A 56605-nucleotide genomic window follows, 5' to 3' on the forward strand; every position below is an offset into this window, starting at 1 on the left:
CCGTGACGGTCTGAGCGTGTGATCACCCCGAAGCGGGGAGCCGGACATCCGGCTCCCCGCTTCTGTTTTTCTCCCCGGTTTCCCCTCGTTTTGAGGGTTTTCGCTGAGCGGCCTGGGGATATCGCGAGGAAGTCTCCACAAAAGGGTTCAACGATACCGTTGAAGGTATGGCTACTGGTATCAAGGAAACCGCTCATGCCGTCGAGGCCGCCGCCGTCATGAGGCTGCTCCCGGGCCGGCCGCGGATGCTCGCCCTGGGCGAGCCCACCCACGGTGAGGACAGCCTGCTCGAGCTGCGCAACGAGCTCTTCCGGCAGCTCATCGAGCAGGAGGGCTACCGGACGATCACCATCGAGAGCGACTGCCTGATGGGCCTGGTCGTGGACGACTACATCACCTCGGGCGCGGGCACCCTCGACGAGGTCATGGAGCGCGGCTTCAGCCACGGGTGGGGCGTCTCGGCGGCCAACCGCGAGCTCGTGCGCTGGATGCGCGCCTACAACGACGGCCGTCCCGCGGCTGAACAGCTGCGCTTCGCCGGATTCGACGGCCCGCTGGAGTACTGGGCCGCGAGCCCGCGTCAGGCCCTCACCGCGCTGCACGGCTATCTCGCGGCCCGGGTGGACGCGGACCTGCTTCCCTGCACCGCGGAGGAGCTCGACCGTCTTCTCGGCGACGACGACCGCTGGTCCGAGCCCGCCGCGGTGATGGAACCGTCCCGGTCCGTGGGGCAGACGGCCGAGGCCCGGCGGCTGCGGCTGCTCGCCGACGATCTCGTGGCGCTGCTCGACGCGCAGACGCCGCACCTGATCGCGGCCACCTCGCGGGAGGAGTGGGACCGGGCGCGGCTGTACGGGCGCACCGCCACCGGCCTGCTGGGCTACCACCACTGGATGGCCGACGCCTCGCCGGGCCGCGTGACCCGGATGTGCGCCCAGCGGGACTCGATGATGGCCGCCAACCTCCTGGCCCTCGCCGAGCGGGGCCCGGTACTGGTCCACGCCCACAACAGCCACCTCCAGCGGGAGATGAGCACGATGCGGATGGGCGAGCTGCCGCTGGAGTGGTGGAGCGCCGGCGCGATCGTGAACGCCCACCTGGGCGAGGAGTACGCCTTCCTGGCCACGGCCCTCGGCACGATCCGGCACCGGGGAGTGGACGCCCCGCCTCCGGAGACCCTCGAAGGACTCCTTTACGCCCTCCCGGAGGACCGCTGTGTCGTCGACGCCCGCGGGCTGGCCGCGGCTCTCGGCGACGCGCCGCCCGCCCCCCGCGTCTCCCCGTGGTTCGGCTACGCCTCGCTGGACCCGGCCCATCTGGCGAGCATCGACGGGGTCGTGTTCATCAAGGACATCCCGCAGGGCGGGGCCTTCTTGTAGAACATTGTTCCGTATGATCTTCCCATGACCGTCTACGCAGTCGCCCAGATCTCGATCCACGACCGGCAGCGCTACGACAAGTACGTCGCGGGGTTCATGGACGTCCTCCTCAAGTACGGCGGGCGGCTGCTGGCCGCCCAGGAGAACCCCGAGGTGGTCGAGGGGCGGTGGCCGTACGAGAAGATCATTCTGCTGGCCTTCGAGGACCGGCGGGCCTTCGAGGTCTGGGCGGGTTCCCCGGAGTACCGGGAGATCTCCGAGGACCGGGTCGCATCCACGGACGGCGTCGTCCTCGCGGTGAACGGCCTCCCGTGATGATGATCGCGTGATTAGCGGTCCATCTCAGGGGAAGTCGGCTGGTCCGGGTACGGACCGGCGCGGATGCATCATCGCGGCGCGCCCGGCAGGTATCCGGATCGGCGCCGCCGGGGCCGGTCCGGGTACCTGCCTGGCGGTGTCGCCGCGGCGCGCGGGGACGGGCTCGTCAACCGCCGATGCGGTCCGCGCAGCGGCATTGACGCAGGAGGTGACTTCCCATGCTCGGGATCGTGGGCGTTCCGTTGCTGGCCCTGATCGGCCTGATGGTGATGCAGTGGCTGGAAAGCGCGGTCCTGTCGTCTCCGGCCGAGTCGCCGTCGAGGCCCGCCCCGCCGCCGCGGAGGCCCGAACCCCTTGAGTCCGAGTCCCTGGAGTCCGAGCCCCTGGAGCAGGCCGGTCAGGCCGTCCCCGCCCGTCCGGCCCGGCCGTCATCGCCGGCGCACGAGGTCGCACCGGGACGGCGGACCGCCACCGCCTGCCGGGTGCGGACCCGTCACGGCGCCGTCCTGCCGGCGCGGCCGCACCGGATCGGCGGCCGTGCCCGCTGAGCCGCCGGAGGCGGTTCTCCCCGAAGACGACCGTACTCGCCAGGAGGGCACACCATGACCCGGTCGTACCAATACCTGTCCGATGGGACGCGGCTGTCGCCGGCCGGAGGCGCCGACCAGATACTGGTCGGCTCGTACGACGACTACGCCGCCGCCGAGCGGGCGGTGGACTATCTGTCGGACAAGCGCTTCCCGGTCGAGCGTCTGGCCATCGTCGGCCGGGGGCTCAACGGCGTCGAGCAGGTGACCGGCCGGTTGACTCCGGGCCGGGCGGCCCTGCAGTCGGCGCTGCAGTCGGCCCTGTCGGGCGCGGTGGCCGGTGCGCTGTTCGGGTGGCTGTTCGGCGTGTTCGGCTGGATCGACCCGCTGGTCTCCGGGCTGCTGCTGGCCCTGTACGGGGCCGTCCTCGGCGCGCTCGTCGGCGGGCTGCTCGGCCTGGCCGGGCACGCGCTGACCGGTGGACGGCGTGACTTCAGCCCCGTCGCCGGGGTGCGGGCGGACAGCTACGACGTGCTGGCCGACGCCGGGGTCGCCGAGCAGGTCGCGCAGCTGCTGGAGGCGCCGAACGCGCCCGGCCGCGGCCGTACCGGCGGTCGCCCTCTGTAACGGCCGTCCGCTGTAACGGCCGTCCGCCGCAGGGCAGGGCAGGGCAGAGCCGGGCGGGCGCCGGCGCCTCCGGTCGCAGTCGCCGCTACAGCCAGTGGTTGTCGTGGCGCAGGTAGAACTCGGCCAGCTCCTCCTCACCGGGCCTGCCTGACACGGCGAACTCCGCGAGCCCCTCGAAGTAGCCCTCGCGGGGCGCGCCGGGGGAGAAGTGCAGGAGCATCGAGGCCGGCTCGCCCGACTCGTTGCGGAAGCCGTGGATCCCGCCCTTCGGGACGTGCACGAAGTCGCCCGGGACCGTGTCGATCCAGCGGTCGCCGTTGAAGATCCGGACGGTCCCGGTGAGGATGAAGAACGACTCGGAGATCGACCGGTGGAAGTGCGGGCCGGGCCCGGACGGCTCGGGGCCCATGTTCCACCGGTAGAGGCCGAACTTCCCGCCGGTGGAGGCGCCCGTCACCAGATAGTCCACCGTGTTGCCGTTCTGGTAGGTCAGGTCGGGCTCGTGGCCCGCGGGACGGAAGGTGGCGCTGATCTCGCCCTCGTCCCCGAGATAGCGCGGTTCGGGATACGTCATGATCTTCACTCTAGGTGATCGCCCCGAACCGGGACCGGGCGGTCACGGCGCGAGCCGCGCCAGGACCCCGGCGACGCGCTCGACGTCGGCCTCGGTGGTGCGCCAGTTGCTGAAGGCGGCCCGCAGCGCCGGCACCCCGTCGTAGACCGTCGGCGTCAGGAACGCCTCGCCCGACTCGATGATCGCGGTGACGAGCTCCCCGATCCGCTCGGGCTCCCGGGCGAGGGTGAAGCAGACGACGTTGAGCCGGACGGGGGCGAGCAGCCGGTAGCCGGGCATCGCGGCGACGCGCTCGCCCAGCAGCCCGGCCAGGGCGATGTCGCGCCGGACGATCTCGGCGTGCCCCTCGCGCCCGTAGGCCGCGAGCGTGAACCACGCCGGGATCGCGCGCAGGCGGCGGGAGTTCTCCGGGGTCAGGTGCACGAAGTCGGGGTCGTCGCTCAGCGGCCCGAGGTAGGCGGCGGAGTTGGCGAAGGTCGCGATCTGAAGGTCGCGGCGGCGGGTGAACTGGACCGCGCTGTCGTAGGGGACGTTCAGCCACTTGTGCAGGTCCACGCAGATCGAGTCGGCCTCGCCGAGCCCGTCGAGCAGGTGGGCGTGCTCGGGGGACAGGGCGGCGAAGGCCCCGAAGGCCGCGTCCACGTGCAGCCAGAAGGGGTACCGCTCGCGCAGCGCGACGATCGCCCGCAGGTCGTCGAAGTCGACGGTGTTCACGGTCCCGGCGTTGGCGACCACGATCGCGGGCCGCCCCTGGAGCTCCTCCAGCGCCTGCTCCAGCCGTGCCGTGTCCACGGCCTCGCGCCCGGGCAGCACCTCGACCCGGCGCAGCGCCGAGCGCCCCAGCCCGAGCATGGACACGGCCTTGCCGATGCTGGAGTGCGGGCTCCCGGACAGCACGGTGACCGGCCCCAGAGCGGCCAGCCCCTGATCGGCCACCGAGATCCCGGCCCGCTCGCCGAGCCACTGCCTGCCGACGGCCAGGCCGGTGAAGTTGGACATGGTCGCGCCGCTGACGAGGGTCCCCTCGTGCTCGCCGGGCAGGCCGAACAGCTCGCGCAGCCAGGCGACGGTCTCGCGTTCCAGGTCGGGACCGGTGGAGTCGATGCCGGAGGTGGGGTTCTGGTCCAGGGTGCCGGTCAGCCAGTCGCCGGCCAGCGAGGCCGGGGTGGCGCCGCCGGTGACGAAACCGAGATAGCGGGGTCCGGCGCTGGCGGCGAGACCGGCCTCCCACCGCTCGGCGAAGGCCTTCATCGCCTCCCGCAGCCCCGTCCCCTCCACCGGCAGCGGCTCGGGCCGGTGCCGTACCGGAACCTGGGCGACGGGCCGGTCGTCCAGCCCCTCCAGGAGCCGTACGGCGTAGGCCCGGGTCTCGTCGAGCAGTTCGGGCAGGCGTGCGAGATCGTCATCGAGAAGCGGATGCATGCCACCACCGTAGGATCCCGGCGCGCACTCGTCTCCGGCCAATCCGCCGAAATGGCCTTGACGACGCCCGCCGTCAGGTGACGATCCAGCGGCGGCCGATCTCCTCGGGGGTGGGCGGCGGGCCGGGCAGGGGCTCGGCCGAGGTCAGGTGGAGGCCGTCGAGGATCAGCTCCAGATAGCGGTGGCGCATCTCGACGGTGCGCTCCTCGTCGACGAGGTGGACGGCGGCGAGCTGCTCGAAGATCATCGACAGGTCGGAGACCTCCAGGCCGGGACGGAGGACGCCGGCGTCCCTGGCCCGCTCGAAGACCCGCACTGCCAGGCTCTCGGCGTACTCCGACTCGCGGAACAGGTCCTCGTCCGGGGCGAAGGTGCCCGCCAGGTTCAGTGTGAGGGAGTGGGTGTCGGCGTCCACGATGCGGCGCATGAAGTCGGCGAAGACGGTCCACGGGTCGCGCTCGTCGGCCAGGGCCGCCTCCGCCTCGGCGATGTAGATCTTCAGGCCGTCGGAGCAGAGCTTGCGCAGCAGGATCTCCTTGCTGGCGTAGCGGCGGTAGAGCGCGCTGATCCCCACTCCGGCACGCTCGGCCACGGCCGCGATGGGCGCGCCGGGGTCGGCGACGAAGACCGCGCGCGCGGCCTGGAGGATCGTCTGGTCGTTGCGGGCCGCCTGGGCCTTGCGGCCGCTCATCGGGGCCGGGGTCGTCGTCTCCATACCATCAATGTAACCTACGGAACAAACTATTCCGTTCTAGGATTGGGTGAATCTCGACATTCTCTGTCACTCTGGGCGGGTGATCGAGGAGTTCGAGGCCCACCGGCCGAGGATGTTCGGCCTGGCCTACCGGATGCTCGGCTCCGCGGTGGAGGCCGAGGACGTCGTCCAGGACGCCTACCTGCGCTGGAGCGGGACCGAGCCGGGCTCGGTCGCCTCTCCGGGCGCCTGGCTCGCCAAGGTCGTCACCAATCTCTGCCTCAACCGGCTGACCGCCGCCCGCGCCACCCGGGAGAGCTACGTCGGGCCCTGGCTCCCCGAACCGGTGCCGACCGACGCGCTCGGCCCGCTGGAGACCGCCGAGCAGCGCGACTCGGTGTCCATGGCGTTCCTGGTGCTGCTGGAGCGGCTCACCCCGGCGGAGCGGGCCGTCTTCGTGCTCAGGGAGGCCTTCTCCTACGGCTACCGCGAGATCGCCGAGGTGCTCGACCTGACGGAGGCCGGCTGCCGCCAACTCCACCGCCGGGCCCGGCAGCGGGTCGGCGAGCGCCGCAGGTTCGACGCCCCCGGCGAGCAGCGCCGCAGGATCGTGGAACGCTTCCTGAAGGCGGCCGAGAACGGCGACCTGGCGGGACTGGAGCGGGTGCTGGCCGCCGACGTGGTCTCCTGGTCGGACGGCGGCGGCAGGGTCAGCGCGGCGCTGCGGCCGGTCACCGGCCGGGACAGGGTCGTCCGCTACCTGGTGGGGCTCATAGTCAAGTACGGCGCCGGCACCGAGGCGCGCCACGCCGAGGTCAACGGCCAGGACGGGATCGTGCTGGCGAAGGACGGGCAGGTCGTCATGGTGTCCGTGGTGGAGATCGCGGACGGGGAGGTGGTCGGCCTGCGGGGCGTGCTCAACCCGGGCAAGCTGGGCCGGTTCCGGTGGCCGGCCGGGGAGGCGTGATCACGGGGTTCGCCGCCGCGGCGCCCGGTCCGGGGGCGCCCGCCGGAGGAATCCCGGAGAAATCATGGAGTTCCCCGCGGATCCTGTCACGTTCGCGGGGGCTCGCCGGTTCATAGCTGCATGACACACACCATCCTTGTCACCGGCGGCACGGGCACCCTCGGCCGCCACGTCGTCGACCGGCTCACCGCCGCCGGTCACTCCGTCCGCGTGCTGAGCCGCACGCGCCCGCCGTACATCGGCGATCTGACCACCGGGGCCGGCCTGGCCGAGGCCGTCGAGGGGGTGCGGACGATCGTCCACCTGGCCAGCGACCCCTTCAAGCGGGGGGCCGACGTCGAGGCCGCCCGGCGCCTGATCGCCGCGGCGCCCGGGGGGACGCACCTCGTCTACGTCTCCATCGTCGGCGTCGACCGGCACCCTTACTCCTACTACCGCACGAAGCACGAGGTCGAGGGCATGATCGAGCGTTCCGGCCTGCCGTACACCATCCTGCGGGCGACGCAGTTCCACGACCTGATCCGGTACGGCGCGCGCATGCTGGCCCGGCTGCCGGTCATGTTCGTCCCGGCCGGGACGAGTTTCCAGCCGATCGAGGCCGAGGACGTCGCCGAGCGGCTGGCCGAGCTGGCCGTGGGCGAGCCCGCCGGGCGCGTACCCGATCTGGGCGGGCCGGAGGTCCTCGGCGCGGCCGAGATCGCGCGGATCTATCTTCGGGCGACGGGCAGGCGGCGGCCCGTGCTGCCGGTCCCCATCCCCGGCAGGGTGTTCGCCGCCTTCCGCGGGGGCGTGCACATGGTGCCCGGACGCCGCGACGGCCGGGTCACCTTCGAGAAGTTCCTGGCCGCGGCCGGAGAGCGCCCCGGATACAGCGTGGTGGACCGATGAGCGCGGTGCCGGAGCCGGTCGTGGCGGCCGGGAGCGAAACGGAGCGGGACCGGATGAAGGGAGATCGGGCGAAGCGGGATCCGGTGGCCGGAGGTCCCGGGGGGCGGGACCGGGCGACGGGGTGGGGTCCGCCGCCCGGAGTCTCGCGGTGGTTCCGTGCGGGCCTGGTCTATCTGGCGCTGACGCAACTCGTGATCGGGGCGTGGGCGCTGGTCTCCCCGGCCGGGTTCTACGAGGGGTTCCCGCTGCCCGGCCGCCGGTGGGTGGACCCGCCGTACAACGAGCACCTGCTGCTCGACTTCGGCGGTCTCAACCTGGGGTTCGGGGTGATGCTGGCGGTGGCGGCCGTCACGCTGGACCGGCTGCTCGTCCGCACGCTCCTGGTGGGATATCTGGCCTTCGCGGTGCCGCACCTGGCCTTCCATCTGGGGCACCTCGGGCACTTCCCGCCGGTGGACGCGGTCGGTCAGGTGGTCACGCTGTCACTGGCCGTACTGATCCCCGTGGTGCTGCTGGGCCGGAGCCTGCGGGGGATCAGGCGGCCGGGGTCGGACCGTTCGCCCGGGGGAAACGGATGACGTTGCGGCCCGTGTAGGCACGCAGATCGACCACCTTGGGATCCCCCGGACTCCGGCGGCGTGTCGCGGATCGGATGTCCCTGATCTTGATCCGCGCCACATGCGGTGGAACGACCACAAGTCTCCTCATTGAGCCCCCCGGCGTGATGATTCCGTTATATGAAATATGCACATAACCGTATAAGACGGCCGTAAGGATCGCGTCAGTAGGGCAGCCTGCGGCCCGACGGCGACCGCAGGTCCAGATCGGACGTCCGAACGGGACGGCGCCGGGTCTGTGTCCGGGTGAGCTTGATGCGTCGCATGGTCTGCCCTCCTTTCCTCGCTGTCACTGTGCGCCGGGACGCTTGACATCCGGTTGGCGGCCGCTTGCAGGCCGCCTCCCGGGAGGTGCATGCGGGCAAACCTATAGGGGTGGCACGTCCGGTTCAATAGGTTCAGTGACTCTGGGAATCCGTATTTATACGTGTAGTGACGAGCCTTTGGCCGCCTGTTGGGCGTGGACCTGGGATGATGCCGCCCCGAAGGTCAACGTGCGGTGTAGGTGAGATCGATCTGGTCCATCGCGGTGGCGGGACCCTCGGCCAGGACGCGTACGGCACGGCCCTGGAGATCCAGCATGACCACCTCCTTGTCCTTCCCCCGTGACCTGACCCCCAGCAGGTTGCGTTCGCCCAGCCAACCGGCGAAGTCCGTCCCCTCGGGCATGGGCACGGTGGCCTTCTTCGCGCCGGTGGCGTAGTCCCATAGACAGATGTTTCCCGATTTATCGGGACAAACCGTAGTGATGACCGTGCCCAATGGGGTGACCGCGACGTCGTCCCACGTCGCCTGGCCGACCGCACGCAGGGTGCGCACGAGCGAGCCGTCGAGGTTCCTGACCCGGACCGCACCGCCGGGAGCCTGCTGGATCACGGTCGTCCCGTCGGGACCCCAGGCGTAGGAGGGAGGCGTCCCGTTGTCCCCGCCGTCGGCGCCGCCGCTCTCACCGCCACCGACGGCGCCGTCGTTGTCGTCGACCGGGACGAATCGCGCGATCCGCGCCGCCGCGTCCACGATCACGAAGCCCATGCTCCGTCCGAACAGGCGTGCCGTCCCGATCGACTCGAAGGCGGTCAGCAGCACCCGTGAGCCGTCCGGCGACCAGCGGGGAGACCAGGTCTGCAGGGGCGGCTCGGCGGTCCGCACCGTGAACTCCTGGCCGGTGGCCCGATCGACGATCAGAACGCGGTCGAAGTCGGTGAACTCGATCTTTCCGTACGGGCTGGCCGCGACGTACGCGCCGCCCGGGGACACGACGATCCGGTGCTCGCCGCCGAACCGCTCGAAGGCGTCGGTGTCGCGGCTCCTGACATACGGCAGGTCCCACGGCCTGCCCGCCCGGCTCTCCGGCCGGCCGTCCTGGTAGGAGGTGACCCGCCAGGTGTCGGCGGGGTTCTCCCGCAGTGTGATCCCGGTTCCGGGGATCCGCACCGAGGAGGCCGACTCCGCGGCCATGGTTCCGCCGGTCCTGCGCTGCGCGACGGGGTTCGCCGTACCGCCGTCCCGGCGCGTGTCCGCCGTACCGCCCGTCTGGTCGTCCGCCGTCCGCGCCAGATGGATCCCGGCCCCGGAGGCGAGTGCGACCACCACTGCGGCCAGCCCCGCGACGATCCCGCGGCGGCCGCGCATGACTCGGCCCATGCCGCGGGCGGGGGCGGGGATCGTGTCGCCCTCCCGTACGGACGGGTCCTCCTCCACGCCGGGATCGCGTCCCCCGGCACGGGCACGGCCCTCGGCCAGCAGGCGCGGCGGCGGGACGGCGTGGCCGAGCAGTCGCAGCAGCGCCGCCGTGGCGGTCGGCCGCACGGCCGGATCCTTGGCCAGGCACTGCAGGACCAGCTCCCGCAGTTCCCCCTCCAGCTCGCCCACCTTCGGCTCGCCGGACAGGATCCGGTGGATGGTCGCCGGCACCGGCCCCGTCCCGAACGGGGGCGAGCCGGTCGCCGCGCAGGTCACCGTGGCCGCCCAGGCGAACATGTCGGAGGCCTGCCCGGCCGGCGTCCCGCTGAACTGCTCGGGCGCCATGTAGGGCGGGGTGCCGACGATGTGCTCGGCGGTCGCCTCGGAGTCCGCCGCCCGGGCGATCCCGAAGTCGATGACGCGCGGTCCGTCTCTGGCCAGCAGCACGTTGGCGGGTTTGAGGTCCCGATGGACCACGCCCGCCTGGTGGATCGCCGACAGGGCGGTGAGCGTCCCGATCGCCAGCCTGCGCAGCTCCGTGCCGCGCAGGGCCCCGCGTCCGTCGATCACCTGCGCGAGGCTGGGGCCGTCGACGTACTCGCTGACGATGTACGGCGCGCCGTCGAACTCGCCGTGCTCCAGCACCTGCGCCGTGCAGAACGCCTTCACCCGCAGGGCGAGTTCGATCTCCCGGTGGAACTCGGCGAGGGCGGAGTCGTCACTCCCCACGCGCAGCAGCTTGACCGCGACCCGCTCACCCGAGGGCGACTCGGCCAGGTAGACCACGCCCTGCCCGCCCGCGCCCAGCCTGCCGGTGATCCGATGGCCGCCGATCCGCTCGGGATCGGCGGCGCGCAGGGGGTCGACCGGCATCAGGAATCCGACCTGCGGGTGAAGCGCAGGTACGCCGTCTCCTTGTGGCCCCTTCGATCAGCGAGCACCCGCTGCACCTTCCCGACGAAGTCGATCACCTGGATCTGGCGGTTCTTCCCGGTGATCCGCTCCACCATCAGGTGGTTCTCGTTGAACCAGCCGTGCAGGGTCAGCCCGTCGTTGAGGGGGACGGGGATGGTGTGGCGACGGTTGCCGGTCACCGTGTCCCACACGCACAGACCTTCCCGTTTAGGACAGATCGTGTAGAAGAGCTTCCCGGAGGGAGAGAACCAGTCCAGGCCCCGGGGTTCTCCCACCCAGCGCATGCTCCGGACGATCTGTCCCTGGAGGTTGTAGAAGTCGACGCCCGTCGTCTTGCCGTCGAAGAAGCGCCGGGCGATCGAGCCGTCGGGGGCGAAGACGAACAGGTTGTTCTCGTCTCCGATGGTCTCCGTCACCACGAAGGTGGCCTTGCGCGCCGCCACGTCCACGATCACGAACCCGGCCATCACCTTCTTGTCCGCCTCGCGGACCGAGAGCAGCACCTTCGAGCCGTCCGCCGACCACACGGGTTGCCGGACGGTCTCGAACGGTTTCTTCACGGTCGGCACCGTGAACGTCTCACCGGTCGCGACCTCGGTGACCTGGATGTGGTCGGTGTCCGACTGGGTGAACTTCACGACGGAGTTGAGCGCCGCCAGCTCCTCGTTCGGGGACAGCTCGGGATAGGTCCCCGGAGTCACCGTACGGAAGGTGTCCTTGCCCTTCTCCCTGACGTGGGTACTGGTGACCTCGCCCAGCGCGATGTAGGAGCTGATCCTGACCGGGTCCTTCGGATTCTCGTGCACGGTGATGCCGAAGCCCGGAATCGGGACGTCCTTGGTGGCCTTCTCGACTTCCTCCAGCGGATAGAGCACGGTGTCCGGCGGCGCGGCGGTAGGCGCGGTGGGCAGGAGGCTGCCGGCCGGGGACGGTTGCGCGCTCACCGGTACGGGTGCCGAGGCCGCCGACGGGGAGGTGAGCAGGTACACGGTGCCGCCGGACAGCAGGGCGATGGCCATGGCGCCGGCGCCCAGCAGCAGCGGCCGACGGCGCCGTACGGGACGGGTGGCTGCCGGGGCGGGGCCGAGGTCGGTGGTGAGCAGCTCGCCGACCAGCCTGAGCAGGACGTCGCTCGCCGCCGGGCGGCTGTCCGGATCCTTGGCCAGGCACATCGCGACGGTGCCGCGCAGGTCGTCCTCCACCGCCTCCAGGTCCGGCTCGTCGTTGAGGATGCGGTTGACGGTCCCGGCCATCGAGCCGCCGTCGAAGGGAGAGCGCCCCGTCGCGGCGAACGCCAGCGTCGCGGCCCAGCCGAACAGGTCGGCCGCGGGCGCGGGGTCCGCGCCGCGGAGCACTTCGGGGGCGGTGAAGGCCGGGACGCCGACCCTGCGGGTGTCGGCGGCCTCGGTCGCGGACAGGGCCCTGGCCACCCCGAAGTTGATCACTCGTGGCCCGTCGGGACCCAGCACCACGTTGTCGGGGCGGATGTCACCGTGGATCATCCCGGCCTGGTGGACGGCCACCAGCGCCGTCATCATGCCGACCGCGAGCCGGTGCAGCGCCGCACCCCGCAGGGTGCCCCCGGAGGCGACGGCCTCCTGGAGGTTGGGGCCGTCGATGTACTCGCTCACGATGTACGGCCGGCCGTCCGCCACCCCGGTGTCCAGGACCTCGGCCGTGCAGAACGCCGAGATCTCCCGCAGCGGCCCGGCCGCGGCGAGGAAGCGCTCCTGGTCGAGATCGGCCGGAAGCAGCCTGACGACGACCCGGCCCCCGGCGGGTGAACGTCCCAGGTAGACAGCTTCTCCGAGCCGGCCGACGATCTCGTACTCGGCCACGCGTCCGGGATCCCCCGGGCCGATCGGCCCGACATCCGGCATGATGACTCCCCCCTGAGACGGTCATTGCGGATCACCAATTATGGGGATCAAGGCCGACAAAGAGCAGTCCTTCGGCCAACATGCCTGAAACCGCCAGCTACCTAGTCATCTCCAGTCCACGCCCCGGGCAGGGGTGGGAGCGGTCCCATTCGGTGAACGCCCGGCGGTCTCCCATCCGCCCGTACGGATCCGGGCCGGACCCGTCGAATACATTCGTCCGGCTTTCGTGCCCGAGTTGATCCTGGAAGCGCGGTAATCTTCGCCTTCTCGCGCTGTCGCACTCGGAGTGAGCAATTAATCACTCGAATCGAAAGTGTGAAAGGACCCCCTTGAAAGGACCGGTTGATATCCGCCGTCCGGATCGGCTACGGTTGGCCGATAGCTTCTGAATCCGGGGATCGTCGTAGTCCGCCTTTCCGACGGTTGTTGAAATCGGCTCCCTGGCCGGGGTGAAGCGCACGGGGGTAAAAGGGGGTCGCCGTAAGCGGTTTGATGCCGTCCATGCATTAGAAGGTGGGTCCGGAAACCCGTTTCCGTGCTCGTGTGAGGACGTAGCCCGAGGTCGAGGGGCTTCCGGTGCGCGTGCGCAACGGTTCGACGTGTCCGGGAAGGGTTCCAGAGGCTGACCGGAGAGTCCAGAGGGAGGAAGAGAATGGGAACGTTCCGCAAGCTGTCTGTCATTTTCCTGACGTCGTCCGCCGTTTTCCTGGCGGCCTCGGCGGCCGGGGCGCACGCGGAAAGTTCAAAGCAGGCCTCCGTCGGCTCCGGAATTCTGGCCGCGTCACCCGACAAGGACAATGCCAGGTTGCGTGCCGCTGCGAAAGAGGCGGAACGCGCCATGCGGGAGGCGGCGAGGCAGTGGGCGCGCGTGAACGGGGCGAGTCAGTCGTCCGGAAAGGCCAAGAAGCGCCGTTGACAAGACGGGGATGACCTTTTGAGAAAGGCCGCGCTTCCGGAGCCGTGGAGCTCATCGCCTCCGGAAGCGCGATTCGCGTGATCTTTGTCACGCGGATCGCGGCACGGGGGCCGCGGCCTTTCGGCGGGGAGCTTTCGAGTGCGGACCGTCCGGCTCTCTACGGGGAGAGCGCTCAGGACGGTTCGACGCCTTCGACGATCTCGGCGAGCCGGGGGAGCAGGGGTTCGCTGGCCAGTACGGTCACGGCCACGCCGGGGCGTTCGATCCAGCCGACCAGGCGGCCGCGTCCCAGGGCTCCGTCGCCGTCCATGGCGAGGACCCGCCGTCCGGCGAGGGACTCGGTCGTGACGTCCCCGGAGAACCTGCCCAGGGGGACCGGGAGGCCCCTGAGCCGGTCCAGGTCCCGCAGGGCGTCCCAGCAGACCACCCGGATCCACAGGAACCGGTGCCGCTCGTCGGCGTCGTCCCTGTCGTCGGACCAGGAGCGGCCGTACTCCCACACCTCGCCGTACGACTGCGGGGCCGGGCTCTCGCTCCAGGAGAACCCTTCCGGAACGTACCCGACGTGCAGCCCGTCGATCACGTTCCCGCCCCGGGACGAGGGCTCCGGTCCGGGATCGTCGGACGGTACGGCCTGCCCGGCGGCGGGCCGGCGCCGGGGGTCGCAGAGTCCCGCCGGTTCGGAGGCGCGGGCCGTCACGGCGCCCGGTGTCCCGGAAGGCGCCGCGGCGGCGGGGGCCGGTGGGGTGGCGGACGGCGCCGCCGTGTCCCGGGACGGCGCAGTGGACGACGCCGCGGGGGAGCAGGCTGCCAGGAGCGAGGTCGCCACCAGCGTCAGTGCGATGCCGGCGCCCCTGCGGGGACCGGTGTGCGACGGCTTCATGTCTTGTTGGAGGGGCGTGGAGCTCCGGAGGTTCGCGGTTCTCCCGGCGGAAAGAAGATCGGGAAGCCCCGGGCCGCGGGACGGGGGCGCCGCGTAGGGTGAGGGTGCGGTGCCCGCCGCGGCCGCCGCACCGGCGCTGCGGGCGCGGCGCCGGCGATGTGACTACGGGGAGGTCCGCCATGCCGGTCGAGCTCAACCACACCATCGTCGCGGCCAGCGACAAGAAGGCGTCCGCCGACTTCCTGGCCTCCATCCTCGGCCTGACGGTCGGCGCGCCGTACGGGCCGTTCCTCCCGGTCGAGACGGGCAACGGCGTCACCCTGGACTTCATGGACCACGGCGGTCCGATCACCCCGCAGCACTACGCCTTCCTGATCTCCGAGGAGGAGTTCGACGCCATCTTCGAGCGGATCCGGCAGGCGGGGATCACCTACTACGCCGACCCCGGCCACCGGCAGCCCGGGCGGATCAACCGCAACGACGGCGGGCGGGGCCTGTACTTCGAGGATCCCGACCGGCACAACCTGGAGATCATCACCCGCCCGTACGGCAGCGGCGGCTGATCCGGGTCCCCTCGGCGGGGCCGGCGGTCAGGCGGCGACGGAGTGCCTGGCGGCCCGGCGCCGTTCGACGACGACCACCGCCGTCACCAGGGCCACCAGGGCGACCAGCTGCGCCAGGGCGGACCAGAACCCGAGCGCGACGGTCACCGGTGCGGCCAGCGCCCCCGCGATCCGCAGGCGGTTGCCCGGGATCCCGAGCACCCGGCGGAACCAGGCGTTGCCCGCCAGGAACAGGACGACGCCCGCGGCGAGCGTCACGGCGGCGCCGAGCTTCAACGGGTCGGTCGGGTGGCCGATCGCCTTCTTGACTCCGGCGGCGACCGCGACGACGCCGAGCAGCATCGGGATGTGGGCGTAGAAGTAGGCGCCGAGGATCAGCCGCGTGCGCCGTACCGGCTCGGTCCCGGCCAGGGCGTGCTCGGCGTGCACCTCGTCGTCGCCGCCGAAGTAGATCCACCACAGGCCCGCGGCCAGGGCCAGTCCTAGCACCGCCGTCAGGCCCAGGGCGAAGCCGACCGGCAGGCCCTGGGCGCCGATGCCGATCGCCACGATCGACTCGCCGAGCACCACGATCACCAGCAGCCCGTGCCGCTCGACGATGTGCCCGGCCTTGAGCGCGAAGCCCTTCTGCCCGATGAAGTACGGGCTGCCCCAGAGCAGCAGCACCGCCGCGCCCCAGAGCAGGTAGTCGTAGGGCCTGTCGAGCAGGCTCGCCACGGCGATCAGCGCGACCGCGCCGAGGTTGAACGGGATCACCCGGGACATGGCGGCGGTCGCCTGGAGGTACAGGCCCGCGTGGACCAGGATCAGCAGCAGGTAGCCGACGGCGAAGGCGACGCCTCCGCCGTCGAAGGCCGTGGGGATCGCCAGCGCCACGAGCAGGAACCCGGCCATGCCCAGCAGGATCAGCACCCGCCGGGCGGGCCGTACCGGGGGGATGGCGTTGGTCAGCCAGGCGTAGCCGGCGTACATCCACCAGATCACCCCGAACACCAGCACCACCTGGAGCGCCCCCTGCCAGGGGGTGCCGTTCTGGATGCCGTCGGCCACCAGTCCGGTGAGCTGGGTGACGGTGAAGACGAAGACGAGGTCGAAGAAGAGCTCGAGCGTGGAGACGCGCAGCTCGGTCTCGGGAGGAGCGGGCTCGGCCCGCTCGGCGAACCAGCTGGGGAGGCGCATGCCGGACATTGTTACGCCAGCGCGGGTGGCACCGCACCGAATAAAACGCGATTTATGCGGTTATGTCGCGTTACGCCGCTAGCGGAGTGATCACCCGCGGCGGTCCGGTGGTTCAGTCGTCCGCCGGGGGGTTCTTCTGACGGGCGACCAGCGTGTCACCCCGCTTGGGCGCAGGGGGCTGCTCGGTCGTGCCGCTCCGGCGACGGCTCCGCGGACGGACGGGGAACTCGGCGGTGTCCGTGGTGCTCTCCTCGCCCGCCGGAGGCGCGCCCGCGGCCGGGGGAGCCGGGGGAGGCGCCTGCTCCGGCGCCGGCGCCGGATCCTGCGGGGGAGGGGCCGGGGCGGCCGTCTCCGGCTCGCGCAGCGAGGCCAGGACGTCGTCGGCCTCGGAGTCGGCGGCGAAGTCCTCGGCGGCCTCGGCCTCCCTCCGCTTGATCACCACCATGTGGTCGACCGACAGGCGCCCGGCCCCGTTGACGGCCAGCATGATCGAGGCGGCGCCGAGCGCGACGATCAGGCTGACCGCGCCTCCGGTGAGCGGAAGCCCCTGGTCGCCGCTGGCGATCACGAACACCGCGAGCGCCTCGGCGAACAGCAGCAGGCCGCAGGCGGGTACGGCGAGCCCGGCGATGAGCAGGGTCCCGCCGATGAGCTCCATCAGCATCGTGGTGCCGGCCCACAGCTCGGGGAGGGGGGCGCCCAGCGCGGCGAACTGGTCGGCCGTCGCGTCCAGGCCGGCCCGCAGCTTCTGCCAGCCGTTGACGAAGAAGATCCCGCCGACTCCCAGCCTGGCGGCCAGCGCGGCGATGTCTCGGAGGGATTGTCGCACGGCTCCTCATTCTGGTCCGATTCACCGTCCTTGCCCATTAGATGACCGGACGGGAGCCGGGCAAACTCGTCAGTCGGGATCGTTGCGGTCGGCGGACCCGCGCGGCACGAGAAACGCCACGACGGCGGCGGTGGCGCCCAGCAGGAACACGCTCACCACGATCGTGGAGTGCAGCCCGGCGACGAACGCGACGCGGGCGCTCTCCAGCAGCGTGGCCCCGGGCGGGCCGCCGACCTCCCGCGCCACCGGGGCGGCGGCGGCGAGCGACTGGCGGGCCTGGGTCATCAGCTCCTCGGAGACGCCCGCCACCGGGGGCAGCGAGGGGGCGTAGACGGCGGTGGTGATCGTGCCGAGCACCGCGACGCCCAGTCCCGCGCCGAGCTCGTAGGCCGTCTCCTCGACCGCCGCGGCCCCGCCCGCCCGGGACTCGGGGACCGAGGACATGATCGTGTCCGAGGCGGCCAGCAGCGCGACCTGGATGCCGAAGCCGATGCCGACGAAGCAGAGGGTGAGCCCCAGCGGGTGCGACTCGGTGCCCCAGGACAGGGTGGGGGCCAGGGACACCGCGGTCAGCGCCAGGCCTCCGCCCATCGTGGCGCGCAGCCCGAACCGGCGCAGCAGGTGCGCCCCCGCCAGGCCGCCCGCCACCGAGGCGGCCATCAGCGGCAGCATGCGGACGGCGGCGCCGAGCGGGCCGTCGCCGAGCACGAGCTGGAGGTACTGGGCGAGCATGAGCTGGAGCCCCACCAGGGCGAAGACGGTCAGCAGCACCGCGGCGACCCCGGTGGAGAACGCCCGGCTGCGGAACAGGCCCAGGTCCAGCAGGGGGAAGGCCAGCCGCCGCTGCCTGCGTACGAACCAGGCCAGCAGCCCGGCGCCGCACGCGAACGCCGCCGGCCCCGCCGGGTGCCCCGACCCGATCTCCTTCAGGCCGAAGGCGAAGGCCAGGATGCCCAGCACCGACAGCAGGGCGCTGGGCGCGTCCCAGGGATGACCGGCGCGCTCGCGGGACTCGGGCAGGATCCGCGCCGCGGCCGGCAGCAGCACCAGCAGGATCGGCACGTTGATCAGGAAGACGACGCCCCACCAGAAATGCTCGACGAGCAGGCCGCCGAGCATCGGGCCGAGCGCGGCCCCGGCCGCCGCGACGGCGCTCCACACCCCCAGGGCGATCGCCCGCTCCCGCCGGTCGGTGAAGACCTGCCGGATGATGGAGAGCGTGGCCGGCATGATCATGGCGCCGCCGACGCCGAGGAAGGCGCGGGCGGCGATGAGGGCGGCGGGGGTCGGCGCCAGCGCCGCCGCGGCCGAGGCGGCGCCGAACACCAGATAGCCGAACAGCACCAGGCGCTTGCGCCCGTAGCGGTCGCCGAGCGTGCCGAACGTCAGCAGCAGCGGCGCGACCACCAGGGAGTAGACGTCGATGATCCACAACAGCTGGACCGAGCTGGGCTCGAGCGCCGCGGTCAGGGCGGGGACCGCGATGTGCAGCACGGTCGCGTCCACCGCGATCAGCAGCAGGCTGAGGCAGAGCAGGACGAGAACCGACCAGCGGCCGGTCCTGAGCGGGTGGGGGCCGGTCCCTGCGCGCTCGGCGCCGGCCACTGTCTCCACAAGGGTCATAGGCCGCAGGGGGAGCCGGCCTGGATGAACATGCGAGGCAGCTTAGGCCAACTCCGGCGGTCGCGCGTGGTCATTGGAGGATCGATTCAGGCGATATGCACCATCGCGCGGCTTCGACCTCTCTAGAGAGATAGACCCCTATAGCGTGGACCTAGGCAAACAGTGATCGTGCACCGACCATGGCGGTCGTGGGAGTCGGCGCGAGGGTGAGCCGTCGTGATCTATTCGTACGAGGTTCGTGGGTCCCATGATGAGTCAGGTGCGAGGTTCGTCAGCGACCATGGTGAGCAGGTGCGAGGTTCGTGAGTCACCGTGGTGAGCGATCCCGGCGAGGACGGTCGTGACGCGGCTCCGCTGGGTCCCGGCAGCGCGCGTGAGTGGTGTGCCGTGGCGGTGGCCCGGCTGGGCAGGGACCAGCCGGAGGCCGCCCTGGAGGCGGCCCGTCTGGCGGTCGAGAGCGATCCGCACGCCCAGGACGGGGCCGGCTGGGGCTACCGCCTGGCCAGCCTGGCCTTCGAACGGCTCGGCCGTGACGCGGAGGCCGTGGCCGCCGCGGAGGAGGCCGTACGGCTGACGCCGGGATCCTGGGCCGCGCGGCTGCGCCTGGGGGCGGCCCTGCGCCGCGTCCCCGGCCGCTGGAAGGAGGCGTGGTCCCAGGCGGGACGGGCGGCGCGCTACGCCCCGCAGGAGCCCGACCCGCACGTGCTCGTCGGCGACCTGCGCCTGCTGCGCGGGGAGCACCGCCACGCCCGCGCCGCCTACGACCGGGCGCTGCGCCGCGTGCAGGACCATCCCGGGGCGCGGGTCAACCTCGGCCTGACGTTCCTGCGCTGGGAGCGCTCGCGCGGGCACCACGATCCCGCCTGGCCGGTCGACCCCCGCGAGACCGGCCGCGCGCGGCGGGCCCTGGAGTCGTGGTCCCGGCAGGTCCGCGTCCTGCTCGCCGTGGCGCTCCTGGCGGTCGGGGTGGCCGCCTTCGGCTACGGGCTGACCACGGAGGCCGTGATCGGCGGGGCCGTGGCGCCGGCCGCCGCACTGGTGATCACGCTCAGGCAGGCCCACCGGGTCAGGCTCTGGCCCTACGTCCCGGGGATGCTCGCCCGCGACGCGTGGCTCAGCATGAGCGTCGCGATCACGTTGATGGCGGTCGCCGCCTACGTCGCGGCGGTCGCCACCCTGCCGCGCGCCGTACAGGACTTCCCCCTCACCGGGCTGCCCGATCCCGCCGCGCTGCCCGCCCTCGCCCGCAGCCCCTGGGCCGGGCTGGCCGGCCTGGTGCTGCTCAACGGGCTGGCCGTGCTGATCCTGCGCACGCTCGCCGAGGCGTGGCGGGGGCGGCCGGTCAGGGCGCTGACCGAGTTCGCCGCGGCCGGAGACGACCGCACGGCCGCCCACGACATCGACGTGACGCTCTGGCTCGTGGCGGTCCGGGCCTGGTCGGTGCTCGTCCTGGTCGTGACGGGCGCGCTGCTGCTGGACGACTCCCGCTGGGCGCTGACGGCCCTGGCCGTGCCGCCCGCGCTGGGCTGGGCGTACGGCAGGGTGCGCGGCCGGGCGCCCGCCGACCGCTGGCTCACCGCGGTGGTGTCCCTGATCGTCCTGGCGTCGGTGGCGCTCGTCGTGGCGGCGGCCGTACGCCCTCTCGGACTCCCCGATCGGTTCGGCCGCTGGTCGTGGCAGGCGGCGATCGGGGTCCTGGTGACGGTGGTGGCCGCCTACGTCATCAGGTCGGCCCGGGCGTGGTGGCGGGGCGCGCCCGGGCCCTGGCGGGGTTCGCTGGTCATGTACGAGGGCTCCGGACGCCGCCTGCCCGGCGACGCGCGGGCCCCGGTGGAGCTGAGCGGCGAGGTGCGCCGGGCCCTCGCCTACGGACGGGGGGTGGTGCTGGCCTACTCCGATCCCACGGGGCCGAGGGCGCTGGCCGTCGGCTCGGTCGGCCCGGTCGGCCCGGGAGGCGAACTCCGCCTGATCGCCGCCGAGGACGCGTGGGAGGCCACCGAGCGCGACCCGCGGGTGGCGGTGTTCGTCGCCGACCCGACGGACCGCCGCTTCTGGGCCGAGGTGCGCGGCATCGCCGTCGGCGACGCCGAGGCCGACGTGCTCAGGGTCACCCCCGAGCACGTCGTGGTCGGGGACTATCCCGGGCGTCACCAGGGCCGGGTACGCCCGGGGGACGGCCGTCCCGCGCGCTGACCCCCTCCGTCCGCACCGGGGCGTCCGCCGGATCCTGATTCGACCGGCCTGTCGCAGATGGGGGTGGCGGGCCGGTGACATTCCCATTCGGTACGTTCGTTGCGCTACGTCCCGGTGATCTGATTGTTCTGGTGCGGCGGCGTGGCGCGGTGCCCGGGCACGCCCAAACCTCTTCCCGGTGCGGTATAACCGGGGGCGGACCGGGGAGGCGTGATGCGGGACTCCGACAGGGCCAGGCCGGCCGGGCGGGCGGCGGCACGGGATCTGTTCGAACAGGTGCGGGCGCGTTACTTCCACCTTCCTCCCGCCGGACGACGGCTGCTCCACGTCGGCGTCTTCCTCGCCGTGATGACGCTGGCCGCGGTCCTGAGCTGGTCCCTGTTCACCACCGCACTCCTGACGATCGCGCTGCTCGGCTTCACGGCGCTGACCCTGCGCTTCCCCCGCGCCGGCGCCACCGTGCTGGTCCTGGCCGGGTGGATGCTCCTGCTCGGCTTCTTCATGGGCCTGTACGGCTCGCAGTCACCCGTCCCCGCGCTCCTGCTGGTCCTGGGCGTGGCCGTGGCCGGGGCCGCCCACCTCATCCGCTGGGTCCCGCCGTGGCTGACCACCCTGATGGCCCTGGTCCCCGCCGCCGTGGCCGCCTTCGCGCTGTACTTCATCGCGCCCGCCGCCGGCCCGTGGGCCGCCTACGGCGTGGCCGCCGCGGTCCTGCTCTACCGCCTCGTCGAGGCCCGCCGGGTCAGGGGGACGCTGTCCGAGCACGAGCAGCCGGTCAGGGTCCGCGTCCAGGAGGGCGCGCCGCAGGTCCACAGCCACGGCGGCAGGTCCGCGCCGCCGCCGATCTCGGTGGAGGAGGCGCTCGGCGAGCTGGACGCCATGATCGGCCTGGCCCCGGTGAAGGAGCAGGTCCGCTCCATCGCCGCCTCGATCGAGGCCTCCCGCCTGCGCAAGGAGGCCGGATACTCCACCGAGCCGCCGATGCGCCACTTCGTGTTCGTGGGCCCGCCCGGCACGGGCAAGACCAGCGTGGCCAGGACCGTCGCGAAGATCTTCTACGCCTTCGGCCTGCTGGAGACGCCGTACGTGGTGGAGGCCCAGCGCGCCGATCTCGTGGGGGAGTTCCTCGGGGCCACCGCGATCAAGACCAACGAGCTGATCGACCGGGCGCTGGGCGGGGTGCTGTTCATCGACGAGGCCTACAGCCTGATCAACTCTGGCGACGGCCAGCCCGACCGCTTCGGGGCCGAGGCCGTGCAGACGTTGCTCAAGCGGGCCGAGGACGACCGCGACCGGCTGATCGTCATCCTGGCCGGATACGAGAAGGAGATGACCTCCTTCCTGACCAGCAACCCCGGTCTGGCCAGCCGGTTCGCCACCCGCGTCCGCTTCCCCGGCTACGCGCCCGGCGAGCTGGTGCAGATCACCGACCTGCTGCAGCGGCGCCGCGGCGACCGGATGGCCGAGGAGGCCCGGCCCGCCCTCCTGGCGAGGTTCGAGGACGTCCACCGCCGCGGGATCGTCGACGAGCTGGGCAACGCCCGGTTCGTCCGCAGTCTGGTGGAGGCCGCCGCGCAGGCCCGCGACGTGCGGGTGGTCGGCGCGGGCGGCTCGCCCACCACCGAGGACCTGGTGACCACCACCGAGCCGGACGTGGCCAAGGCCTTCGACGAGCTCACCGCCCGCTACCGCGGTTACCAGGCCACGCCCACCCTGGAGGAGGCCCTGGCCGACCTGGACCGGATGGCCGGTCTGGAACCGGTCAAGCGGCAGGTCCACGCGATCACCGCCCAGCTCCGGGTGGCCAGGATGCGCCAGGAGCGCGGCCTGCCCACCCCGCCGCAGATGCGGCACTTCGTCTTCACCGGCCCGCCCGGCACCGGCAAGACCACCGTGGCCCGCATCCTCGGCCGCATCTTCGCCGCCCTGGGCCTGCTCGCCCGGCCGGACGTGGTGGAGGCCCAGCGCGCCGACCTGGTCGGCCAGCACCTGGGCTCCACCGCGATCAAGACCAACGAGCTGGTCGACCGGGCGCTGGGCGGGGTGCTGTTCATCGACGAGGCCTACAGCCTGGTCAACAGCGGCTACGCCGGGGGCGACGCGTTCGGGGCCGAGGCCGTGCAGACGCTGCTCAAGCGGGCCGAGGACGACCGCGACCGGCTGGTGATCATCCTGGCCGGATACGAGCGTGAGATGGACGTCTTCCTGGCCACCAACCCGGGCCTGGCCAGTCGGTTCAACCAGCGGGTGCGCTTCCCCTCCTACACGCCGGCCCAGCTCGCCGAGATCGCCGAGTTGCTCGCCGAGCGGTCGGGCGACAGGTTCGACGAGGCCGCCAGGGAGAACCTGGCCGCGGTCTTCACCTGGGTCTGCGAGGACGGGTCGATCGACGGCCTGGGCAACGGCCGCTTCGTCCGCTCGCTGTTCGAGCGCGCCGCGATGCTCCGCGACGTGCGCCTGGCCGCGCTCGGCGGCACCGCCAGCTCCGCGGAGCTGACCACCGTCACCGGCGCCGACGTGGCCGACGCGGTGGACGAGATCTCCGGCCGCTGACCCCTTCCGGCACGGCCGGTGGACTGTCGCCGCCGGGGTGTAGGAAGTGGGCATGACGATTTCGGTGACATGGCCGCAGGTGCTCGCCTGGCGGTTGAGGCGGCAGTTCGTCGATCCGGTGGCGGGCGGCGACGCGGTCTCGGTGGTCCGGCGGCTGGCCGGGGTGCAGGCCCAGGTCGCCTTGTCGGCCGAGCTGGCGGTCGCCGTACGGCAGGCGCGGCCCCGGCGCGGTGAGACCGGGCAGGCCCTGTGGCGCGACCGCACGCTGGTCAAGACCTGGACGGCGCGGGGCACGCTCCACCTGGTCCCGGCCGACGAGCTGGCCTCCTACGCCGCGGTCCTGGGCTCCTTCCGCCACTGGGACAAGGGGTCGTGGCAGCGGGGCCACGGGGTGACCGCCGCGGAGGTGGCGGCCATCATCGAGGCCGTCCCCCGGGCGCTGGAGGGACGCACGCTCACCCGCGAGGAGCTGGTCGAGGGCGTCATCGAGGTCACCGGCGACGCCCATCTGCGGGAGGCGCTCACCTCCGGCTGGGGCGCGCTGCTCAAGCCGCTCAGCTTCCTCGGCGAGCTGTGCTACGGCCCGCCGCGCGAGGGCAGGGTCACCTTCGTCAGCCCCCGCGACTGGGTTCCCGGCTGGCCGTCCGAGCTCCCCGCGGCCGCGCAGGGCGGCATGGCCCTGGTCCGCTCCTTCCTCGGCGCCCACGGCCCCGGCACCCCGGAGACGTTCGACACCTGGCTCTACCGGGGCGGCGCCAGGAAGGCCGACCTGCGCGGCTGGTTCCGCGACCTCGCGCCCGAGCTGGCCGAGATCGAGGTGGAGGGCCGCCCGATGGTCCTGCTCGCCGAGCACCTCGACGATCTGGCCGCGACCTCACCCGCCGCCGGCGTCCACCTGCTGCCCGGCTTCGACCAGTACATCCTGGGCGCCCCCCGCGACCTCGAACCGCTCCTGCCCAAGGAGGCCAGGCCGAAGGTGAGCAGGGCCGCCGGATGGATATCCCCGGTCGTGGTCCACCGGGGCCGGGTGGCGGGGGTGTGGGAGGCCAGGAACGGCGAGATCGCCTTCGACCTGTTCGAGGACGTGCCGCCTGCGGCCCTGAAGGCCGAGGCCGGGCGCGTCGCGGCGCTCATCGGATAGCGGCTCTCCCCGGCCGTCGCCGGAGGCACAACCGTCAGGGACGGAAACGTCAGGGCGGGACCTTCACAGGTGGAACCGTCGGGGCGGAACCGTCACCGGTGGAAGCGGACCGCGTCGCCGGGGCGGAGCTGGGCGATCCGGACGAGGTCGGCGGGGACGACGACGGCGATGACGGGATAGCCGCCGGTCGGCGGGTGGTCGGCGAGGAAGACGATCGGCTGCCCGTCGGGCGGCACCTGCAGGGCCCCGGCCACCATGCCCTCGCTGGGCAGCTCCCCGTCCCTGGCCCGCTTCAGCACCGCGCCCCGCAGCCGCACGCCGACCCGGTTGCTGTCCTGGCTGACCTCGTACGGCCGCGCGCACAGGGTCTCCAGCGCGTCGGAGACGAACCAGTCGTCCCGCGGACCGGCGAGCAGCCGGATGGGGGTCCGCGCCGCGGGACGGGGCGGCGCCGCGTCCACCGTGATCGGCGCGAGCCCCCGGGCCGGGCCCACGGGCAGGATCGCGCCGGGGGACAGCGGGGCTGGACCGAGGCCGGACAGCGAGTCCGTCGAGCGGCTGCCGAGCACCGGCGGCACGTCCACGCCGCCCCGGACCGCGAGATAGGTGCGCAGCCCGGTCGCGGGCGCGCCCACCCGCACCTGACCGCCCGCCGGAACCCAGAACGGCGCGTACATCCCGGCCCGCGGGTCCCGCCGCGGATCCCGCACGGCCGGGACCTCCGCCTCCCGGCCTCCGGCGCCACGCCTCTCGCGCCGGGCAGCCGTGTCCTGCTCTCCCGCCTCCCCGCCGCCCGTTCCGGGGACTCCGGGCTCCCCGGGGACTCCAGGGACTGAGGGCTCTTCTGGGACGAGGAGTTCGACCGGGCAGGGGGCGCCCGCGAGGGCGACCCACACTCCGGCGGACAGGCGCAGGCGGGCTCCGCCGAAGGTCAGCTCGATCCCCGCGGCGTCCTCCGGGTTGCCGACCAGGCGGTTGGCCAGCCGCAGGCCCGGCGCGTCGGCGGCGCCCGAGCGGGGCACCCCCAGGTGGCCGTATCCGGGGCGCCCGAGATCCTGCACGGTGGCGTACGGCCCCGGCGCGATCACCTCGATCATGCGCTCATCCGGTGACCGCCTCGAAGCGGACGCGGGTGCCGGGGGTCAGGACGGCGGGCGGGTCGGCCGCCACGTCCCACACCGGCATCGGCGAGCGGCCGAGCAGCCGCCAGCCGCCCGGCGAGGCCGCGGGATAGACCGCGGAGTATGGACCGGCGACCGCCACCGCCCCCGCGGGGACCGAGGTGCGCGGGGTGGCCAGGCGCGGCACGTGCAGGACCGGGTCCAGGCCGGTGAGGTAGGCGAACCCCGGGGCGAAGCCCAGCCAGCCCGCCACCAGTTCCCGTCCCGTGTGCCGCTCGACCACCTCCCGCGGGGACAGGCCGGTCAGCGCGGCCACCTCCTCGAGGTCGGCGCCGTCGTAGACCACCGGGACCGTCACGATTCTGTCCGCCGCGGCGGCGCCCGCGCCGGGGGCGGCCGCCGTACGGGCCAGGAGGGACAGCCGCGACCTGAGACGGGGCAGGTCGGCGCCGGGGGCGACGACCAGCACGGTGGCCGGGCCGGGAACGATCTCCACGACCCCGTCCGGCCGCTCGGCCCGCAGCAGCGCGTCCAGCCGGTGGGAGACCTCCAGCGCCCCGGTCTCCACCAGGAGCCCGTACTCCCCGGCCCGCCGGATCACCGCCTCCCCGCCGGAACCCGCGCCGCCCGGCGTGCCCGCGGTGTCCGGGCCGCTCACCGTCATCGCGTCCGCGTCGCCCGGCGTGCCCTGATCGCCCGCGGTGTCCGGGCCGCTCACCGGCGCCCTCCGGGACGGCGGAGCCGGGCCGTCTCGGCCGGTCTCACGTGAAGGCCTTCACGATCACTCCGGCGTCGGCCAGGCCGTCGCGGACGGCCCGCGCCAGCCGTACGGCGCCGGGGGTGTCGCCGTGCAGGCAGATGGACCGGGCCTGGACCGGGACCTGGGATCCGTCGGAGGCGGTCACGACCTGGTCGGTCGCCATGCGCACGGCCCGGGCCGCGACCGTGCCGGGGTCGTGGAGCACCGCGCCGGGGGAGCGGCGGGGGACCAGGGTCCCGGCGGGCGTGTAGGCGCGGTCGGCGAAGGCCTCGGCGACGGTGGGGACCCCCTCGCGGGCGGCGATGTCGTGGACGGCCGAGCCGGGCAGGGTGAGCACCGGCAGGCTCTGGTCGTAGTCGGCCACGGCCACCACGACCGCCTCGGCCTGCTCGGGGTCGCGGCAGATGCGGTTGTAGAGGGCGCCGTGCGGCTTGACGTAGGAGACCCGCCCGCCCATCGCCCTGGCGATGCCGTCCACCGCCGCGATCTGGTAGAGCACCTCGGCGCACAGCTCCTCGGGGTCCATCTCCATCTCGCGGCGCCCGAACCCGGCCAGGTCGCGGTAGGAGACCTGGGCGCCGATGGCCACCCCCCGGTCGATCGCGGCGGCGCAGGTGCGGCGGATCGTGACCGGGTCGCCGGCGTGGAACCCGCAGGCGACGTTCGCGCTGGTCACCACGTCGAGCAGGGCCGCGTCGTCGCCCAGCCGCCAGATGCCGAAGCTCTCACCGAGGTCGGCGTTGAGGTCGATCACCATGGCTCACCCCTACATGGGAGGTTCGTCGGGAATGTCCGCGATGTCGTCGAGGGCCGTGGCGAGCTCCTCGGGGTCGTCGCCGATCCGCTCGGCGATCTCGATCAGCACGTGCAGGACCTCGTGCCTGTCGTGACCGAGGTCCAGCAGCCGCTGGGCGGCCTCCCACAGCTGCGGCGGGTCGCCCTCCCACAGCCGGGCGGCGATCTCCTCGTGCCAGGCCAGGTGCTCGTCGTAGTCGAAGCGGTCGCGGTCGTCGCCGTGGTCGATCTCCAGCAGCACCCGGCGGTCGGTCTCGTCGGCGGGGTTGAGCAGGTCGAGCTTGATCTCGCCGTGCATGCCCTGCAGGAACGGGAAGGCGAAGACCCGCCGGGCCAGGGCCGACAGGTCCCCGTCCGGCAGCAGCCGCTCCACCAGGTCGCGGTCGAGGCCGAAGGTCGTCGGGTCGCGGTAGGTCTCGGCGAACTGGGCCGTGGCCTCCCACACCCCGTCCAGGGTGGCGCGCAGCCCCTCCTCCGCCAGCCCGCTGCGGCCCGCGGCGAAGCGCGCCCAGGCGCTCAGGGCGTACGGCATCGCCTCCTGCTCGGCCGGGCTGAGCATCACCTTGCGCGGCAGCCAGTCGAGCAGGAACGTCTCGCACTTGGTGGGGCTGACCCGCAGCGGGCGGCCGAAGTCCTGGTCGCAGCCGTAGTCGATGATGTGGTCGGCGCACCGGGAGGCCGCCGAGGGGTCCGACAGGTGCTCGGCCGCGTCCGAGGAGAGGAACTCCGCGGCCAGCATCGCCCGGCGGTCGCGGCTGTAGGGCGCCTCGCTGTGCAGGGGCGCCGGGCGCTTGCGGCCGGGGGGCAGCGCCTTGATCCGGGAGCGGGCGAAGGCGTGGTAGGCGCTGTAGCTGTCGCTGACCGGGGCGGTCGTCTTGCGGTCGCCGTACTCGGCGGTGGCCTTCATGGCCGACTCCAGCAGGGCCCTGGCCTGCTGCGGCTCGATCTCCTCGAAGCGGAGCATCGCGTTGGCGTCGGCCTCCGCCCTGGCCTGCTCCAGCAGCTTGTCCACGTGCGAGGAGACCCAGGCGTCGCGGGCGATGCCCCGCATGTTGTAGTCGACGACCATGACCAGGGCGTGCCGGTCCTCGCCGCTGTCGGAGCCCCGGTAGCCGAAGGTGCACACCACCGTGTCCTGGTCGCCGTAGGCGTCACGGGAGACGTAGCAGCCGGTGGGCTTGACCACGCCCAGCCGGTCGGCCCAGCGGGGCCGGGCCACGCCGCGCTCGATGAGCGCCAGCGCCGCGCCCTCGGCCTTGGCGGCCTGGCGGGCGGTGCCCAGATAGGCCAGCGCGATCAGCAGGGTCAGCGCGGCGGGCGTGCCGGCCTTCGCCGCGTAGTCGACCAGGCCCTCGCCCAGGACCTGCTCGGCGTCCCCGCGCCGCAGCCGCCGTCCCCACCAGGCGCCCACCATGTCGGAGACCATGAGCTCGGCGTCCAGCGGGCTGCGCACGGCGAGAAGCTCGCGGGCGGCCAGCAGCATCTCCGAGAACACCTCGTCGGGGGCCTGGCTCTCCCGGGGGTCCCTGCGGTGCCGGCGGCTCAAGCGGCCTCCCCCGCCGGCCGTGCTGCCCCGGGACTGTGGTCTCCGCCGGTCCGTCCGCTCCGCTCGATCACGTTCAACCTTCTCGCGTTCCCGACTCCATGGGTGAATGGAACGCGACATGGTGACCGTTCGGTTCAACGGCTCTCTCGGTTGTTCCTGCTTCACCGATCTGGGCCGACAGTCGCCCGCGGGTCTGTCCGGTCTCCGCAGGCGCTTTCCGTTCCCAGGGCGGGAATCACCCGGCGACGCCACATTTGTGCGATCACCCGATCGGGCCCCTCCGCCTTCACGCGTGATCGTGAGCAATCTTAGCCCATGAAGGCCGATCGGCACGGAGGAACGGGGAACGGCCGCCGCCCGGAGGCTAGCGGAGCCCTCGCGGCGGCGGCGCCGAGTTCACGATCGCGAGGAGATGCTCGCGGGCGACGCGTTCGATCACCTCGGGAGTGGCCTCCACGCCCAGGTGCTCGGTGCATGCGAAGACGTCGGCGACGCATTTGTCCACGGTGTCGAGCGGGACGGTGAGGAACTCGGCGGCCAGACGGGCGCTCACGGGCTCGCGGAGCCCCGTCGGACCGCTGGTGAAGCGAGTGGCGAGAGCGGGCATGGATGTCACATTCCTCCGGGTTACCGGGATATTCCCGGATGGGCGGCGAGGACGTGCGTTTTCATTCCATAACGTATCGCGCCAGTGTCAAGCCTCCGGTGGGTGACATGGAAAGCTGACCCATGTCTTGACTCGCTCCCCCCAGGAGAGGGTAAAAGGATGTCCCGGAACGGGAAGCCGAATAGGGTGCGGGTCATTAGGCTGATCTTGCCAGGACTCCGGCCGAGACGAGGTGGGCGGTTGTCGGGACGGTCCGGCTCGATCCTGCTAGTGTCCTGGCCGCGAGCGCTGCGAGGCGCCGGCGGTGCTCGCGCCGGTGTGATCAGGTCCTCGCCGTCCCCTCCGGGAGGCGGGACCGGGGGGTGCGGATGCCGGCCCGGCCGTGCGGCCACCGGTCAGCCGCGTGCCCGGCGGAGTCCCGCGAGGCGCTGTCATGCTGGAATCCCGGCGCGTTACCGTGGACATCCTGGTCCTCGGGCCGGGGGGGTCATCGCATCATGGGCGGGGCTTCCGTCCGTAGGTGCCCATCGCCGATGATGTAGTGCAGGATCCGGTTCCCCGGAGCCGTGCTACGACGATTCGCAAGTTTGGAGATGTGCCTCGTGGGAGACCCTGGCACGCGACGGAGGTGCCGACCATGAGCGCCGAAACCTCCGTGCCCCGTCCCCGGGAGTCGGATGTGGACATCTCGGACTCGGGCCTTCTCCAGGGCCTGTTGTCTCAGTCGCCGTTCGCCTTCGCGTTCTTCGACCTCGACGGTCGCTTCCAGCGGGTGGACGACGTCTTCGCCGACGTCGTCGGCCTGCCCGCCGAGCGCCTGGTCGGCCGCACCCCGGGAGAGCTGCTGTCCGCCGACCTCACCGCTCTGGTCGAGGGATCGGTCCGCGGCGTCGTGGCGGGCGCCGCGGTCGAGAACGGCCAGCGGATCCGGGTGCGCACGGCCGAGGGGCAGACCCACCACTGGTCGCTGACCTTCTCGCCGGTCCACGACGACAAGGGCGTGCTGCGCGCGGTGTGCCTGGTCGGCGTCGACGTCACCGAGAGCCGGAAGGTCGAGGAGGACCTGCGGCGCAGCGAGGAGCGCTACCGCTCGCTCGTCGAGGCGCAGTCGCAGCTCGTGTGGATCACGGCGCCGAGCGGCGCGACGGTGGAGGACGCGCCGCAGTGGCGGGCCATCACCGGCCAGGGGCTCGACGAATACCTCGCCCACGGCTGGCTGGAGGCCGTGCACCCCGACGACCGCGTGCACACCGAGGAGGCGTGGCGCGAGGCCCTGCGCGGCCGGACCATGTTCGAGTGGAACTACCGCGTCCGCACGCGGGCCAGCGGTTACCGCCACTTCGAGGTGCGCGCCGTGCCGATCATCCGGCACGGCAAGGTCGTCGAGTGGGTCGGGGCGAACACCGACGTCACCCCGCAGCGCGAGGCCGAGGAGATGCGCGGCCGGCTGACCGACCAGCTCGGCGCCGCGGCGCTGCGCACGGCGCGGCTGCAGGGCGCCACCGCCATGCTCGCCGAGGCGCTCACGGTCGAGCAGGTCGTCCAGGTCATCATCGACGTGGGCCGTACGGCACTGGCCGCCGACCGCTCGGCGGTGGCGCTGCTCGACGCCGACCGGGCCGCGCTGAAGCTGGTCAACAACGGCGGCATCCCCGACGTCCCCGGCGCGCCCGGCGAGGAGATCCCGCTGTCGCACTCCAGCGTGATGACCATGGCGGTCAACAGCCGCCGCCCGGTCTTCGCCGAGTCGCCCGAGAGCCTGCTGTCCCAGCTCGTCGACGCCGGGGGCGACGAGGACGTCATCAAGGGGTTCGTCACCCACAGCGACGAGCGGGCCTGGGTCGGCCTCCCGCTGCTGGCCGCCGGCCGCGCCCTGGGCGCGCTGCGCTTCGCCTTCACCCGCCCCCAGAAGATCTCCCAGGAGGACGGCGTCTTCCTGGAGGCCCTGGCCGGCCAGTGCGCGCTCGCCGTCGAGCGGGCGACCCTGTTCGAGCGCGAGCACCGCACCGCCGAGACGCTCCAGCGGAGCCTGCTGCCCGACCGCCTGCCGGTGGTCCGCGGGCTGACCCTGGCCCAGCGCTTCCGCTCGGGCAGCCGTCACGTGCAGGTCGGCGGCGACTGGTACGACGCGTTCGTCCTGCAGGACGGCCGGGTCGCCGCGGTGGTCGGCGACGTCATGGGCAAGGGCGTCAAGGCCGCGGCCGGGATGGGCCGCATCCGCAACGCCATGCGGGCGCTGGCCCTGACCAACCCGCCGCCCGCGGCGGTCCTCACCGGCCTGGACCGGGTCTTCGAGGCGACCGAGGAGGAGGAGCAGGTCACCACGCTCGCCTACATGGTGGTCGAGCCGGGCACCGGAGAGGGCACGCTGGCGCTGGCGGGCCACCCGCCGCCCCTGCTCGTCTCACCGCAGGGCGTGCCGCTGCTGTGCGAGGGGGAGCCGGGCACCCCGCTCGGCTGGCCGGCCAGCCGCCGGCAGTTCCGCTTCTGCGTCCCGCCGGGCCACACCGCCGTCCTGTACTCCGACGGCCTGGTGGAGAACCGCAAGCGGGGGCTGGATGCCGGACTCGCGGAACTTTGCTCGGTTGTGACCGAAGCGCCGCCAGAAGTTGTTGGAAGTCCCCATATGCTGCTGGATTTCCTGGTGGATCGCATGTTGGCGGGGTATGAGCAGGATGATGACGTCACGGTGCTCGCGATTCATGTCCCTCCGACGACGAAGAGTGACTGAATGAAACAGTCATAAGGGTTGCTTTCGGATATCGGTGCCCCGCTTCCGTACGCACTACTGTCTTCGTCGGCCTAGGGTGGAGGGCAACCGCCGGGAGGCGGCCGTATGAATCACGGTGCCGTGCCAGAATGTTGTGCAGGTGCGTCGCGGTTCGCACGGCCTCGCTGATCGCAACTAGAGGCATCCGCCCCTAGCGGGCATCAGAGTCCATTCTCGTCTCGCTTTCCTTCGAGAGGTGTTCGTGTCGCCTGCAAGTTCGACTCGCTCGAAGCCATCCGAGCTGAACGAGCCCGTCATTCAGCAGCTGATGGAGCGGGGGCGCTCGCAGGGGTTCCTCGAGTCCGAGGATGTCCGCAAGGCCGTCGAGGAAGCGGACATTCCGATGGCGCAGGTCGCTGGAATCCTGCGCAGCCTCAGCAAAGAGGGCATCACCGTACGACTGACTGCTGAGGACTCCGCCGGCCCCAAGAAGTCCCGGCCCCAGGCCAAGCGCCGTACCCCTGCCACGCCCGCCGCCCCGGTCAAGAAGACCAAGACCGCGGCCGCGGCGGCCAAGGAGCAGCCGGAGACCGTCACCGCGGTCGTCGGCGGCTCCGAGCCCGCCCCGGCGGCCAAGAAGCCGGTCGCCCCCGCCAAGAAGGCCGCTCCGGCGGCCAAGAAGCCGACGGCCGGTCCGGCCAAGGCCGCGGGGCCCGAGGCGCCCGCGCCCAAGGCCGACTCCAAGCCCAAGGCGATCGACGCCGAGGACGAGGAGGAGATCGACCTCGACGACGTCGAGCTCGAGGACTTCGACCTGGAGGCCGAGGCCGAGCCAGAAGAGGTCGAGGTCGAGGTCGAACCGGAGCCCGAGGCCGACGAGGAGGCCAAGGCCGAGCCCGACCCCGCCGTCGTCCAGAGCGACGACGAGGTCCTGATCCTCTCCGACGACGACGATGACGCCCCCGTGGCGCAGGTCGCCGCCGCCGGCGCCACCGCCGACCCGGTCAAGGACTACCTCAAGCAGATCGGCAAGGTCCCCCTGCTCAACGCCGAGCAGGAGGTCGAGCTCGCCAAGCGCATCGAGGCCGGCCTGTTCGCCGAGGAGCAGCTGGGCACCGACGGCGAGAAGCTGCCGGTGGACGTCCGCGCCGAACTGGAGTGGATCGCCGAGGACGGCCGCCGGGCCAAGAACCACCTGCTGGAGGCCAACCTCCGTCTGGTGGTCTCGCTGGCCAAGCGCTACACCGGCCGCGGCATGCTCTTCCTGGACCTGATCCAGGAGGGCAACCTGGGCCTGATCCGTGCGGTCGAGAAGTTCGACTACACCAAGGGCTACAAGTTCTCCACCTACGCCACGTGGTGGATCCGGCAGGCGATCACCCGCGCCATGGCCGACCAGGCGCGGACCATCCGCATCCCGGTCCACATGGTCGAAGTGATCAACAAGCTGGCCCGCGTCCAGCGGCAGATGCTGCAGGACCTCGGCCGCGAGCCGACCCCGGAGGAACTGGCCCGCGAGCTCGACATGACCCCCGAGAAGGTCATCGAGGTCCAGAAGTACGGCCGCGAGCCGATCTCCCTCCACACCCCGCTGGGCGAGGAGGGCGACAGCGAGTTCGGTGACCTCATCGAGGACTCCGAGGCGATCGTTCCCGCGGACGCGGTCAGCTTCACGCTGCTGCAGGAACAGCTCCACTCCGTCCTGGACACGCTGTCCGAGCGCGAGGCGGGCGTCGTCTCCATGCGGTTCGGCCTCACCGACGGCCAGCCGAAGACCCTCGACGAGATCGGCAAGGTCTACGGGGTGACGCGCGAGCGCATCCGCCAGATCGAGTCGAAGACGATGTCCAAGCTCCGTCACCCGTCCCGGTCCCAGGTCCTGCGCGACTACCTGGACTAGGACCGGACGAGCAAGAGCGATCATCGGCGGCCCGCACCTTCCCGGTGCGGGCCGCCGCGTCGTTTACACACTTGTAACCGGTCGATAACGCGGGGTGACGGCCGGGCGACTACTCTCACCCGCCATGGGTGTGATCGAGACGGGCAGAGCCCGGGTCCGGGGACCACGTGTGATCGTCGACCGCCCGTGGGCGGACGGGGCGCTCGACGAGGCGGTCACCGCGGTGCACCGCGGTCTCCTCGACGCGGGGGCGGCCGCGCTGCGCGCCACCCGCGGCGACCCGGAGAGCCGCGCGCTGCGAGCCGAGGCCCTGGCCAGGGCGGCGACGGGATGGAGCCGCGACATCGAGGCCATGGCGGCCCGCGACCGGGTCAACCCCGACCTGTGGCTGTGGCTGGGCCGTACCCTCATCGAGGAGGCCTGGGCGCTCAAGCCCGACGCCAGGGCGCGCGCCGTGCAGGCGCACCGGCTGCAGATCTTCCACCGGGCGATGGACGCCGCCCGGCGGCCGCTGCTGACGGCGGCGGCGCTCGCGCCGTCCGATCCGGTGCCGTGGGAGTCGATGATGTGGCTCACCCTCGGCCTCGACCGGCCGCGCTCCGACAAGGACGCCGTCTGGTTCGAGATCGCCCGCCGCTGCCCGGCGCTCTTCCCGGCCAACGTGGCCCGGCTGATGACGCTCTCGCCCGCCTGGGGCGGGACGGCGCAGGAGATGCTCGCCTTCGCCAGGGACGCGGTGTCCCGGGCGCCCGACGGCGGCCCGATGCCCGCGCTGCTGCCGCTGGCCCACTTCGAGCGCGTCGCGGCCGAGCGCTCGCCGATGTCGCGGGGCGCCTGGTTCACCGACGAGGCGCTGCGCGAGGTCGTGGCGCACGCGGGCCGGTGGCGGACCGCGGGCGGGCACCCGCGGTCGGTGGAGGCCCACAACCTGTTCGGGGCCGCCTTCTATCTCGGCGGCCTGCGCCGGCCGGCCCGGGGGCACCTGGCCGGGACCGGCGGCAGGGTCAGCCGGCTGCCCTGGTCGTATCTGGGCGATCCGGCCCGGCAGTTCGAGCGGGCCTGCGGCAGGCTGGACGTCGTCATCGAGTGATCTCCGGGCCGGGACCCCGTCATCGAGTGATCTCCGGGCCGGGACCCCGTCACGTCAGGACGTCGAGGGTCCAGGAGCGCCTGGCCGACGGGGCCGGACCGAGGCTGACGGTGTGGCCGAGGTCGTCCAGGACCTTGGCGAGCTGGTCGGGGGTCTGCGGGCCGGCGTCCGCCTCCAGGAGGGAGCGGGCGATCAAGCCCCGGGTCGCCTTGGCCATGTGGCTGACCACCTTGCCGTCCTTGAGCACCCGTACGGCCACCGCCCGGTCCCCGGGGTTCCAGGCGGCCGCGTAGGTGCTCGACCGCAGGTCCACCACCAGGCCGGGCTCGGTGTCGAGCAGGGGCGTGATCGAACGCCGCCAGAAGGCGCCCAGCCCGCCCAGCGGCGGCAGCTTCACACTCATGGACAGCCGGTACGGCGGGACCCTGTCGGTGATCCTGAGCAGTCCCCACAGGCCGGAGAAGATGAGCAGGCTCTCCGCGGCCCGGCCGGCGGCGCCGGGGGACAGGGAGTCCAGGCCTAGGTTGTCGTAGAGCACCCCGGTGTAGAGCTCGGCGGCCGTCAGCGTGGGCGCGGTGCGCAGCTCCCGGTTCTTGCCGATCTCGCCGAGCTGGCCCTCGGACAGCCCGAGGACGGTGCGCGCCTGCGGCGTGTCGCACAACGCGGTCAGCGCGTCCAGGACGGTCTGCCTGGGCAGCGACGGGAAGCTCAGGGCGGACAGGTCGAGAGCGGGACCGCGGCCCGCCGCGGCCTTGCCCTCCGACGGGGGCAGCAGGATCAGCACGTCTCCCGAGCCTAGTGCGGTCCCGGGAGCGCCCGGACCGGCACCTAGAATCCCGTTTCATGATCGATGAGGAGTTCGACCGGCTCGTCGACCGGGCCTGGCCCGCCACCGGCAGGGTGCAGGCCGGGAGCTGGACGCTGCGCACGGCCGACGGGGTGACCAAGCGGGCCAACTCGGTGCTGCCGCTGGGGGAGCGCGAGGACCTGGAGGCGGCGGTAGGGGAGGCGGAGAGGTTCTACGCCGGGCGCGGGCTGCCGTGCGTGTTCTCCGTGGGCATGGGCGCGACCCCGGGGCTGGACGCCCTGCTGGAGGCGCGCGGCTATCGGGTGGCAGACCCCACGCTGATCATGACCCGGCCGTTGGCGCCCGCCGTACCGGACGGGGAGCCCGCGGTGCCGGGCGGAGAGTCTTCGGCCGGGGTCACGCTCGCGACGGCCCCCGACCGGCGGTGGCTGGACGTCTGGTGGAGCGTGGACGGCAGGTACGGCGAGGGTGTGGAGAAGGCCGAGCGGATCCTGACCGGGGTGCCGGCCGTCTACGCCTCGCTGGACGGGGAGGCGGTGGGCCGGGGCGTGCCGCAGGGCGGGTGGCTGGGCGTCTACTGCATGGCGACGCTGCCGCACGCGCGGGGACGCGGTCACGGGAGGCGGTTGTTGAACGCCCTGCTCTCGCATGGGCGGGAGCAGGGCGCCGATCGGGCATATCTGGTTGTGGTGGAGTCCAACACCGTGGCCCGGTCACTCTATGAGCGACTGGGATTCACGGTGTCGGGCCGATATCACTATCGGGTCCGGTGAACTCCTACCGCTCTTCGTCTTTTGCGATAGAGGGGGTGGCGCTGAGGCGTGCCGACTCGTCCTGAATGTCGGCGCCCTTGTCCCTCAGCACGGCCACGTGCTGACGCCCGTGGTGGGCGCAGAACAGCAGCTCCCCCCCAACGGGAAGGGTCGCGCGGATGTAGGCCTGGGCGCCACACCGGTCACAGCGGTCCGTGGCCGTCAGCGGCTTGGCGGGGGCGAGAGCTCCAGTCACGTATCGCCTTTCGGGTCATCCCCGGGGTGGGGGATCTGGCGTCAGTCACTTGAGACAACATCTAACCCGATGCGGACGTTCCCAACCGACCTGCGAGTACGCCGAGAGCGGAATGTTCCCCTCAGTGACGGAGAACGCGCCTGATGTAACACGGATGTCCACCTGATGGCAAGCTAGGACACGCCTCACCGGGAAGAGCGCGGTAGGCTACGCACACGTGTTCGAAGCACGGCACGGAGGGAGTGGGTGTGACCGCAGTTAGCACGGAGACGGGTTATACGGCCCGTCACCTGTCGGTCCTGGAGGGCCTCGAGGCCGTCCGCAAGCGCCCGGGCATGTACATCGGGTCCACCGACAGCCGCGGTCTCATGCACTGCCTGTGGGAGATCGTGGACAACGGCGTCGACGAGGCCCTGGCGGGTTTCTGCGACCGCATCGAGGTCGAGCTGTACGCCGACGGTTCGATCGAGGTCCGCGACAACGGCCGCGGCATCCCCGTCGACATCGAGCCGAAGACCGGCCTGGCCGGCGTGGAGCTCGTCTACACCAAGCTGCACGCGGGCGGGAAGTTCGGCGGCGGCTCCTACGCCGCCTCCGGCGGCCTGCACGGCGTCGGCGCCTCCGTGGTCAACGCCCTGTCCTCCCGGCTCGACGTCGAGGTCGACCGCGACGGCCGGATCCACGAGATCAGCTTCCGCCGGGGCGTGCCGGGCGTCTTCGACGGCGACGGGCCCACCGCCAAGTTCAAGAAGAAGTCCGGCCTGCGCGACGGCGGCCCGCTGGCCCGCAAGGGCACCGGCACCCGGGTCCGCTTCTGGGCCGACCGCCAGATCTTCCTGCCCGACGCCGAGGTCTCCCTCGACGAGATCCACGTGCGCCTGCGGCAGACCGCGTTCCTGGTCCCCGGCCTGACCCTGAGCGTGCGCGACAACCGCGGCGAGGAGCCCGTCGAGGAGGAGTTCCGCTTCGACGGCGGCATCTCCGAGTTCACCGAGTTCCTCGCCCGGGACGAGGCCGTCTGCGACGTGCTGCGCCTGCAGGGCGTCGGCCACTTCCACGAGACCGTGCCGGTCCTGGACGACCTGGGACACATGACCCCCACCGAGGTCCAGCGCGAGCTCACCGTGGACGTCGCGCTGCGCTGGGGCAAGGGCTACGACGCCACCGTCCGCTCCTTCGTCAACGTGATCGCCACCCCCAAGGGCGGCACCCACGTCAACGGCTTCGAGCGGGCCATGGTCCGCACGGTCAACGAGCAGATGCGCGAGACCCGCCTGCTGAAGAACGGCGACGCCCCGGTCACCCGCGACGACATCTTCGAGGGCCTGACCGCGGTGGTGACCGTCCGGGTGCCCGAGCCGCAGTTCGAGGGGCAGACCAAGGAGGTCCTCGGCACCTCGGCGGCCAGCCGGATCGTCTCCCACGTGGTCTCCCGCGAGCTGAAGGAGCTGTTCTCCAACCCCTCTCGCACGCTCAAGCCGCAGCTGCGCGCGGCGCTGGAGAAGATCGTCGCCGCGGCCAAGGCACGCATCGCCGCCCGCGAGCACCGCGACAACCAGCGGCGCAAGACCGCCCTGGAGAACTCCGCGCTCCCGGCCAAGCTGGTCGACTGCCGCAGCGACGACGTCGACCGCACCGAGCTGTTCATCGTCGAGGGTGACTCGGCGCTGGGCACCGCCCGCGCGGCCCGCGATTCGGAGTTCCAGGCGCTGCTGCCGATCCGCGGCAAGATCCTGAACGTGCAGAAGGCGTCCGTCGCCGACATGCTGAAGAACGCCGAGTGCGCCGCGATCATCCAGGTCATCGGCGCGGGCTCGGGCCGTTCGTTCGACATCGAGGCCGCGCGCTACGGCAAGGTCATCCTGATGGCCGACGCCGACGTCGACGGCGCGCACATCCGCTGCCTGTTGCTGACCCTGTTCCACCGCTACATGCGGCCCCTGGTCGAGGCCGGGCGGGTCTTCGCCGCGGTCCCGCCGCTGCACCGGATCGAGATCACCAACCCCGGCCGGGGCAAGGAGAGATACCTCTACTGCTACTCCGACGCCGAGCTCCACCGCACCCTGCGCGACCTGGAGCGCCGCGGCAAGCGGTGGAAGGACCCGGTCCAGCGCTACAAGGGTCTCGGTGAGATGGACGCCGACCAGCTGGCCGAGACGACCATGGAGCCGCGCCACCGCACCCTGCGCCGGGTCCGGATCGAGGACGTCGAGGAGGCCGAGCGCATCTTCAGCCTCCTCATGGGCAGCGACGTGGCCCCGCGCCGGGAGTTCATCGTCAACAGCGCGGCCGAGGTCGACCGCGACCATATCGACGCCTGACGGCCCTTCACCGGCCCGGGAGCGCCCCGGGCCGTCTCTTCCATGCCCGGGGCCGTTCACGGCCTCCACGGGGCTATACAGCCGTCTCAGCGCCCCCGTGAGGGGTCGAGAGGCTCCGATGCCCCGGACCTCCCAGGCGGGCCGTACGGCCTCCGCCGTCTCAGGCGTGTCCGGCCCTGCCCCCTCCTCAGCCGGTACGGCGCAGCAGGAACGTGACGAAGCCCAGGATGCCGCGATAGCCGTTCAGCCACATGTCCCGGTGCTCGAGCGCGGCGGTCAGCGCCGCCTCGCCGTCCGGACCGGGATTGTCCAGCGCCCAGCGGATCAGGCTGCCGGTCCACGACCATTCGTACTCGTCCCACTCGGCCCGCTCGCTGGTGTGCCCGTAGACGACCCGGAACCCGGCGTCCTCGACGGCGCGGACGGTGCCGGGCAGGTCGGCGTACTCATCGGGTTCCGCGCCGAGCCGGGTCAGGGCCTGCGGGGTGGGCTCCTCGTCCCAGAACCCGTCGCCGACGAGCGCCAGGCCCTCCGGCCGCAGGAACCCGCGCACGGCCTCCAGCGCCGGCCCGAGCCCGCCGAAGGCGTGGACGGCTCCGACGCAGAGCACCAGGTCGTACGGCTCGGCGGGGGTGAAATCGGCGGCCGGCGTCTCGTGCAGCCGGATCCGGCCGGAGAGCCCCCGGGCCCCGGCCTCCCCGGCGGCCGAGGCCAGAGCCTGCGGTGAGACGTCCACCCCGTCGGCCGTGACGTCCGGATAGAGCTCCAGCGCCCGCAGCGTCCAGGCCGCCTGCCCGCAGCCGAGGTCGAGGACGCGCGCCCCCGGCCGCAGCCGTGCCCGGGCCAGCAGGCGCTCCAGGGAGGCCGGGCCGACCGGGGCGGCGATCGGGTGGTCCGCGTGGGCGAGGAGGCTGATCAGTTGACGGTCCATGGGGAGCCATCCTGGCGCGGGCCCCGCACGGTCCTCCATCGAATATCCAGGTGGGAGGGGAGGCGGCGGGTCATGGGGACGGTCCCGGGGCCGGGCTGCGCGCGGCCCCGGGACGGACCTCACATGTCCACGGGCAGGATCTTGCCGGTGCGCACGTCGTAGATCGCGCCGCCGATGACCAGGCCCTCCGGGAGGAACGGGCTCGTCCTGGCGCGCACCAGGTCGTGGCGCAGGGCGGCGTCCTGGTCGGGGACGGTGTGGAACTCCAGGCTGCGGGTGTCCACGCCCTGTTCGGCGGCCAGCCTGTGCACGTCGTCGTCGGTGGCCTTCGCCATGCCGCAGTCGGTGTGCGGCATGATCAGCACCCGGTTCACGTTCAGCAGGTAGACGGCCAGGACGAGCGTGCGCAGCACGTCGTCGGTGACCCGGGCCCCGGCGTTGCGCAGGATCTTGGCGTCGCCCGGCTTGAGGCCGAACAGCCCCAGCGGGTCGATCCGGGAGTCCATGCACGTGACCACGGCCAGGCCCCGGGCGGCTCTACCGGTCAGTTCCGAGTCGGTGAACGTGGCGGAGAACTCCTCGTTGGCGGCCAGCAGGTCGTCGAAGGCACTCACGTATGCATCCCTCGGTCGGTGAAATCGTCGGACTAATGATTCCCCATGCCCGTTTCATGGATATTTCGGGGCAGCCCTCAGCGGTCAACTTGCGGAAGGCCATGTGATCATCACTCACGATGCGTAATGATGCCGTGACGAAAAGCCATGGCTTCAAGACTTGTGGAGAGTGTGGAGTGTGATGAGCAGGACCGAATCCCTGGCCGACTATCTGCGCACCCAGGCCAGAAGGAAGCTGGACCGGGTGGAGATCCGCGACAGGGGGCGCAACGCGCGCTCGGCGCTCGCCCTGCTCGACGCGACGGCCCATGTCGAGTCGCTGCCCGATGACGACCCCCTGCTGGAGGCCCTGGCCGAGGCCGGCTGCTTCGGTCCGCTCGGCACAGGTGAGTTCCAGCCCGGAGAGGAGATCGACAAGCTGGTGCGCTTCTGGGAGTCCGGTGAGCCCGGGGAGTTGCTGGCGGCGATCAGGGCCCTCTTCCAGGGTTCGCGGGTGTGATCCCGCGCCGCCCCGCGGCAGGGGCGCCGGGAGGATCAGGGGCGCCGGGAGGATCGGGGGCGCCGGGAGGATCAGGGGCGCCGGGAGGATCAGGGGCGCCGGGAGGATCAGGGGCGCCGGGAGGATCAGGGGCGCCGGGAGGATGAGGAGTCCCGGCGTGCATGCCGGGCCGTCGCGAGGGCACTGTCTCCCTGAAACATCGGCAACACCCCCGTAAGACCATTGCCGGTGGCACAACACCGTCATAGGGTTTTCGATGGTGTCTCACACGGGAGGAATCATGGCAATCGCCCGCATGCGGTCCGTCGTCCTCGACTGTCCCGACCCCAAACGCCTGGCCGACTTCTACGGCGAGCTCCTTGGCTGGAAGATCACCAACCTCGAGGACGACTGGGTGACGCTCTCCGACGGAGGGCCGGTACGGATCTGCTTCCAGCAGGCGCCCGACCATCAGCCGCCGGACTGGCCCAGCCAGGACCGTCCCCAGCAGTTCCACCTGGATGTGACGGTGGACGACCTGGACAAGGCCGAGGCCGAGGTGCTCGCGATCGGAGCGGTCAAGCACTCCCACCAGCCGAGCGAGGAGGACGACTTCCGGGTCTTCCTCGACCCGGCGGGCCACCCGTTCTGCCTCTGCGTGGACTGAACGGCGCGTTCCCGCCCGGACGGGTGACCACTCAGGACGGGTGCCCTCTCAGGACGGGTGCCCTCTCAGGACGGGTGACGGCTTCGCGCGGGTGCCGGGGAACGGCCGCCGGCATCCGTCGCGGGCGGGCGGCGGCGTCCGCCGCCACCCGCCCCTGCCGGATATCAGTGGCCGCTACTGCCCGTCCTGCTCGGCTGACGGCGCCCGGCCGCCGGTGGACCGGCCGTAGACGACCGTGCCCAGCGCGCCGCCCACCGCCGCCACCGTGTGGGTGAGGCGGAGGCCGGAGCCGTCGCGGCGGCCCAGCTCGTCGGGGAGCGGGACCGGCTTGCCGACGGCGGAGACGGCGCGGGCCGGACCGGGGCCCGCCCAGGCGAGCAGCAGGACGTCCTCGCCCTTGAGGAAGCGCTGGGCGCGCACGCCGCCGGTGGCACGGCCCTTGGGCGGGTATTCGGCGAAGTCGGAGATCTTCGCCCCGCCGACCTGGGTGCCGGGCAGGGCGGTGGAGGACCCGGCGATCGTGACGACCCTGGACTCCAGGGCCGGGTCCACGGCGCCGAACCAGATGACCGAGGCGCCGTCGTTGAGCCGGACGCCGGCCATGCCGCCGGCCGGGCGGCCCTGGGGCCGGACGCTGGAGGCCGGATAGCGCAGCAGCTGGGCGTCGGAGGTGATGAAGACCAGGTCGTGGTCCTCGGAGGCCAGCTCCACGGCGCCGACCACGGTGTCGTCGTCCTTGAGCCCGATGACCTCGAACTCGTCGCGGTTGGCCGGATAGTCGGGCACGACCCGCTTGACCACGCCCTGCGCGGTGCCGAGCGCCAGGCCCGGCCCGTCGGGATCCAGGGAACCGATGCCCACGACCGTCTCGCCCGGGTTCAGGGAGACGTACTCGGAGACGGGGTGGCCGCCCGACAACGACGGCGGGCTGGCCGTCGGCGGCAGCGTCGGCAGGTCGACCACCTGCACCCGGATCATCCGGCCCTGGCTGGTGACCACGCCGACCTCGCCCCGCACCGTGCTGTTCACGACCGAGACCAGCACGTCGTGGGCCGAGCGCGCGCCCTCGCCCGGCAGCGGGGAGGCGTCGGCCGTACGGGCCAGCAGGCCGGTGGAGGAGAACAGCACCAGGCACGGGTCGTCGGCCACCTCGAGGGCGACCGGCGCCTTCTTCGCCACTCCCGACGACTCCAGCAGGACCGTGCGGCGGGGGGTGCCGTAGGTCTTGGCGACCTGCGCGAGCTCGGCGGAGACGACCTTGCGCAGCCGGGTCTCGGAGGACAGGATCTCGGTCAGCTCGGCGATCTCGTCGAGCAGGGTCTGCTTCTCCCGGTCGAGCTCGATCTTGTCGTAGCGGGTCAGGCGGCGCAGCGGGGTGTCGAGGATGTAGTTGGCCTGGATCTCCGAGAGCTCGAAGGTCTCCATCAGGCGCTGGCGGGCCTGGGCCGAGTCGTCCGAGGAACGGATGATCCGGATGACCTCGTCGATGTTGAGCAGGGCGATAATGAGGCCCTCGACGAGGTGCAGCCGGGCCTCCCGCTTGCTGCGGCGGTGGGCCGAGCGGCGGCGGACCACGTCGAGGCGGTGGTCCACGTAGACCTGCAGCAGCTCACGCAGGCCCAGCGTGCGCGGCTCGCCGTCGACCAGGGCCACGTTGTTGATGCCGAAGGTCTCCTCCATCGGCGTCAGCCGGTAGAGCTCCTCCAGCACGGCCTCGGGGATGAAGCCGTTCTTGATCTCGATGACCAGCCGCAGGCCCCGGTGGCGGTCGCTGAGGTCCTTCAGGTCGGAGATGCCCTGGAGCTTCTTGGCGGTGACCAGCTCGCGGATCTTGGTGACCACCCGCTCGGGACCGACGTTGAACGGCAGCTCGGTGACGATGATGCCCTTGCGGCGGGGGCTGACCTGCTCGATCGAGCAGGTGGCGCGCATCCGGAAGGTGCCGCGGCCGCGCGCGTAGGCGTCGCGGATGCCGTCCAGCCCGAGGATCACGCCGCCGGTGGGCAGGTCGGGGCCGGGGACGAACTGCATCAGCTCGTCGAGCGTGGCGTCCGGCTTCTTGATCAGGTGGCGGGCGGCGGCGATCACCTCGACGAGGTTGTGCGGCGCCATGTTCGTGGCCATGCCGACCGCGATGCCGGTGGCCCCGTTGACCAGCAGGTTCGGGAACGCCGACGGCATGACCGTGGGCTCGGTCTCCTGGCCGTCGTAGTTGGGCTTGAAGTCGACGGTGTCCTCGTCGATCGACTCCACCATGGCCATGGCCGAGGCGGCCAGGCGGGCCTCGGTGTAGCGCATCGCCGCGGGCAGGTCGTCGGGCGAGCCGAAGTTGCCGTGCCCGTCGACCACCGGCAGCCGCATCGAGAACGGCTGCGCCATGCGGACCAGCGCGTCGTAGATGGCGGTGTCGCCGTGCGGGTGGAGCTTGCCCATCACGTCGCCGACGACCCGTGACGACTTGACGTGTCCCCGGTCGGGCCGCAGGCCCATCTCGCTCATGGAGTAGAGGATGCGGCGCTGGACCGGCTTGAGCCCGTCACGGGCGTCGGGCAACGCGCGCTGGTAGATCACCGAGTATGCGTACTCGAGGAAGCTGGTGCGCATCTCCGCGGATACGTCGATATCGACGATCCGCTCCTCGAAGTCTTCCTCTGGCGGGGGTGTGGTCGTCCGTCGGGCCATGTCGAACATTCTGCCGAACGACGCAGGGTGCCCGCGACATAACGCGGTGACGGTCCGTTATCGGTGAGTGCGGGGACCCGCGCCGGGCCAGGGGCCGGGAGTGGAGCCCTCATCCCGGTCGCCGGGGACGCCGACCCTGGAGTCGTAGATCCGGAACCCCCGCGCCTGGTAGTTGGCCAGCGCCGCCGGGCCGTCCAGGGAGCAGGTGTGCAGCCACACCCGGCGGGTCGGTTCGAGCCCGGGGTGCCGTTCGGCGATGTCCCAGGCGCGGGCCGTGCAGTACTCCAGCAGGCGCCCGCCCGCGGCCTTGCCGATGGCCCAGGGCAGGAGCCCGAAGGAGGCGACCTCGATCGTCCCCTCGTCCTGCGGGACCAGCTCCACGTATCCGGCGGGGGTGCCGCGGTGGTAGGCCACCCAGGTCTCCACCCCCTGGGACAGCCATTCGGCCCACTGCCGCCAGGTCCACGGCAGGCGCTCGGTCCACTGCCAGTCGCCGCCGACGGCGGTGTAGAGGAAGCGGTTCAGCTCGGGGGAGGGGATCTCCGCGCGGACGATGTCGAGCTCGATCGCCGGAGGCTTGGCGGGCAGCAGGTCGGAGGGCGAGGTCTGTTCGAGATACCAGGTGATGACGTCCATAGTGGCCCTCATGAAACCACGGTCCCGCAGGCCGGACGCACGTGGGTGAGCTGGTCGGTTTGTCACTAATATCCCGCCATGCCGAAACGCGGAACGATAATGACGATCATGGCGGCGTGCCTGGTGGCGACGCTGACGGGCTGCGGCCTCGCCGGGGGCGTGCTGGGGGAGCTGGCCACCGACCCGGCGGTGATCACCGCCGACGCGCCGTTCAGGGGCTCGCCCTCGGAGAAGTTCGCCGACGGCGCCGCGGGGCTCGTGATCCCCGAGGCCGAGGCGGTGGGGAAGTTCTCCGCCCGGGACGTCCGCTCGGCTCTGAAGACCAGCGGCCGTCTGCTGCGGGCGGTCTATCTCGACAAGCAGACGCTGCTCGGCGGGAAGCCGGAGGCCTACGCCGCGTTGCTCGACCCCGAGCAGCGCGAGGCCTTCCTCAGGGACCTCGACCACAAGGATCCGAAGAAGGACACCCGGGGGTGGGTCACCAGTTTCGCGCCGGGGACGACGGAGCTGGTCGGTGATGTGATCAAGGTTCAGGGGAGGCTGGAGCCCGTGGCGTCCAAGGACGCCGACGGCGGTCCCGAGCTCAAGGTGAACTACGAGGCCCGGTTCGTCTACGCGGTACGGCCCGCGGGCAAGCCGGGCCCGATCGTCCGGGTGATGGCCTACGTCAAGTCGCACCACCTGTTCTGGCGGGACACGCCCAAGGGCAAGCTCCGCAACTGGGATGGCGAGGCGGAGAACATGTGGACCGCCGGGGTGCTGTGTGAGGCTCCCGACGGCTTCCTGAGGCCCGACTTCTCTCAGGACGGGGGGAGCGGTCCGGTGGATGACGCCTACAGCGACAAGCCGGCCCAGGCCAAGGAAGGGGAGTGCGGAGCGGTCGAGGAGATCTGACGAGACCCGGCTGCGTGCGAGGACCGGCCCCGGCGCTCCGGCGGGCGCCGGGGCCTTCGCGTGCGGGGACGCTTCGAAAGACCGGATGAGTGACCCACGTCACTCTCTTGCGGAAGGCGATCAGGGCATATGCTTGACCAAGCGGTTGCTTGATTGGCGCGGTCGGCACCGCCCGGACAACAGGTCGCGGCCCGTGTGCGGCCACCGACGGAGGAGCGTCCCCAGATGATCGAGTTCAAGCAGGTGACCAAGCACATCGGCGCCGAGGTCAGCGGCGTCGATCTGCGCAAACCCCTGTCGGAGGGCGAGGTCCAGGAGATCCGCCAGGGCTGGTTGAAGTACAAGGTCCTGTTCTTCCGCGACCAGCACATCACCGACGAGGAGCACGTCCGCTTCGCGGAGAACTTCGGCACGATCAACCACCCGGCCTTCAAGAAGGACAGCGGCTCGCCCATCCACATCCTGGACCAGACCGACCCCAAGGGCGAGGGCGGCGACGAGTGGCACAGCGACAACACCTTCGAGCCGATCCCGCCGATGGGCTCGCTGCTGCGCTGCATCCACCTGCCCAGCGTCGGCGGCGACACCCTGTGGGCCAACGCCTGCATGGCCTACGAGGCGCTCTCCCCGCCCATCCAGCGGCTCTGCGACGAGCTGACCGCCATCCACGACATCACGGCCTCGATGAAGAAGGCCATCTCCAAGGGGCACGACTTCGACCTGGCCGAGATCCAGGCCAAGTGGCCGCCGATCGAGCGGCCCGTGGTGCGCGTGCACGCCGAGACCGGGCTCAAGGCGCTGTTCGTCAACCGTGCCTCCACCACCAGGCTCGTCCAGCTCAACGACCGGGAGAACGAGGCGCTGCTGCCGTACCTGATCGACCACATCCGCTCGCCCGAGTTCCAGGTCCGGCTCAACTGGCGGCCGGGCACCCTGGCCTTCTGGGACAACCGCGGCACCCAGCACTACGCGGTGGCCGACTACACCGAGCGCCGCCGCATGCACCGGGTCACCATCAACGCCTTCCCCGAGCACCTGGACCCGGAGTACCGGGACGGGTGAACGGCCCGCGCCGGACCGGATGACCGTCCGGGAGGCCGGATGGTCACCGGAAAGGCGCAAAACGTCACCGGGACCTGATAGCAATGACCGGTGAGCGAAGAGCTGATGCTGCGGGAAGAGGCCGAGGAACGGCTGCGTGCGCTCGCCGGAGACCACGCCCGGCTGCGTGAGGACCAGTGGGAGGCCATCAAGGCCCTGGTCATGGACCGGCGCCGGGTGCTCGTGGTCCAGCGCACCGGGTGGGGCAAGTCGGCGGTCTACTTCATCGCCACCGCGCTGCTGCGCGAGCTGGGCGAGGGGCCGACGGTCATCGTCTCGCCCCTGCTCGCCCTGATGCGCAACCAGATCGCCGCCGCCGAGCGGGCCGGGATCCACGCGGTCACGGTCAACTCGGCCAACCCCGAGGAGTGGGAGGAGATCTACGGGCAGGTCGCCGACGGCGTGGTCGACGTGCTGCTGGTCAGCCCGGAGCGTCTCAACAACCCCGACTTCCGCGACCACGTCCTGCCCGCGCTCGCCGAGAGCGCGGGCCTGGTCGTGGTGGACGAGGCGCACTGCATCTCCGACTGGGGCCACGACTTCCGGCCCGACTACCGGCGGCTGCGCACGCTGTTCGACGAGCTGCCCGACGGCGTGCCGATCCTGGCCACCACCGCCACCGCGAACGCGCGGGTCACCCACGACGTGGCCGAGCAGCTCGGCCACGAGACGCTCGTGCTGCGCGGGGCGCTGGAGCGCGAGAGCCTCCATCTGGGCGTCGTACGGCTGCGCGGCGCCGAGCAGCGCCTGGCCTGGCTCTCCCAGGCCCTGCACGAGCTGCCCGGCTCCGGGATCGTCTACACCCTCACCGTGGCCGCCGCCCAGGAGATCGCCGCCTACCTGCGTGAGCAGGGGCACGAGGTGGCCGCCTACTCCGGCCAGACCGAGCAGGCCGAGCGGCTCGCCGCCGAGCAGGCCCTGCTCGACAACAAGATCAAGGCGCTGGTCGCCACCTCCGCGCTGGGCATGGGCTTCGACAAGCCCGACCTCGGCTTCGTCGTCCACGTCGGCGCCCCGCAGTCGCCGGTCGCCTACTACCAGCAGGTCGGCCGGGCCGGGCGCGGGGTCGAGCGGGCCGAGGTGATCCTGCTGCCCGGCGCCGAGGACCGCGAGATCTGGGCCTACTTCGCCTCGCTGGCCTTCCCGCCCGAGCCGGTCGTGCGCGGCGTGCTGGAGGCGCTGGCCGAGGGCGGGGTCATGTCCACCGCCGCCCTGGAGAACCGGGTCGACCTCAGCCGCACCCGCCTGGAGACCATGCTCAAGGTCCTCGACGTGGACGGCGCGGTGCGCAGGGTCAGGGGCGGCTGGGAGGCCACCGGCGAGGAGTGGGCCTACGACGCCGACCGCTACGCCCGTGTCGCCGCCGAGCGCGAGGCCGAGCAGCGGGCCATGCTCGACTACATCTCCACCACCGGCTGCCGCGAGGAGTTCCTCCGACGCCGCCTGGACGACGACTCCGCCACGCCCTGCGGGCGCTGCGACAACTGCACCGGCGTGCACCGCTCGCCCGAGGTGGACGCCGGTGCGGTCGAGCGCGCGGCCGAGAGCCTGCACCGGCCCGGCGTGGAGATCGAGGCCCGGCGGCAGTGGCCGACCGGGCTGGCCGACCTCAAGGGCCGCATCAAGCCCGAGCTGGGCGCCGAGCCCGGCCGGGCGCTGGGCCGCCTGACCGACATCGGCTGGGGCAACCGCCTGCGCGGGCTGCTGGCCGAGGGCGTCCCCGACGGCCCCGTCCCCGACGACGTGTTCGCCGCCGTGGTCGCGGTGCTGTCGTCCTGGCAGTGGGAGCAGCGCCCGGTCGCCGTGGTCTCGGTGCCCTCGGCCACCCGCCCCCAGCTGGTCCGCAGCCTCGCCGAACGGCTGGCCCAGATCGGCCGGCTGACCTACCTCGGCGAGCTGGGCTACCGCTCCGGCCCGCCCGGCCGCCAGTTCAACAGCGCCCAGCGGGTCCAGGCGGTCCGCGCCACCCTCGCCATGCCCTCGGCCCTGAGCGCCGCGGTCGCCGCGGCGGGCGGCCCGGTCCTGCTGGTCGACGACCACGTCGACACCGGCTGGACGGTGACCCTCGCCGCCGCCATGCTCCGCCACGCCGGAGCCCCCGCCGTCCTCCCCCTGGCCCTGGCGGTGACGAGCTAAACGAGCAAGCCCTGGAGCAGCAGGCGGCTACGGCAGCGCGTGCCGGGCGGGTGGGCCCACCCGTGAGGCGTGTCCCCGCCGGGCCGGGTGCCGGTACGCACCCGGCCCGGGGGTCAGCGACGGATGCCGGAACGGCCGGGCCTCGCCTGATGGCGTCGGAAGCGGATGCCGGAACGGCCGGGTCCCGCCTTGAGCGTCAGAGGCGGGGGCGGGCGCCGAGGTGGGCGATGGCCTTGGCGGCCAGGCGGTTGCCGGCGGCCAGGGCCTCGGCCGGGGGCTTGCCCGCCAGCCAGGCGGGCAGGAAGCCGGCGGTGAAGGCGTCGCCGGCGCCGGTGCCGTCGACCACGCGCTCCACGGTCTCGGCGGGGGCCTTGACCGGCTCGCTGCGGGTGTTGGTGTACCACAGCGCGCCGTCGGCGGCGAGCTTGATCACGACCTGGGGGAACCAGGCGGTGAGCACCTTGGCGGCGGCGTCGGGCTCGTCGCGGCCGGTCAGGACCTTGGCCTGGTCGGCGTTGGCGAACAGCAGCTTGGCGCTCTGCGTCCACTCCAGGAACGGCTCGGCCCCGGTGCGCTCCAGCGGCGCGGAGGAGGAGCAGTCGACCGAGATGGACATCCCGGCCCGCTGGGCCATCTCCAGGGCCGCCAGACCGGCCTCGCGGGAGCCCTCGTTGATCAGGGTGTAGCCCGAGACGTGCAGGTGACCGCCCTGGGAGAACAGGTCGCGGGGGAGGTCCTCGGGCGACAGCGCCGCGTTGGCGCCGGGGTCGGAGAGCATGGTGCGCTCACCCTTGTGGGTGACGAGCACGACGCAGGTGCCGGTCGGGCGCTCGGGATCCATGACGAGGCGGGCGTCCACGCCGTATCCCATGAGCTCCATGTCGCGGTTGCGGCCGGTGATGTCGGCGCCCCGGCGGCCGATGAAGGCCACCTCCGCGCCCTCCACCGCGAGCCAGGAGGCGATGTTGGCCCCCGAGCCGCCGCCGTGCATCGTGACGATGGCCGGTGTGTCACTGGCTCTGGCCAGAGGGTAGCGAGCCCGCGCGACCGCGTCGGTCATGAGATCGCCCACCACGACCACCCGCGTCATGATGTCACCACCTTGCTGCCTTTGATCCCGACCTGCTTATGGAGCCGCCAAAAACCTAACAGCTTCCAGCCAGCGTAGGGGGCTCGGATCTCAGACAGGGTCATAGTCGATGCACAAGCGTTGCGTGAATGGGCCCGGTTGGTCCCGCATATGAGATTCGCGTCTACTCTCGGGACTGTGGAGGCTCAGTATCCCGCCCACTGGGAGGCGGACGTCGTCCTGTCGGACGGGGGCACCGCGCACGTGCGCCCGATCCGCCCCGCGGACGCGGACCGGTTGCGCGCGTTCTACTCCCGGCTCTCCGCGGAGTCCATCTACTTCCGGTTCTTCGGGCCCCGGCCCCGGCTGTCGGACCGGGAGGTCACCTGGTTCACGACCGTCGACTACGTGGACCGGGTCGCGCTGATCGCCACGATCGGCACGGAGATGGTGGCCGTGATCCGCTACGACCGGATCGAGCCGGGGGAGGCGGAGGTCGCCTTCCTCGTCGAGGACGCCCACCAGGGCCGCGGCGTCGCCTCGGTGCTGCTGGAGCACCTGGCCGAGACCGCCAGGGAGAACGGCATCGCCAAGTTCGTCGCCGACGTCCTGCCCGCCAACCAGAAGATGATGGCGGTGCTCAAGCAGGCCGGCTACACCGCGCAGAGCCGCTTCGCCGACGGCGTCGTACGGATGACCCTCGACCTCACCCCGACCGAGACCTCCCAGGAGGTGACCGCCTCCCGCGAGCACCGGGCCGAGTCCCGCTCGATCGAGCGGCTGCTCACCCCGCGGTCGGTGGCGGTCGTCGGCGCGGGCCGGGATCCGGGCGGCGTCGGCCAGACCGTGCTGCGCAACCTGCTGGCCGCCGACTTCACCGGCCCGGTCTACCCGGTCCACCGCGAGGCGCGCGCCGTCGCGGGCGTGCGGGCCTACCCCAGCGTGACCGCCATCGACGGCGAGGTCGACCTGGCCGTGCTCGCCGTACCGGCCGACGGGGTGATCGAGGTGGTCAAGGAGTGCGCGGAGAAGGGCGTGCGCGGGCTCATCGTCGTCTCCTCCGGATTCGGCGAGACCGGGCCCGAGGGGCGGGCCCGCCAGGACGAGCTGGTCCGCATCGCCCGCGCGTACGGCCTGCGCGTCGTGGGCCCCAACTGCCTCGGCATCGCCAACACCGACCCCGCGGTCCGGCTGAACGCCACGCTCGCCGCGACGGTCCCCGGCCGGGGCCGGGTCGGCTTCTTCAGCCAGTCGGGCGCCCTGGGCACGGCCCTGCTGCAGCGGGTGGCCCAGCGCGGCATGGGCATCTCCTCGTTCGTCTCGGCGGGCAACCGCGCCGACGTCTCGGGCAACGACCTGCTGCAGTACTGGGAGGAGGACCACGACACCGACGTGATCCTGCTCTACCTGGAGTCGCTGGGAAACCCGCGCAAGTTCGCCCGCCTGGCGCGGCGGATCTCCCGGCGCAAGCCGATCGTGGTGGTCAAGAGCGGCGGCACCACCCAGGGCGTGCCCATCGGCCACGCCGCCCCGGTGCTCGGCCTGCCGGACACCGCGCTCAGCGCGCTGTTCGAGCAGGCCGGCGTGATCCGGGTGGATGACCTGATCCAGCAGTTCGACGTGGCGCAGCTGCTGGCCTACCAGCCGCTGCCGGCCGGTCCCCGGGTCGGCCTGGTGAGCAACTCCGACGCGCTGGCCCTGCTGGCGGTGGACGCCTGCGTGCGGGCGGGCCTGGAGCCCCGGCCGCCGGTCAACCTCGGCGCCCGCGCCGGCGCCGCCGAGTTCGGCACGGCCCTGGCCTCGCTGCTGCCGGAGGTGGACGCCGCGGTCGTGATCTACATGCCGCCTATCCCCGGCCGCTCCGACGAGGTGGCCGCCGAGCTGCTGCGCGTCTCACGCGAGGGCGGCAAGCCGGTGCTCGCCACCTTCGAGGGCAAGCTCGGCATGCCCTCCGAGCTGCGGGTCGGCACCGTGCCCGAGCGGGGTTCGATCCCGTCGTACGCGGCTCCCGAGGAGGCGGTGCGGGCCCTGGCCCACGTCGTGCGGTACGCGCGCTGGCGCGAGCAGCCGGCGGGCTCTCCCGCGGAGATCGCCGACGTCGACGCCGCCGCGGCGCGGGAACTGGTCGAGCGGACGCTGGAGGCCCCGCCGCACGCCGGCCCGCCGCGCGAGGTCCCCGGTGATCGGCCCCCGGTCGAGATCGAGGCCTCGGAGCTGGTGGCCTGCTACGGGCTGACCGTCTGGCGCGCCGAGATCGTCGGCTCGCCAGAGGAGGCCGTGGCCGCGGCCGAACGGCTGGGCTGGCCGGTGGTGCTCAAGGCCGCCGACCCGGAGGCGGCCAAGCGGGCCGGGACGGTCCGGCTGGGCCTGGCCGGTCCCGACGGGGTGCGCGACGCCTTCGCCGACCTGGCGCGCCAGCTCGGCCCCGAGGCCGTGCTCGCGGTGCAGCGGATGGTCCCGCAGCCCGCGGTGCCGACCGTGGTGAGCGTCGTGGACGACTTCGCCTTCGGCGCGGTCGTCTCCTTCGGGCTGGGCGAGGTGACCGCGCGCCTGCTGCGGGACGAGGCCTACCGGATGGTCCCGCTGACGCGGGAGGACGCGGCGCAGCTCATCAGGTCGCCGCGCGCCGCGCCGCTGCTGTTCGGCGAGTACGGCTACCCGCCGGTCGCGGTGGAGGCGCTGGAGGACCTGCTGGTCCGGGTCGGCAGGCTGGCCGACGACCTGCCCGAGGTGGCCAGGCTCGACCTCGATCCGGTGCTGGTGGGGGAGTCCGGGGTGATCGTCCTGGGGGCGCACGCCGTACTGCGCAGTCCCGCCGGTCCGCGGCCCGACGGCGGGCCCCGCCGGCTCAGCTGAGCCGGGTCGCGCGCCGCGGGCCCGGAACGGCCCTCACGCCGACGGGATGGTGACGGTACGGTGTCGTGTCCCGGCCGGGGCGCTCAGGGTGAAAGAGCCCCCCGGGACAGGGCAGGATGGACCCATGAGGGAAACCCGACTCTCGTCCGCCGGCCTGCGCGACGCGATCGACCGCAGTGGCTACTATCCCGACCTGGTCGCCGACGCGGTCGAATCCGCTCTGGGCAAGGAGCAGGTGGGCGCCTACGTGGTGCACCACGAGGCCACTTTCGACCCGGCGATGGAGGTCCGCCGGCACGTCACGGTGCTGGTGCTGTCACCCACCCGGCTGCTCGTCTGCCACACCGACGAGCACCCGGCCGTCGAGGGGGTCTCGGCCTCCCACGCCTCCACGACCACCGAGGCCGTGCGGCTGAGCCGGATCCAGTCCGTGGCCGTCACCCGGGTCGTCCCCGATCCCGCCTCCTACGTGCCGGGCGTGCCGCCCACCGAGGTCACGCTCACCATCGGCTGGGGCGCCATCTCCCACGTCGATCTGGAGCCCGCCACCTGCGGGGACGAGAACTGCGACGCCGACCACGGATACACCGGCGCCATCACGGCCGACGACCTCTCCCTGCGGGTGAGCGAGGCGGCCGACGGACCCGAGGCGGTCTCCCACGTGCTGGCCTTCGCCAAGGCACTGTCGGAGGCCACCGCCCGCGCCGCCTCGTGATCCCCCTCGTCCCGGCGTACGGCGAGGCCTCACTCGCCGACCTGTCCGCCTCGCTGCTGGCCGCCCTGAACCTGGGAGGGGCCAACCCCCTCGGGATCGCCCCCGCCGACCGGGTCCTGCTGTTCCTGGTCGACGGCCTGGGCGCGCAGCTGCTGCGCGCCCACCCCGAGGCGGCCCCGTTCCTGTCGTCCCGGCCGGGCCAGGTGCTCACCGCCGGCTTCCCCGCCACCACCGTGACCAGCCTGAGCACGCTCGGCACCGGGCTCACGCCGGGCGAGCACGGCATGCTGGGCTACCAGCTGGCCGTGCCCGGCGCCGGGCACCTGTTCAACTGCCTGCGCTGGACCGTCCCCGGGGAGGGCGAGCCGGCCGACCCGCAGGAGTGGCAGCCTGCCGCGACCGTCTTCGAGCGGGCCTCGCAGGCCGGGGTCGCCGTCAGCTACGTCGGCCCCTCCTATTTCGAGGGCACCGGGTTCAACCAGGCCGTCTACCGCGGCGTGCGCTTCGTCGGCGCCGACGAGATCGACGACCGGATCGAGGGGGTGCGCCGCGCGCTGGCCGAGCCCCGCGCCCACGTGACGGTCTACTACGGCGACCTGGACGCCGTCGGCCACATGGTCGGCTGGGGGACGCCGGAGTGGCTGGAGCAGCTGTCCCGGGTGGACCGGATGGCGGAGCGGCTGGCCGAGACGCTCCCGCCCGGCTCGGCGATGTACGTCACCGCCGACCACGGCATGGTCAACGCGGCGGAGCGCATCGACGCCGACACCGTCCCCGGGCTCCGCGACGGCGTCGCCCTGCTCGGCGGCGAGGCCAGGGCCAGGCACGTCTACGCCGAGCCCGGAGCGGCCGGGGACGTGCTGGCGACCTGGCGGAGCGTCCTGGCGGGGACGGCGTGGGTGGCCTCCCGGGAGGAGGCCGTCGCCTCCGGCTGGTTCGGGCCGCGCGTGCGCGACGAGTGGCTGCCGAGGATCGGCGACGTGATCGCCGTGCCGTACCTCGACGCCGTCATCACCGCCTCGGTCGCCGAGCCGCTGGAGTCGTCGTTCACCGGCTACCACGGTTCGCTGACCCCGGCCGAGCAGTACGTCCCGATGCTCGAGGTGAGCACCCGCTGACCTCCGCACGCCCCGGCCGGATCCCGCGGCCGGGGCCGTCACGTCCGACAGGAGCCGAGATGAGTCCGCTGATCACACCCGCGCAGCTGGCCGCGCTGGACGGGGCCGCCGTCCTCGACGTGCGCTGGAGGCTCGGCGGGCCGCCCGGGATCGAGTCCTACCGGGAGGGGCACATCCCGGGGGCGCTCTTCTGCGACCTGAACGCCGACCTGGCCGCCCCGGCCGGCCCCGGCGGCCGCCACCCGCTGCCGGAGGCCGATCTCTTCCAGGCCGCGATGCGCCGCCTGGGGGTCTCCGGCTCCCGGCCCGTGGTCGTCTACGACGAGGCCGACTCCACGGCCGCGGCCCGGGCCTGGTGGACGCTGCGCTACTTCGGCCACCCCGACGTGCGGGTCCTCGACGGCGGCCTGCGCGCCTGGACCGCCGAGGGGCGCCCGCTGGCCAAGGAGACGCCCGAGCCGCCGCCGGGCGACTTCACCGCTCGGCCGGGCGGCATGCCCGTGCTCGGCGCCGAGGAGGCCGCGGCCCTGGCCGCCGACGGCGTCCTGCTGGACGCGCGGGCCGCGGAGCGCTACAGGGGAGAGGTCGAGCCGATCGACCCCGTCGCCGGGCACATCCCCGGCGCGGTCAGCGCCCCCACCGGGGCGAACGTCGACCCGAGCGGCCGCTTCCACCTGCCGGACTTCCTGCGCGAGCGGTTCAACACCCTCGGGGCGGTGCCCGGGATCGAGGTCGGCGCCTACTGCGGCTCCGGGGTGACGGCCGCCCACCAGGTGCTCGCCCTGGAGGTGGCGGGCATCCCCGCCGCCCTCTACGTGGGCTCCTGGTCCCACTGGGTGACCGACCCCTCCCGGCCGGTCGCCACCGGCTGATCGCCGTACCCGAAACAGGCGAACCCGGCCACCCCGGTCATCGCGCTCGCCCGGGTCAGCGCGGGCGCGGGCGGGTGACCGGCGGCCAGGAGAGTGTGGAAGGCGGTCATCAGCGCCAGCGTCTCCTCATCGCGCACCGGCACCAGCCCGGCCACCACGCACCGCGTCCCCAGGGACAGGAACGTCCCCGCCAGCCCCAGCGGCGCCCCGTCGGCCGGCGCGTGCGCCATCCCCGTGTCGCAGGCCGACAGCACCACCAGGTCCGGTGGGGTACGGAGCCGCAGCAGGTCGTAGGCCATGAGCCGGCCGTCGTCCAGGTCGATGCCGGACAGCAGCGGGCTGCGCGCGCAGAACGTCCCGTGCGCGGCCAGATGGGCCACCGCCGCCCGCTCCAGCGCCGCCATCACCGCGGCCCGGTTCGCCGCCACCCGCTCGGCCCCCGGCCGCCGGTCCCGGACCATGTCGGCCTCGTCCCCGGCGTACCGCAACCGGGGCCCGGCCACCACGACAGTCCTGGCCCCGGGTACGGCTCCCGCCCGGTGTGCGGTCAGCCAGGCGGCGGCGCTCGCGGCGACGGTCACCGGGCGGTCGGCGTTCGACGGCAGAACCGGCCAGGGCAGGGTGTGCAGGGCCCCGGCCGGTACGACCACCAGGGGCCGGTCGCCCAGGCGGCCGAGCAGCGGGCCCAGGACCAGCCGTTCCACCGCGGCCGCCTCCCCGGCCGTGCCGGTCGCCGGTCCGTCGCGCAGGTGCGTCCGGCGCAGGCCGTACCGGAGCCTGACCGTGGCCTCGGCGACGG

At 72.6% G+C, this 56605-nt stretch carries 48 protein-coding genes (1 of these 48 running past the window's edge); 26 read left to right on the forward strand and 22 right to left on the reverse strand.

Translation table 11 applies throughout. The annotated features are described in order from the left end of the window. Positions 1 to 167 precede the first annotated feature (167 nt). The 4 genes from Psi01_RS05390 to Psi01_RS05405 all read left to right on the forward strand — a co-directional run bounded on the left by Psi01_RS05390 (position 168) and on the right by Psi01_RS05405 (position 2851). Complete coding sequence (locus tag Psi01_RS05390) at positions 168 to 1379, forward strand: erythromycin esterase family protein (protein ID WP_204062809.1); 1212 nt, start codon at positions 168 to 170, stop codon at positions 1377 to 1379. Positions 1380 to 1403: 24 nt separating this feature from the next. Beyond that, positions 1404 to 1694 (forward strand): DUF1330 domain-containing protein, encoded by a 291-nt coding sequence (locus tag Psi01_RS05395; protein WP_204062810.1) that lies wholly within the window; start codon positions 1404 to 1406, stop codon positions 1692 to 1694. Between the two features lie 221 nt (positions 1695 to 1915). Next, positions 1916 to 2245 carry a hypothetical protein gene (locus Psi01_RS05400; RefSeq protein WP_204062811.1) on the forward strand — a complete coding sequence of 110 codons (330 nt, stop codon included), beginning with the start codon at positions 1916 to 1918 and terminating at the stop codon, positions 2243 to 2245. Positions 2246 to 2299: 54 nt separating this feature from the next. Next, positions 2300 to 2851: a YflT domain-containing protein gene (locus Psi01_RS05405; RefSeq protein ID WP_204062812.1), complete on the forward strand. Its 552-nt coding sequence runs from the start codon at positions 2300 to 2302 to the stop codon at positions 2849 to 2851. Positions 2852 to 2936: 85 nt separating this feature from the next. Here Psi01_RS05405 and Psi01_RS05410 read toward each other — a convergent pair whose 3' ends face one another. From Psi01_RS05410 to Psi01_RS05420, 3 genes are all read right to left on the reverse strand, one after another. Next, positions 2937 to 3425 carry a cupin domain-containing protein gene (locus Psi01_RS05410; RefSeq protein ID WP_204062813.1) on the reverse strand — a complete coding sequence of 163 codons (489 nt, stop codon included), beginning with the start codon at positions 3423 to 3425 and terminating at the stop codon, positions 2937 to 2939. 42 nt (positions 3426 to 3467) lie between these two features. Beyond that, positions 3468 to 4847, reverse strand: a complete 1380-nt coding sequence (locus Psi01_RS05415) for a pyridoxal phosphate-dependent decarboxylase family protein (RefSeq protein ID WP_204062814.1) — start codon at positions 4845 to 4847, stop codon at positions 3468 to 3470. A 73-nt stretch (positions 4848 to 4920) separates the two neighbouring features. Beyond that, positions 4921 to 5562, reverse strand: a complete 642-nt coding sequence (locus Psi01_RS05420; RefSeq protein WP_239127132.1) for a TetR/AcrR family transcriptional regulator — start codon at positions 5560 to 5562, stop codon at positions 4921 to 4923. A 79-nt stretch (positions 5563 to 5641) separates the two neighbouring features. On the opposite strand from Psi01_RS05420, the gene Psi01_RS05425 reads away from it, so the two are divergent. From Psi01_RS05425 to Psi01_RS05435, 3 genes are all read left to right on the forward strand, one after another. Further along, entirely contained in the window at positions 5642 to 6508 is an 867-nt protein-coding gene (locus tag Psi01_RS05425; protein ID WP_307819222.1) for an RNA polymerase sigma-70 factor, read from the forward strand. 120 nt (positions 6509 to 6628) lie between these two features. After that, entirely contained in the window at positions 6629 to 7396 is a 768-nt protein-coding gene (locus Psi01_RS05430; protein ID WP_204062815.1) for an SDR family oxidoreductase, read from the forward strand. Beyond that, the gene (locus Psi01_RS05435; protein WP_204062816.1) at positions 7393 to 7974 is read left to right on the forward strand and encodes a hypothetical protein; all 582 of its coding nucleotides are present in this window, start codon (positions 7393 to 7395) and stop codon (positions 7972 to 7974) included. Before Psi01_RS05430 ends, Psi01_RS05435 begins: the two co-directional genes overlap by 4 nt. 528 nt (positions 7975 to 8502) lie before the next feature. Here Psi01_RS05435 and Psi01_RS05440 read toward each other — a convergent pair. Further along, complete coding sequence (locus tag Psi01_RS05440; protein ID WP_204062817.1) at positions 8503 to 10569, reverse strand: serine/threonine-protein kinase; 2067 nt, start codon at positions 10567 to 10569, stop codon at positions 8503 to 8505. Next, on the reverse strand, positions 10569 to 12491 hold the full coding sequence (locus Psi01_RS05445) for a serine/threonine protein kinase (RefSeq protein ID WP_204062818.1): 1923 nt from the start codon (positions 12489 to 12491) through the stop codon (positions 10569 to 10571). Before Psi01_RS05445 ends, Psi01_RS05440 begins: the two co-directional genes overlap by 1 nt. Positions 12492 to 13143: 652 nt before the next feature. Here Psi01_RS05445 and Psi01_RS05450 point away from each other — a divergent pair. Beyond that, positions 13144 to 13407: a hypothetical protein gene (locus Psi01_RS05450; protein ID WP_204062819.1), complete on the forward strand. Its 264-nt coding sequence runs from the start codon at positions 13144 to 13146 to the stop codon at positions 13405 to 13407. A gap of 172 nt (positions 13408 to 13579) precedes the next feature. Here Psi01_RS05450 and Psi01_RS05455 read toward each other — a convergent pair whose 3' ends face one another. Then, complete coding sequence (locus tag Psi01_RS05455) at positions 13580 to 14290, reverse strand: hypothetical protein (RefSeq protein ID WP_204062820.1); 711 nt, start codon at positions 14288 to 14290, stop codon at positions 13580 to 13582. Positions 14291 to 14469: 179 nt separating this feature from the next. Between Psi01_RS05455 and Psi01_RS05460 the strand changes: the two genes are divergently transcribed. Continuing rightward, positions 14470 to 14853: a VOC family protein gene (locus Psi01_RS05460; RefSeq protein ID WP_204062821.1), complete on the forward strand. Its 384-nt coding sequence runs from the start codon at positions 14470 to 14472 to the stop codon at positions 14851 to 14853. Positions 14854 to 14880: 27 nt separating this feature from the next. On the opposite strand, the gene Psi01_RS05465 is transcribed toward Psi01_RS05460, so the two are convergent. From Psi01_RS05465 to Psi01_RS05475, 3 genes are all read right to left on the reverse strand, one after another. After that, a complete protein-coding gene (locus Psi01_RS05465; protein ID WP_204062822.1) occupies positions 14881 to 16032 on the reverse strand; it encodes a low temperature requirement protein A in 1152 nt (383 codons plus the stop codon). A gap of 112 nt (positions 16033 to 16144) precedes the next feature. Next, positions 16145 to 16861 carry a DoxX family protein gene (locus Psi01_RS05470; protein WP_204062823.1) on the reverse strand — a complete coding sequence of 239 codons (717 nt, stop codon included), beginning with the start codon at positions 16859 to 16861 and terminating at the stop codon, positions 16145 to 16147. Between the two features lie 69 nt (positions 16862 to 16930). Continuing rightward, a complete protein-coding gene (locus Psi01_RS05475) occupies positions 16931 to 18484 on the reverse strand; it encodes an MFS transporter (protein WP_204062824.1) in 1554 nt (517 codons plus the stop codon). A gap of 312 nt (positions 18485 to 18796) precedes the next feature. Here Psi01_RS05475 and Psi01_RS05480 point away from each other — a divergent pair, with 312 nt between their 5' ends. The 3 genes from Psi01_RS05480 to Psi01_RS05490 all read left to right on the forward strand — a co-directional run bounded on the left by Psi01_RS05480 (position 18797) and on the right by Psi01_RS05490 (position 24371). Further along, positions 18797 to 20677, forward strand: a complete 1881-nt coding sequence (locus Psi01_RS05480; RefSeq protein WP_204062825.1) for a hypothetical protein — start codon at positions 18797 to 18799, stop codon at positions 20675 to 20677. Between the two features lie 213 nt (positions 20678 to 20890). Further along, positions 20891 to 23230, forward strand: coding sequence for an AAA family ATPase (locus Psi01_RS05485; protein ID WP_204062826.1), 2340 nt, complete (start codon positions 20891 to 20893; stop codon positions 23228 to 23230). A gap of 52 nt (positions 23231 to 23282) precedes the next feature. After that, entirely contained in the window at positions 23283 to 24371 is a 1089-nt protein-coding gene (locus Psi01_RS05490) for a winged helix DNA-binding domain-containing protein (protein WP_204062827.1), read from the forward strand. 92 nt (positions 24372 to 24463) lie between these two features. Here Psi01_RS05490 and Psi01_RS05495 read toward each other — a convergent pair whose 3' ends face one another. The 5 genes from Psi01_RS05495 to Psi01_RS05515 form a co-directional block, all read right to left on the reverse strand. Continuing rightward, positions 24464 to 25468 carry a 5-oxoprolinase subunit C family protein gene (locus Psi01_RS05495; protein WP_204062828.1) on the reverse strand — a complete coding sequence of 335 codons (1005 nt, stop codon included), beginning with the start codon at positions 25466 to 25468 and terminating at the stop codon, positions 24464 to 24466. A 4-nt stretch (positions 25469 to 25472) separates the two neighbouring features. Continuing rightward, complete coding sequence (locus tag Psi01_RS05500; RefSeq protein WP_239127135.1) at positions 25473 to 26210, reverse strand: 5-oxoprolinase subunit B family protein; 738 nt, start codon at positions 26208 to 26210, stop codon at positions 25473 to 25475. A gap of 43 nt (positions 26211 to 26253) precedes the next feature. Beyond that, positions 26254 to 27009, reverse strand: coding sequence for a LamB/YcsF family protein (locus Psi01_RS05505; protein WP_204062829.1), 756 nt, complete (start codon positions 27007 to 27009; stop codon positions 26254 to 26256). Positions 27010 to 27018: 9 nt separating this feature from the next. Further along, positions 27019 to 28530, reverse strand: coding sequence for a hypothetical protein (locus Psi01_RS05510; RefSeq protein ID WP_239127142.1), 1512 nt, complete (start codon positions 28528 to 28530; stop codon positions 27019 to 27021). 427 nt (positions 28531 to 28957) lie between these two features. After that, the gene (locus tag Psi01_RS05515; protein WP_204062830.1) at positions 28958 to 29200 is read right to left on the reverse strand and encodes a hypothetical protein; all 243 of its coding nucleotides are present in this window, start codon (positions 29198 to 29200) and stop codon (positions 28958 to 28960) included. Positions 29201 to 29837: 637 nt separating this feature from the next. On the opposite strand from Psi01_RS05515, the gene Psi01_RS05520 reads away from it, so the two are divergent. The 3 genes from Psi01_RS05520 (at position 29838) to Psi01_RS05530 (ending at position 34900) form a co-directional block, all read left to right on the forward strand. Continuing rightward, the gene (locus Psi01_RS05520; RefSeq protein ID WP_204062831.1) at positions 29838 to 31931 is read left to right on the forward strand and encodes a SpoIIE family protein phosphatase; all 2094 of its coding nucleotides are present in this window, start codon (positions 29838 to 29840) and stop codon (positions 31929 to 31931) included. 241 nt (positions 31932 to 32172) lie between these two features. Beyond that, positions 32173 to 33810, forward strand: a complete 1638-nt coding sequence (locus Psi01_RS05525; RefSeq protein WP_204062832.1) for an RNA polymerase sigma factor — start codon at positions 32173 to 32175, stop codon at positions 33808 to 33810. A gap of 124 nt (positions 33811 to 33934) precedes the next feature. Further along, a complete protein-coding gene (locus Psi01_RS05530; RefSeq protein WP_204062833.1) occupies positions 33935 to 34900 on the forward strand; it encodes a hypothetical protein in 966 nt (321 codons plus the stop codon). Positions 34901 to 34949: 49 nt separating this feature from the next. Here the strand turns inward: Psi01_RS05530 and Psi01_RS05535 are convergent, their stop codons facing one another. Then, positions 34950 to 35684 carry a YaaA family protein gene (locus tag Psi01_RS05535; protein WP_204062834.1) on the reverse strand — a complete coding sequence of 245 codons (735 nt, stop codon included), beginning with the start codon at positions 35682 to 35684 and terminating at the stop codon, positions 34950 to 34952. Positions 35685 to 35743: 59 nt separating this feature from the next. On the opposite strand from Psi01_RS05535, the gene Psi01_RS05540 reads away from it, so the two are divergent. Continuing rightward, a complete protein-coding gene (locus tag Psi01_RS05540; protein WP_204062835.1) occupies positions 35744 to 36481 on the forward strand; it encodes a GNAT family N-acetyltransferase in 738 nt (245 codons plus the stop codon). Between the two features lie 4 nt (positions 36482 to 36485). On the opposite strand, the gene Psi01_RS43140 is transcribed toward Psi01_RS05540, so the two are convergent. Continuing rightward, on the reverse strand, positions 36486 to 36716 hold the full coding sequence (locus Psi01_RS43140) for a DUF7455 domain-containing protein (protein WP_239127137.1): 231 nt from the start codon (positions 36714 to 36716) through the stop codon (positions 36486 to 36488). Positions 36717 to 36964: 248 nt separating this feature from the next. On the opposite strand from Psi01_RS43140, the gene Psi01_RS05545 reads away from it, so the two are divergent. Continuing rightward, on the forward strand, positions 36965 to 39037 hold the full coding sequence (locus Psi01_RS05545) for a DNA gyrase/topoisomerase IV subunit B (protein WP_204062836.1): 2073 nt from the start codon (positions 36965 to 36967) through the stop codon (positions 39035 to 39037). Positions 39038 to 39224: 187 nt separating this feature from the next. Here Psi01_RS05545 and Psi01_RS05550 read toward each other — a convergent pair whose 3' ends face one another. Then, on the reverse strand, positions 39225 to 39968 hold the full coding sequence (locus Psi01_RS05550) for an SAM-dependent methyltransferase (RefSeq protein WP_204062837.1): 744 nt from the start codon (positions 39966 to 39968) through the stop codon (positions 39225 to 39227). 119 nt (positions 39969 to 40087) lie between these two features. After that, positions 40088 to 40582, reverse strand: a complete 495-nt coding sequence (locus tag Psi01_RS05555) for a beta-class carbonic anhydrase (RefSeq protein WP_204062838.1) — start codon at positions 40580 to 40582, stop codon at positions 40088 to 40090. A 181-nt stretch (positions 40583 to 40763) separates the two neighbouring features. Here Psi01_RS05555 and Psi01_RS05560 point away from each other — a divergent pair, with 181 nt between their 5' ends. Continuing rightward, positions 40764 to 41081 carry a hypothetical protein gene (locus tag Psi01_RS05560; RefSeq protein WP_204062839.1) on the forward strand — a complete coding sequence of 106 codons (318 nt, stop codon included), beginning with the start codon at positions 40764 to 40766 and terminating at the stop codon, positions 41079 to 41081. A gap of 280 nt (positions 41082 to 41361) precedes the next feature. Continuing rightward, positions 41362 to 41727, forward strand: a complete 366-nt coding sequence (locus Psi01_RS05565; RefSeq protein WP_204062840.1) for a VOC family protein — start codon at positions 41362 to 41364, stop codon at positions 41725 to 41727. 174 nt (positions 41728 to 41901) lie between these two features. Here the strand turns inward: Psi01_RS05565 and Psi01_RS05570 are convergent, their stop codons facing one another. Both Psi01_RS05570 and Psi01_RS05575 read right to left on the reverse strand, forming a co-directional pair. Next, complete coding sequence (locus Psi01_RS05570; RefSeq protein ID WP_204062841.1) at positions 41902 to 44409, reverse strand: DNA gyrase/topoisomerase IV subunit A; 2508 nt, start codon at positions 44407 to 44409, stop codon at positions 41902 to 41904. A 57-nt stretch (positions 44410 to 44466) separates the two neighbouring features. Beyond that, positions 44467 to 45045, reverse strand: a complete 579-nt coding sequence (locus Psi01_RS05575) for a GNAT family N-acetyltransferase (protein ID WP_204062842.1) — start codon at positions 45043 to 45045, stop codon at positions 44467 to 44469. A gap of 78 nt (positions 45046 to 45123) precedes the next feature. Between Psi01_RS05575 and Psi01_RS05580 the strand changes: the two genes are divergently transcribed. From Psi01_RS05580 to Psi01_RS05590, 3 genes are all read left to right on the forward strand, one after another. After that, positions 45124 to 45939, forward strand: coding sequence for a hypothetical protein (locus Psi01_RS05580; protein WP_204062843.1), 816 nt, complete (start codon positions 45124 to 45126; stop codon positions 45937 to 45939). 225 nt (positions 45940 to 46164) lie between these two features. Further along, complete coding sequence (locus tag Psi01_RS05585) at positions 46165 to 47001, forward strand: TauD/TfdA dioxygenase family protein (RefSeq protein ID WP_204062844.1); 837 nt, start codon at positions 46165 to 46167, stop codon at positions 46999 to 47001. A gap of 105 nt (positions 47002 to 47106) precedes the next feature. Then, entirely contained in the window at positions 47107 to 49176 is a 2070-nt protein-coding gene (locus Psi01_RS05590; RefSeq protein WP_204062866.1) for a RecQ family ATP-dependent DNA helicase, read from the forward strand. A gap of 196 nt (positions 49177 to 49372) precedes the next feature. On the opposite strand, the gene Psi01_RS05595 is transcribed toward Psi01_RS05590, so the two are convergent. Continuing rightward, positions 49373 to 50266 (reverse strand): carbohydrate kinase family protein, encoded by an 894-nt coding sequence (locus Psi01_RS05595; protein WP_204062845.1) that lies wholly within the window; start codon positions 50264 to 50266, stop codon positions 49373 to 49375. A 150-nt stretch (positions 50267 to 50416) separates the two neighbouring features. On the opposite strand from Psi01_RS05595, the gene Psi01_RS05600 reads away from it, so the two are divergent. The 4 genes from Psi01_RS05600 (at position 50417) to Psi01_RS05615 (ending at position 55806) form a co-directional block, all read left to right on the forward strand. Then, positions 50417 to 53101, forward strand: a complete 2685-nt coding sequence (locus tag Psi01_RS05600; RefSeq protein WP_204062846.1) for a bifunctional acetate--CoA ligase family protein/GNAT family N-acetyltransferase — start codon at positions 50417 to 50419, stop codon at positions 53099 to 53101. Between the two features lie 124 nt (positions 53102 to 53225). Beyond that, positions 53226 to 53816: a DUF5998 family protein gene (locus Psi01_RS05605; protein ID WP_203874922.1), complete on the forward strand. Its 591-nt coding sequence runs from the start codon at positions 53226 to 53228 to the stop codon at positions 53814 to 53816. Next, the gene (locus Psi01_RS05610) at positions 53813 to 54934 is read left to right on the forward strand and encodes an alkaline phosphatase family protein (RefSeq protein ID WP_204062847.1); all 1122 of its coding nucleotides are present in this window, start codon (positions 53813 to 53815) and stop codon (positions 54932 to 54934) included. Before Psi01_RS05605 ends, Psi01_RS05610 begins: the two co-directional genes overlap by 4 nt. Positions 54935 to 54993: 59 nt before the next feature. After that, positions 54994 to 55806, forward strand: coding sequence for a sulfurtransferase (locus tag Psi01_RS05615; RefSeq protein ID WP_204062848.1), 813 nt, complete (start codon positions 54994 to 54996; stop codon positions 55804 to 55806). On the opposite strand, the gene Psi01_RS05620 is transcribed toward Psi01_RS05615, so the two are convergent. Beyond that, positions 55746 to 56605, reverse strand: the final stretch of a protein-coding gene (locus tag Psi01_RS05620; protein ID WP_204062849.1) for a CHAT domain-containing protein. Its footprint extends 2095 nt past the window's final position; 860 of the gene's 2955 nt are visible here — the last part of the coding sequence; its start codon lies beyond the right edge, outside the window; the stop codon is at positions 55746 to 55748. The genes Psi01_RS05615 and Psi01_RS05620 overlap by 61 nt on opposite strands.

It is taken from the genome of Paraplanobispora siamensis (assembly GCF_016863175.1).
GTDB lineage: Bacteria > Actinomycetota > Actinomycetes > Streptosporangiales > Streptosporangiaceae > Planobispora > Planobispora siamensis.

Excerpts from the sequence above, each read along its gene's own strand:
- Psi01_RS05390 (WP_204062809.1), top strand. The coding sequence starts at position 168 with ATGGCTACTGGTATCAAGGAAACCGCTCATGCCGTCGAGGCCGCCGCC.
- Psi01_RS05395 (WP_204062810.1), top strand. The coding sequence starts at position 1,404 with ATGACCGTCTACGCAGTCGCCCAGATCTCGATCCACGACCGGCAGCGC.
- Psi01_RS05400 (WP_204062811.1), top strand. The coding sequence starts at position 1,916 with ATGCTCGGGATCGTGGGCGTTCCGTTGCTGGCCCTGATCGGCCTGATG.
- Psi01_RS05405 (WP_204062812.1), top strand. The coding sequence starts at position 2,300 with ATGACCCGGTCGTACCAATACCTGTCCGATGGGACGCGGCTGTCGCCG.
- Psi01_RS05410 (WP_204062813.1), bottom strand. The coding sequence starts at position 3,425 with ATGACGTATCCCGAACCGCGCTATCTCGGGGACGAGGGCGAGATCAGC.
- Psi01_RS05415 (WP_204062814.1), bottom strand. The coding sequence starts at position 4,847 with ATGCATCCGCTTCTCGATGACGATCTCGCACGCCTGCCCGAACTGCTC.
- Psi01_RS05420 (WP_239127132.1), bottom strand. The coding sequence starts at position 5,562 with ATGGAGACGACGACCCCGGCCCCGATGAGCGGCCGCAAGGCCCAGGCG.
- Psi01_RS05430 (WP_204062815.1), top strand. The coding sequence starts at position 6,629 with ATGACACACACCATCCTTGTCACCGGCGGCACGGGCACCCTCGGCCGC.
- Psi01_RS05435 (WP_204062816.1), top strand. The coding sequence starts at position 7,393 with ATGAGCGCGGTGCCGGAGCCGGTCGTGGCGGCCGGGAGCGAAACGGAG.
- Psi01_RS05440 (WP_204062817.1), bottom strand. The coding sequence starts at position 10,569 with ATGCCGGTCGACCCCCTGCGCGCCGCCGATCCCGAGCGGATCGGCGGC.
- Psi01_RS05445 (WP_204062818.1), bottom strand. The coding sequence starts at position 12,491 with ATGCCGGATGTCGGGCCGATCGGCCCGGGGGATCCCGGACGCGTGGCC.
- Psi01_RS05450 (WP_204062819.1), top strand. The coding sequence starts at position 13,144 with ATGGGAACGTTCCGCAAGCTGTCTGTCATTTTCCTGACGTCGTCCGCC.
- Psi01_RS05455 (WP_204062820.1), bottom strand. The coding sequence starts at position 14,290 with ATGAAGCCGTCGCACACCGGTCCCCGCAGGGGCGCCGGCATCGCACTG.
- Psi01_RS05460 (WP_204062821.1), top strand. The coding sequence starts at position 14,470 with ATGCCGGTCGAGCTCAACCACACCATCGTCGCGGCCAGCGACAAGAAG.
- Psi01_RS05465 (WP_204062822.1), bottom strand. The coding sequence starts at position 16,032 with ATGCGCCTCCCCAGCTGGTTCGCCGAGCGGGCCGAGCCCGCTCCTCCC.
- Psi01_RS05475 (WP_204062824.1), bottom strand. The coding sequence starts at position 18,484 with ATGACCCTTGTGGAGACAGTGGCCGGCGCCGAGCGCGCAGGGACCGGC.
- Psi01_RS05485 (WP_204062826.1), top strand. The coding sequence starts at position 20,891 with ATGCGGGACTCCGACAGGGCCAGGCCGGCCGGGCGGGCGGCGGCACGG.
- Psi01_RS05490 (WP_204062827.1), top strand. The coding sequence starts at position 23,283 with ATGACGATTTCGGTGACATGGCCGCAGGTGCTCGCCTGGCGGTTGAGG.
- Psi01_RS05495 (WP_204062828.1), bottom strand. The coding sequence starts at position 25,468 with ATGATCGAGGTGATCGCGCCGGGGCCGTACGCCACCGTGCAGGATCTC.
- Psi01_RS05505 (WP_204062829.1), bottom strand. The coding sequence starts at position 27,009 with ATGGTGATCGACCTCAACGCCGACCTCGGTGAGAGCTTCGGCATCTGG.
- Psi01_RS05510 (WP_239127142.1), bottom strand. The coding sequence starts at position 28,530 with ATGCTGCTGGCCGCCCGCGAGCTTCTCGCCGTGCGCAGCCCGCTGGAC.
- Psi01_RS05515 (WP_204062830.1), bottom strand. The coding sequence starts at position 29,200 with ATGCCCGCTCTCGCCACTCGCTTCACCAGCGGTCCGACGGGGCTCCGC.
- Psi01_RS05520 (WP_204062831.1), top strand. The coding sequence starts at position 29,838 with ATGAGCGCCGAAACCTCCGTGCCCCGTCCCCGGGAGTCGGATGTGGAC.
- Psi01_RS05530 (WP_204062833.1), top strand. The coding sequence starts at position 33,935 with ATGGGTGTGATCGAGACGGGCAGAGCCCGGGTCCGGGGACCACGTGTG.
- Psi01_RS05540 (WP_204062835.1), top strand. The coding sequence starts at position 35,744 with ATGATCGATGAGGAGTTCGACCGGCTCGTCGACCGGGCCTGGCCCGCC.
- Psi01_RS05550 (WP_204062837.1), bottom strand. The coding sequence starts at position 39,968 with ATGGACCGTCAACTGATCAGCCTCCTCGCCCACGCGGACCACCCGATC.
- Psi01_RS05560 (WP_204062839.1), top strand. The coding sequence starts at position 40,764 with ATGAGCAGGACCGAATCCCTGGCCGACTATCTGCGCACCCAGGCCAGA.
- Psi01_RS05565 (WP_204062840.1), top strand. The coding sequence starts at position 41,362 with ATGGCAATCGCCCGCATGCGGTCCGTCGTCCTCGACTGTCCCGACCCC.
- Psi01_RS05570 (WP_204062841.1), bottom strand. The coding sequence starts at position 44,409 with ATGGCCCGACGGACGACCACACCCCCGCCAGAGGAAGACTTCGAGGAG.
- Psi01_RS05575 (WP_204062842.1), bottom strand. The coding sequence starts at position 45,045 with ATGGACGTCATCACCTGGTATCTCGAACAGACCTCGCCCTCCGACCTG.
- Psi01_RS05580 (WP_204062843.1), top strand. The coding sequence starts at position 45,124 with ATGCCGAAACGCGGAACGATAATGACGATCATGGCGGCGTGCCTGGTG.
- Psi01_RS05585 (WP_204062844.1), top strand. The coding sequence starts at position 46,165 with ATGATCGAGTTCAAGCAGGTGACCAAGCACATCGGCGCCGAGGTCAGC.
- Psi01_RS05590 (WP_204062866.1), top strand. The coding sequence starts at position 47,107 with ATGCTGCGGGAAGAGGCCGAGGAACGGCTGCGTGCGCTCGCCGGAGAC.
- Psi01_RS05595 (WP_204062845.1), bottom strand. The coding sequence starts at position 50,266 with ATGACGCGGGTGGTCGTGGTGGGCGATCTCATGACCGACGCGGTCGCG.
- Psi01_RS05600 (WP_204062846.1), top strand. The coding sequence starts at position 50,417 with ATGAGATTCGCGTCTACTCTCGGGACTGTGGAGGCTCAGTATCCCGCC.
- Psi01_RS05605 (WP_203874922.1), top strand. The coding sequence starts at position 53,226 with ATGAGGGAAACCCGACTCTCGTCCGCCGGCCTGCGCGACGCGATCGAC.
- Psi01_RS05615 (WP_204062848.1), top strand. The coding sequence starts at position 54,994 with ATGAGTCCGCTGATCACACCCGCGCAGCTGGCCGCGCTGGACGGGGCC.